We start from the raw sequence: 57671 nt of genomic DNA, 5'->3' as shown, positions 1-57671 counted from the left end.
TAGCGATTACGATATTTTTAAATCCTTGATTTTCTCTAAAATCACCTTGCCGGAAGATGAATTTAAACTTTACAGAAAACTCTTCTACTTAATGTACAAGGATATTGCCAAACCAGAACTGTATGTGTATCTATATCAAAATACGGCTCGTTTGCAAGAAAACATTAAAAAGCGTGGTAGAGAATATGAACTGAATATTGAAAACGAATATTTAGATAAGATTAACTCTGGCTATTTGGAATTTTTAAAAAACCAATCGGAATTACACGTGAAAATCATTGATATTTCCGAAAGGGATTTTGTTGATAACCGAAAAGATTATCTTTGGATTTTGAATGAAATATGCAAAACCGATGATGCCAGATAGCATAAAGACTGTCAACGACAGATTGGTTGTTGGAATGAAGGCCAACATGAGTTTTAAAACCATGCAACAGGAAACAGGGAATTTGGCCAGACAGTTTATGCCCAGACGCAATGAAATTTCGTCCCGAATTGGTACACATGTGTTTTCCATACAGGATTTTGGCGATTTTTTATTGAAAAACATCACAGCACTAACTGAATTTGAAAAATGGGTTGGAGTGGAAGTTTCAAATTTCGATCATGTTCCTGAAGGTATGGAAACTCTTGTTTTAAAGGCAGGAACCTACGCTGTGTTTACTTATAAAGGAGCTATGCAGGATGTTTTAAAGTTTAAACAGTCTATTTTTAAGGACTGGTTGCCAAATTCAAATTACCAATTGGATACTAGAGCCCATTTTGAAATATTACCCGAAAATTATAGTAAGGATTTGCATGCAACTGAAGAAGATTTTTGGATTCCAATAAAATAATAAAGTTAATGTAAACAGAACAAGGTTGTTACAATTCGTCCTTTATTAGCTTCCAATACATGTTCATCCATTATTTTTTCATCTTTAATTTTTAAATGAAAAGGAGGTGCTGTTAAAACAACACCACTGTTTTTTTTAAGCCTGATACCTTGACCGGAAATAATATCTTTGTTTGGTGTAAATGTGCCCAAAGGAAGGTGTTCGGTTAAGATAATGTATTTATAACGGTTTAGTTGTTTAACTATTTCTTTAATTTCAGCATTGGAAACATGTTGAAGCACTTGTCTTAAAATAAGGCAATCGGCTTGTGGCAAAGCGTCTTTAAAGATGTCCAAACATTGAAACTCCAGGTTGTTATATTTGTACCGTTTTTTGTTTCGTTCAATAAGCGCATCCACAATATCTATGGCAATGTATTTTTTGGTTAGTAAAACCAACTGGTTTCCTATGTTAAAATCGCCACAGCCTAAATCGCAAACAACCAAATTGTGGTTGTGTGATGTTAAAAAAGACCTGACAGCTTGTAAATAAGGGTTTGTAATTTTTGGGTCGTGAGACCCTGTTCCAGAGTAAAAATCAAATGTGCTTCCTCCCCAAAGTTTCATGTCGTAGATTTGAGTCATGACAGCTTTTGTAGGCCAAGGTTTTTTTAATTTTTTTGTCACTTGTTTTAGATTGCCTGAAGTTTAGAAAATAAATCCCATACTACCACGCCACAGCTCACAGAAATATTTAATGAATGTTTGGTTCCAAATTGCGGGATTTCTAAAACCACATCGCTGGCAGAGACCACATCTTGGGCCACGCCTTTTACTTCATTCCCAAAAACCAAGGCGTAACGTGTGTTTTTTTTAGGGGTAAATTGATCAAGCATCATGGCGTTTTCGGCTTGTTCCACAGCTATTACTTTTATGTTTTCGGCTTTTAGTTTATGGATAAGTGTTAAAGTGTCTTCTACATATTCCCATGCAACGGTTTCGGTGCTTCCCAAAGCTGTTTTGTGGATGTCTTTATGTGGAGGTGTTGCAGTAATGCCACAGAGGTAAATTTTTTCTATTAAAAAAGCATCACTAGTTCTAAAAACAGAACCAATATTATTCAAACTTCTTATATTATCCAGTATAATGATTAATGGTGTTTTTTTTACCTCCTTAAAATCTTCCACACTCAATCTGTCTAACTCGCTGTTTTTTAGTTTTCGCATTTTAAAAATTGTGAATAATTGTAAATAACTTCTATGGTTTGGCCTTTACAAAACATGAAATTATGGTTACATTAGCAACCTTACATAAAAAGCAAAAGTAACACATAAAAATCATTTATCCATTGGTGGATTTCCGACTTTATGGAAATGAAAAAACAAGATGACAAAAAAGACTAAAAAAATAACCCCTTTAATGAAACAATACAATGCCATTAAGGTAAAGTATCCAGATGCCTTGTTGTTGTTTCGTGTTGGAGATTTTTATGAAACTTTTGGTGAGGATGCCATAAAAACGGCTAAAATTTTAGATATTATTTTAACCAAAAGAGGTGCCGGAAGCGAGAGCGAAACCGAATTGGCTGGCTTTCCCCATCATTCTTTAAACACCTATTTGCCCAAACTTGTAAAAGCCGGAGAGCGTGTTGCTATATGTGATCAGTTGGAAGACCCAAAACAAACCAAAACCATTGTAAAACGAGGTGTAACCGAATTGGTGACTCCAGGAGTGGCTTTTAATGATGAGGTTTTAACATCGAAATCCAATAATTTTTTATGTTCTGTATACTTCGGAAAAACCCATATTGGAATTTCATTTTTGGATATCACCACTGGAGAGTTTTTAACCTCTCAAGGGAACGAAGAATACATCGATAAGCTCCTTCAAAACTTTAAACCCAGTGAAGTGCTTGTGCCCAAACAAAAACGAAGTGAGTTTAAATCGGTCTTTGGTGATGATTTTCATACGTTTTATTTAGAGGATTGGGTATATCAAATAGATTATGCAAACGAAACCCTTGTCAAGCATTTCAATACAAAAACCTTAAAAGGCTTTGGAATTGAAGATTTGTATGAAGGTATCATTGCTTCTGGGTCTATCTTGCATTATTTGGCAGAAACACAGCATAACAAACTACAGCATATCACATCAATTGGCAGAATTGCCGAAGACGATTATGTGTGGATGGACAAGTTTACCATAAGAAACCTGGAACTTTATTATTCCACCAACAACAATGCTGTAACCTTATTGCATGTTATAGATAGAACCATTTCTCCCATGGGAGGACGTTTGCTAAAACGTTGGTTGGCCTTGCCTTTAAAGGATGTGAAGAAAATAAAACAGCGACATGAAGTGGTTGATTATTTAAGTAAAAACAAACAAATACTTCAAAAGATCCAAAACCACATCAAGCATATTGGCGATTTGGAACGCTTAATTTCTAAAGTAGCGACTGGTAAAGTAAATCCCAGAGAGGTCATTCAACTTAAAAACTCCCTAGAGGCTATTGTACCAATAAAGGCCATAGCTTCCAATTGTGACAATACTTCCTTAAAAGCAATAGGAGACACCTTGCAAAGTTGTGATGTTTTACGTGAAAAAATAAAAGAAACATTAAACGAAGATGCGCCTGTAAATGTATTGAAAGGCTTTACCATTGCTGAAGGGTTTTCTAAAGAACTTGATGAATTACGAGGGTTGTCGCATTCTGGAAAAACCTATTTGGATACCATGTTGCAACGTGAAACGGAACGCACTGGAATCACCTCTTTAAAAATCGCATCAAACAATGTCTTTGGTTATTATATTGAAGTAAGAAACACCCATAAAGATAAAGTTCCAGCCGAGTGGATTAGAAAGCAAACCCTAGTAAATGCCGAACGTTACATTACAGAAGAACTCAAAGAATACGAAGCTAAGATTCTTGGAGCCGAAGAACGTATTCTTGCTATAGAGCAGCAGTTGTTTTCAGAACTTACTGTTTGGATGATGCAATATATAAAGGCCGTTCAGCAAAATGCAAACCTTATTGGGCAAATGGATTGTTTGTGTGGTTTTGCCCAATTGGCAATAGACAACAAGTATGTATATCCTACCATGGATAACTCAACAGATTTAGATATTAAAGACGGTAGACATCCAGTAATTGAAAAACAACTACCACCTAGTGAAGCGTATATAGCAAACGATGTGTTTTTAAATAGGGACACGCAGCAAATTATCATGATTACAGGTCCAAATATGTCTGGTAAATCGGCTATTTTACGTCAAACAGCATTAATAGTGCTATTGGCTCAAACGGGAAGTTTTGTTCCAGCCAAAGAAGCCAGAATTGGTGTGGTTGATAAAATTTTTACCAGAGTAGGAGCCAGTGATAATATTTCCATGGGAGAATCTACTTTTATGGTTGAAATGAATGAAACAGCCTCTATTTTAAATAACCTATCGGAACGAAGTCTTGTTTTGCTTGACGAAATAGGTAGGGGAACCAGTACCTATGATGGAATTTCTATCGCTTGGGCCATTAGCGAGTATTTACATGAGCATCCTGCAAAAGCCAAAACCTTGTTTGCAACCCATTATCACGAACTTAATGAAATGACCGAAACGTTTGAACGCATAAAAAACTATAATGTTTCAGTAAAAGAGTTGAAAGATAACGTTCTTTTTTTAAGAAAGTTGGTGGCTGGTGGCTCTGCACATAGTTTTGGGATACATGTAGCCAAGATGGCTGGCATGCCACAACAGGTGTTGCATCGAGCCAATAAAATATTAAAGAAATTGGAACAATCCCATTCCAGCGAAGAGCTAACAGAAAAAGTTAAAACATTGGATAACGAGATGCAGTTAAGCTTTTTCAACCTGGACGATCCTTTGCTGGAGAACATAAAAGAAGAGATTTTGCATATTGATATTGATACCTTAACGCCAGTGGAAGCACTTATGAAATTGAACGAAATAAAACGCATGTTGGTTAAGAAAAAGATGGCTTAAAAATAAATTGCATTATTTTTTAAAAAAGGCTTTGCAGTTCCTAGAAATATTTTAAATTTGCATCCGCAATCGAGAGATTGTAGGCCTGCCAAAAGACAGGCAAGTTCATAAAAAACTGCGAAAGTAGCTCAGGGGTAGAGCATCACCTTGCCAAGGTGAGGGTCGCGGGTTCAAATCCCGTCTTTCGCTCTAGACACTGTTAGAAAATATAATGCTGAAGTGGTGGAATTGGTAGACACGTTGGACTTAAAATCCAATGAACATTAGTTCGTGCGGGTTCAAGTCCCGCCTTCAGTACAGATGAAAGCCGAAACGCAAGTTTTCGGCTTTTCTGTTTTTAAGTTTATCCTTTTGTTTGTGTCATATTATCTGCCACTACAATAATATAATTTGCTATCTCTGCTTTTTCTTGCTTTGTTAGTTCTTCCCATTCAGATTGCATAACAGTTGTAACAGATTTTATATTTAAGCCAGGTTGTATTTTGTTGATCCACCATATAATGCCTTGATTGTAATTGGAGTGATAAGAGCCTTCAAAATGAAACAAAAAATCTCCAGGTTTAAAATTTTTAAGGGAAAAATGCGCCATGGTAGCATCTTTAGAGGCTTGGGCTATTTGGATATTCAGCATATTGGGAGGCACGTGTCCACCCATATTATCAGCCATTTCTGCATAGGCTTTTACGTTTGGGTCAAAATAGGTTTCTAAATCTGGACTTATCATGGCAAGTGCTTCAGGGCTTAATTCTTGTAAAGCGTCCATGCCTTTTTTACTTAACATGGAAGCATAGCGTCTTGGGATGTTTGTTGCAATAAACCTAAGTTTTTTGTCTTTGGCAAATTCAAGTAAAGGTTTGTAATCTGTTTTGTAATTGCTCCATAATTGCGTGATTTCAGGAAGCATTTTGTCTTCGGCATAAAATCCATTTAAATATTCGTTTAATACCAATTGGTTTCCATTCTCAAACATTTCGGCACCAAAATAGAGTTTGTCTCCTTTTATTTCAAAGAAACTTTTGCTCATCTCCAATTGCAACCAATGTGAAATAGGGTTGTTATGGTATTCTCCAAAAAAAACCATGTCACTCTCTGCCAGGTCTTTAATCATTTTATCACAATCTGCTGGTTTGCCATTGTTTTTAAACAATAAATAAGCCGGTTTGCTTTGGGCAGACATTGTTATAAAAATTAAGCATGTGAATATTGTTAATACTGGTTGTTTCATGTAGGGTTATTTTCTTTTGGGTCTTTTTTTAGGTTTTTCAATATTTTTTACAAAAATCAATTTATGTTTGCTTTTTGGGGTTTCCCTTCTTTCAATTTCAAAATTATCAGTGGAGTTGATCAAGGGAGTTAATTTTTCAAAGCCATAGTTTCTGGAATCGAAATTTGGCTGTTTTTTCTGTAGTAAACTACCAACATCTCCAAGAAATGCCCAGCCTTCCTCATCAGACAAATCATCTATGGTTGTAGAGATCAATTTTATAACTTGTGGTGTAATTTTGTCGATGCTGTCCTTGTCTTTTTCTTTGGTAGTGGTATCGTCTTTCTTTTCAGATTGTTTTCTTAATATTTCAACATAAATAAATTTGTCGCATGCCACAATAAAAGGGGTTGGGGTCTTTTTTTCACCAATGCCAATCACCTGCATGCCTGCTTCCCTTAATCTGGTGGCCAATCTTGTAAAATCACTATCGCTGGAAACCAAACAAAAACCATTTACTTTATTGGAGTAAAGTATGTCCATAGCGTCAATGATCATGGCAGAATCTGTGGCATTTTTGCCTGAAGTATACGCGTATTGCTGTATGGGTGTAATGGCATTTTGTAATAATAGATCTTTCCATTTAGAAAGATGAGGTTTGGTCCAATCACCATAAATTCGTTTAATGGTTGGATTGCCGTATTTTGCAATCTCTTCCATCATTTCTTTTACATGAGCCGAAGGAATATTGTCTCCATCTATAAGGACTGCTAAATTTAAATTCATGATGTATGTTTTGTTGTTTTCAAAGTTTTACAAGATATTGAATTATCCAGAAGAAAAGGGTTTTTTGAACATTAAATTATGGAAGACATGTCTTGTTAACACTTGTTAAACCAATTAAGTATTTGTGCTTTTGGTTATTTCAAATGTTTTTAAGGCTTCTATGGTAGCGTTATAGCCAATATCGAAAATGTGTTTTAAATTCTTTTTGTCGAAGGTCCCAAACTTGTCCAAACCTTTAGGGCAAACAACTAAATCGCACTTCTTGAATTTCATGTAATCTTCCCTAACAGATTTTAATTTGAATGCTCTCTCTGCAACATGATGGGAATGCTTCAATTCTTTGATGTCTATGGTTTCAAAACCGTTTACGTAAATACCAATGATGATGTCACACTGTTTTTTTAAGAGCTCTACGGGAAAATTATTTAAGGTGCCACCATCCACATAATAGGAATCATTTATTTTAACGGGTGAAAACACACCTGGAAATGCAGCAGAAGCTAATATGGGTTTAATAAGTTCCCCTTCTTTAAAAACCACCAAATCGCCATTTAAAATATTGGTAGCAGTTATTTGAAGGTCTTTTTTTAAAATGCTAAAATCATCTTCAGAAAAATAGGTTTTGAAATTGTTGTAAAATTTATCAGCATCTAAAATCCCAGGTTTACGAATGGCATATTTGGTAATGTCCAAAATGGAAATAGACTTAAAAAACCTTAAAATATCGTCCCAATTATATCCAGAAGCATACAAAGCGCCTACTATGGCGCCTGCACTGGTTCCAGCGATATGGGTTGGGTAAATGCCATGTTCTTCAAGGGCTTTAATTGCTCCAATATGTGCAGCACCTCTCATGCCTCCACCAGATAAAACCAATCCTATTTTCATGTTTCATAATTTAATTTGATTCAAAAATACATTTATTCCTAAACTCTTAAAATGACAGCAATCATTTTAATTTAAAGGAACTTAAGCTATCTTTGAAAGGCTTATAAAACAATCTATGCAAAAAACCACGCACCTTTTTAAATCTTTTTTTATTGAAGTTGGCGAGCTCTCGTATTTTGCTGGTCGGTTTTTTATGGAAGTATTTTCCAGGCCATTTGAGTTTAAGGAACTTTTAAGGCAATGTTACAGTGTTGGCAATAGGTCTATTTTATTGGTTGGCGTTACCGGCTTTATCATTGGGTTGGTTTTAACGCTTCAAACCAGGCCAACTTTAGAGGAATTTGGTGCTGTTTCTTGGATGCCTTCCATGGTTAGCATCTCTATTATTAGAGAGATTGGGCCTGTAATTATTGCTTTGACTTTTGCAGGAAGGATTGCCTCTGGAATTGGGGCAGAATTGGGCTCCATGAAAGTGACTGAACAAATAGATGCCATGGAGGTTTCTGGAACCAATCCGTTTAAATTTTTAGTGGTAACCAGAATCCTTGCAACCACTTTAATGTTGCCAATTTTGGTTGTGTTTGGCGATGCCATTGCACTTTACGGATCTTATATTATAGAGAACTTAAAAGGGGACGTTTCTTTTGTTTTGTATTTTAACAAGGTGTTTAATGCTTTGGAATTTAGCGATATCATACCTGCTACCATTAAAACGTTTTTCTTTGGTTTTGCCATAGGACTTGTAGGTTGTTTTAAGGGCTATAATTGTGAAAAAGGCACTGTTGGAGTAGGTTTGGCAGCAAATTCGGCAGTGGTGTTTTCTTCCATGTTGCTGTTTGTGCTGGATTTTATTGCAGTTTTTGTAACCGATATATTTTTTGAGATTTAAAAGATGAACCAAAAGCAACATATACAAGAAATTGAAGGATTAAGCACTAAAACGCGAATGCTTGAAATTGTGGATTTAAGAAAGTCTTTTGGAAACAATCATGTATTGAACGGATTTAATCTGGAACTTTTTGAAGGTGAAAATCTTGTGATTATGGGGAAATCTGGTTCAGGGAAATCGGTTATGATAAAATGTCTTGTAGGCTTAATGCAACCCGATGCGGGAAGTATTAGGGTTATGGGTAAGGATATAACCAAACTAAACAGAATGGAATTGGACGATATTCGTACAGAAATCGGTTTTCTGTTCCAAGGAAATGCCCTTTACGATTCCATGACTGTTAGGGAGAACCTGGAATTCCCATTAAGAAGGCACAAGCAAAAATTTGGGGACATAAAAGACACCACACCATTGGTTACAGAAGCCCTGGAGAGTGTGGGATTGGCACATACAATGGATTTAATGCCTTCTGAGCTTTCTGGAGGGATGCAAAAACGGATCGCCTTGGCAAGAGCTCTCATTTTAAAACCCAGAATCATTTTGTACGACGAACCAACCAGTGGTTTGGACCCAATAACGTCTAAAGAAATTATTGAGCTTATGAGGCGTGTGCAAAAGCAATATAAAACCTCTTCTTTAATAATCACGCACGATGTGGATTGTGCCAGGGTTGTTAGCGAACGCATGATTTTACTGGTAGATGGCACGAATTATGCCGAAGGCACTTTTGCCGAATTGGCTTCGTCTAAAGACGAACAAGTAAAAGCGTTTTTTAAATGATTTAAAAAGAGCTCTTTCCCTGTATGCAAATAGGTAGGTTTTAGGGAGTGAATAAAAATATAGATATGAAAAAAACAAGTAAAGAAACATTTAACCTAGGCCTTTTTGTCATTATAGGCATGGCTATTTTTATTGCTGCCATTTATTTTATTGGGGAACAAAAAAACATGTTCGATAAAACGTTTACCATTAGCGCCAATTTTAACAATGTGAATGGTTTAATGCAAGGAAACAACGTGCGTTATTCTGGAATTAATGTAGGAACGGTTAAAAATATTAATATGATAAACGATTCTACCATTAATGTGGAGCTGGTTATTAATGAAAAGATGGTCAAGCACATAAAAAAAGATGCCATAGCCACTATTGGTTCTGATGGTTTGGTGGGAAACATGATTGTGAACATAATTCCAGGAGAAGGTTCTGCTCAACCCATTTCACAAGGCGATATTATTGAATCCTATACTAAAATAGGTACTGGAGAAATGCTGAACACCTTAAATACCACCAATGAAAATGCTGCTTTATTAACCTCTAAATTATTGGATATTGTTAACAGCATCAACAAAGGTAAGGGAACTTTGGGCATGTTGATTAAAGATACCCTTGTAGCTGGAGATGTTAAATTAACCTTGGAAAATTTAAAACACGCCAGTTTGGAAGCCAACAACACCATGTTGGGTTTAAATGCGTTAATACATAAAATTGATATGGATAATAGTGTAGCTGGTGTTTTACTGAACGACACAACCGAAGCCAATAAAGTAAGGCATATTATTTCCAATTTGGAGACATCAAGTTCGGAAATTCAAAAGGTTATTACCAATTTAAATGAAACCATCACTAATATTAAAGAAGGGGAAGGTGCCATAAATTATTTGTCCAACGATCCTGAATTTGCAAAACAAATAGAAGAGTCGCTAAAAAACATTAATGAAGGCACCAAAAAGTTTGATGAAAACATGGAGGCTTTAAAACATAATTTCTTGTTTCGTGGGTATTTTAAAAAGTTAGAGAAGGAAGAGAAAAAGGCTGAAAAAAAATAGAATCAGGGTTTTGGTTTGTTAAAAAACCAGATCTCAAATGCAAAAGAATTATTCAGTTTTTTTGTTGACAACACCATTTACATCTATTATCTCCAGATTTAACCAATTAAAATCACCTTCTTCTAATTTCCAGCTTACATTGCTTTTGTTTGGGATTTTAACACCATCAAAGGTTTTATGGGAAGTCATGTTTATACGCCAAGTTTCCAATTTGGAGTTGGTTTTGCCTCCATAGTAACGTTTTGCTTCAAAAGAGGTAATATCGCCTTCTGTGGAGAATTTAAAAATACCAGATACACTTGTATCCTTAATTGTTAATGTTGCTTTTGCTGAATTTTCACTTATGCTTTCCCAAACAATATAGTTGTTTAGAGCTGCTGAAGGAAACCAGCATATTTCAGCCAAAAAACGTATCATGGCTCCAGAATTTATTTGCTTGTTGTTGCTTTCATTTACAACTGGAATTAAGTTGGCCAATTTAATAAGCATGTTACCTTGTCCTTGGTACAGTTTATCTCTACCACGCATCCAAATAAAAGGCATGGCTTCCACTTTGGTCTCCCAAACAAAACCAGGTATTTGTACATTAAATGTTTGTGTAGCTGTAAATGGCATCCATTTGCTATTGGGTTTTGTTCGCATTTCCCCTATTTGTTTAAGTTGAATGGTTTGTCTTTTTTCTTGCCCAATAACCCTTGAGTTTATCAGCCATTTTTTAACTGCTTCTGGTAAATGTAAGATGTCTTTTTCAGAAATAAATGAAGGATTTTTAGTTTGAGCATCTTTCAAGATTTCTTTGGTTTCTCTTTCAACCATCTTGTCAAATTGAAATTGGCCATAAGCAGACAAGCTAACGATTAGAATAAGAATATTGGCTAGAGTGCCAAATTTGGCATCTTTCCAAAACATTAAAATTAGTATCTGAGATAATATTAACGCTATAAAAGCAAACACAAACCAAAACTTATAGTTCTTTATATAAATGGCTGTAGTTATAGAAAACAATAGGAACGTAAGGAACCACAATGTTCCAATAGGTTTTGAAATGTTTTGTGATAGTGTGTTTATTTCTGTTAAATGAAAGGCTTTTGCAAAGCCTAAAAGATGTAAGGCTGCATGAACAAGTAGGATGAAGCTAAATAGATACTTCATCTTAAAAACATGTTATTGGTTCTCATAAAAATCAATCTTGTTGTGGAGCCTTTTAATTTCGTTTTGTAAGGATTCTACTTTATCCAATAAATTTGAAATAGCGTGAATGCCTTCCAGATTAATATCCATTTCAAAATGAAACCTAATTAGTTTTTCAATATTTCTTATTTGTGTAACACTAATGCACTGAGTGTTTTCTGTAGTGATAATTTCAATCAACTCATAATCATATAACGAACTGATAAAGGTTTCAGGAACTTGATAATGCGCACAAAACTCTTGTATTGGTATTAAATTGTCTCTGTCCATAATCATCTTAATTTTGATAATTCGGTAAATAATTCTTTCTCTTTTTCGGTGAGGTTGGTAGGGGTTTTTATGTTGTAGGTAATGTATAAGTCGCCAAACTGTCCTTCTTTTTTGTAAACAGGAAAACCTTTACCTTTAAGCTTTACCTGTGTGCCGTTTTGGGTTTCTGGTTTTACCTTTAGTTTTACTTTCCCATCAAAAGTATCAACCATCACGTCTCCTCCTAAAAGGGCTTTGTAGAGATCCAAAGAAACGGTTGTGTACAGGTTTTCCTTATCGCGTTTAAAGTTGGTGTTGTTTACAATATTGAATTTAATGTACAAATCGCCATTAGGACCATTGTTGACACCTTTGCCACCATGACCTTTTATTTTTATTACTTGCCCATTTTCAACACCAGCAGGAATAGTAATCCTGATGTTTTTATTGTTTACTGTGAGAGTGCGTTTATGCGTAGTAAAAACATCTTTTAAATCCAGTTGCAACTCGGCATTGAAATCTTGACCTCGGAACATGGTTCTACTATGTTGTCTGGAACCACCACCAAACATGGATTCGAAAAAATCTGAAAAATCACTTTCTTCAAAATTGCCATGGTATTGTTGTTGCCTACTGCCTTGGTATTGTTGCTGTTGTTGTTTGGCTTTTTCAAATTCTTCGGCATGTTTCCAGTCTTTTCCGTATTCGTCGTATTTTTTTCGGTTTTCTGGATGACTTAAAACTTCATGAGCTTCATTAACTTCCTTAAACTTTCTTTCAGCTTCCTTGTCATTTGGGTTTAAATCCGGATGATATAGTCTGGCTAATTTTCTATAGGCTTTTTTGATGTCTTTTTCTGAAGCATTTTTTGGAACGCCTAATATTTTGTAATAATCTATATACGACATTCTAATTGAATTTTTAAATTTTAATAATATCTGTTGGTGTTTCCACTAAAATAGACAGGTTGCCACGCAAAGCAATGGGTTGTTTCATGATGTCTGGGTTTTGCTGGATCATTTTTATCCAATCGGTTTCAGATAACTCATGAGGCTCAAACTTTTGTGAATATGAAGGATGCTCTTGGTTTACAAGGTCCTTTATTTCCATGTTGAGTTTGGCTGCCAATTCCAATAATTGTGTTCCTGTAAGCTTGTTTTTTAAGATGTCTATTTCTAATATAGGCAAGCCTTCAGCTTTGGCATAGGCCAAGGTTTGTTTGGCCCTGGAGGACTTGGAGCTGTAATACAAGGTTATTTGTCTGTTTGAAGTGGCTATTTCTCCCATTGAAATTAATGTTTAATGAATTCGTTTCTTTCCTGTAATGTCTTCAATTTTTATTATAAATACAAATGGTGTTTCATCTTTATAGATTTTACTAGAAAAATCGCTGATAAAATTGACTGTTTGATGCTCTTTTTCCGTAATCACATGCTTGACACCTAAAGAAAATTCGTGTAGGTAGGCTTTGGCTTCGTTGCCAAAAAACAACTGGAAGGTGCCATGTGCCAAAACAGATTTCCAGTTGTTCACTGAAGCTATTTCTGCAACTTGTAGCGAAACCTGATTGTTCTTTCTCATGGATTGGATTTTATGGCCTTCTCCAGAATAGCAAATAATCTGGTTTTCCTTGGCATCAAAATAATAGGTTATAGGAACCACAAAAGGTTTGTTCTGGAATATATAACCTAAGTGGCCTATGTAATTGTTTTCAAGAATGAAATGACATTCTTTGGTTTCTAGGGTTGTTATCATATTTACGTAGTTATTGTGGTTTTTAGCTAAAACATACAACTAACTTACAGATTTTTGTTGTAAATGGCTATGACATAAATCAGTTTGAAATTTTTAACTGAAAGGTTTGTTTGGTTTAATGCTGTGTTTATAAGAGTAACAAGCAGTTAAAAACTGTTTAAAATGATAAAACCAACTATTCCTGCAATGAAGATCAAGCCATAACCTATCAAAATATATTTTTTTAGTTGTTTGCTTCCAAACCATAAAGTAAGGCCAATTTTTACAATGGTGTTTGTAAGGGTTGCCAATAGAATAGCGTTTTGCGCTGTAAGAAACTCTACGGTATTTCCTCCCAATTTAGACATGGAGATGGTTATGGCATCAATATCCGTTAGTGCGCTAATGGCACTGGAAATATATATTCCTTTATCACCATAGTTATTGCTGGCATAACTTACCAATATTAAAATAGCTGTATAAATCAATCCAAAAAACACAGCATCTCTTATATTTAAAGGCTCTCCCAAAGGGATTTCTTCAGACTCAAGTTGATTAACATTGTGTTTTTTATAAAAGTAAAAAGTGACACCTATAGCTGTTAAAATCATGATAAGGACTGGTATTATTAAGCCATTGATCATTGTGGGATTGAAAATAAACACCCAGATTAAAACCCTTCCAATCATTATTGTTGCAGCAGCAAAAATGGCAATGGCAAAACTGCTGGACAATTTAGGCTGTTCCTTGCTTCTTTTTGAAAAAATCCATGATACCACAGTACTGGAAACCATACCACCAAAAATTCCTGTTAAGAGCAAGCCTCTTTTGGAGTCCAGGAATTTCATTAAAATATAGCCTATAAAACCAATGCCTGAAGTTAAAACAATAATCCAGCCTATTTCACTTGGGTTAATTACGTTATAGGGGCCAAAATTAGTGTTTGGCAGAAAGGGTAAAATGAGCAAGGCAATTATTACAAAACGAATAAACGCATATAATTCTGTTTGTGTAATTTGGCCAACAATGGACTTGAATTTTATTTTTAATGAAAGTAAAACCACTATAACTACCGTTAAAGCCAAGCTTAATTCAATGTGCCCAAGAAAAGTTAAGCCACCAAGCAAATAGGTAAAAACAGTTGTAAACTCTGTGGTACTGCCTATATCTCCTTTGTTGGAGCTTACCCAATATGAGATTGCCACAATTACAATAACACTTAAAAAACCAATGCTAAAGAACCATGGATTAATTAAGTAGTTTAACAAAGCACTGGAAAAACCTAAAAGTGAAACAATGGAAAGCGTTCTTAAGCCTGCAAAAATTTCATCTTTATCAGCGTTGGAAAATTCTCTTTCCAAACCTAAAACCAACCCAATACCTAAAGCAACTAAAACCCTTTTTATGAAATCCAATTGTGATAATTCAAAATGATCGGTTTGAATGAGAAGTAAATCTTCCATGAATTTTTTAGTGTAAAATTTAAAGATGTCTTTTAAGTTTCAGATACACAAAATAGAACCAATTTAATTAACATGAGACTGTAATAGTGGTTTGAGTCTAACTATAATTTTATTTGAAAATAAGCGTATATCATCAATTTTAGATTCTCCAGTAATAGCATCTACATTGTCCATTTTATTGGTTCCGTTACCTGAAGTTGTAAATACCACGGTTTTATTTAAGTTGGTTGTCTGATGTTGTATAAAATCTGTTATTTCAATTGGAGGGCCCCAACCTTCCCACGTATGTATTAATAAGGTCGCATTGTATGTGGAAGATTTTATTTTAGATAATTGGGAAATATCTATCACTTGAATGTATATAGAATCTTCTTTGAAATAGTCTATCACTTGATTTGTAAGTGCATTTTTAAATTCACTGCCTTGTGTGGCAATTAAGAGTTTTGTTGGATAATTAGAATCATTTATACTAAAGGATTTGGCTTTGTCCATAGAGAAATTGTACTTATACCAAGCAAAGAAGATGGCACATACTCCAAGAATGCTTAAAATTAAAATGACAATTGTTTTTTTTCTAGACATGATTTTCTGTGTTATATCAAGTGCTAACTTAGTATATTTAAGTTTTTTAGACTATGACATAAATCAGTTTAGCCATGTTATGCTTTTTTTAGTTCCATGAGTGTTATTTCTGGTCTCATACCCAATCTGCCAGGAAAACCAAGCCAGCCCAAGCCTCTATTTACATATAAAAATTGGTTGTTTTGTTCATACAAACCTGCCCAATGTTTGTACTTGTATTTTATAGGGCTCCATTCTTTATTTTTTAACTTAAAAGCTGCTTGCATGCCATGTGTATGTCCAGAAAGGGTTAAAGCTATGTTGGTGTGCTCTATCACTTCTTCTGGCCAATGGGACGGATCGTGGGAGAGGAGGATTTTAAAAGGAATCTGCTCTGTGCCTTCTAAGGCTTTTTGCAAATTGCCATATTGTTTAAAAGGTGGATTTCCCCAATTTTCCACACCAACTATGGCTATATTTTGGTTTTCTTTTTCAATGATTTCGGTTTCATTTAATAATAATTTAAAATCATTTTCTTTGTAAAACGTTTTAATGGCATTGAAATTTTCTTTTTTGGCTTCTTCGGAATCCCATTTGCTATAATCGCCATAATCGTGGTTTCCTAAAACAGCATATTTGTCAATTTTTGGAGAGAAATGCCTAAAAGCTTTTCGCCAGCCACGCAACTCCCAAGCATAATTGTTTACCAAATCTCCAGTAAAAAACAATAAGTCTGGTTCCAGTTGATTGATTTTTCTTATGGCTCTTTCCAAAATATGGAACTTGTGGTTGTAACTGCCTAAATGTAAATCGGAAATCTGTACCACTTTTAAGCCATGAAAAGCAGGTGGTAAATGTTTAAACTTTAAACTAACATGATGAACCTTAAAATGATACCTGGCTTTAAAAATGCCATACACTATTACAAAAAATGGCAAGAAACCAACAAACAAACCAATAAGAGGAATAACAATATGCGACTCATTTTCTGAAAACACATAATTGGTGAAGTAGAAAACAGCCATTACGATCACAAATATTATTTTGGGAATAAAAGAAGAAATGGTCAAACCATATAAAGAGGAAATAAGCAGTTGTTTTCTTCTAGGTTGTATGTCGTCCAGCCTTAGTTTTAAAGTGATTATGGCTGCTATAAGTCCTAGGGTAAAAAACCAAAACAGGATGTTGATGGTGTTTTTTAAAAATGTGGATGCTATAAGGGCAGTAATGGATTGTAGCCAATAAAACGCCAAAAAATCCACAACAAAAATGGCTAAGCACAATAGTATAATAGTAAATAGGGAATAACTTTTCATGTTATTTCTTTAATTCCATATCCAGTTTGGCCAAAAGAATGAGTTCCGATTTGTTTTTGCCAGAAAAACTGTTTGCAATTTCATGACCAGTCTTTATAATTAGCTTGTTGATCTTAGGGGTAAAAAAATGGCTTTGTTCTTTTTTATAAGCCACAAAGTCGTTAAACAACTTGTTGCTGTCCAAATTGTTCTGTTCATGTAACCAATCGAAAACAATTTCTATTTGGAAAGCTGCATCTGTATGAAAATTATCTTCAGAGTCATCCACTTCCAGCCATTTGCTTTTAACCAATTCTTTTAATTTGTTAAATTCTACAGGTTCCACCACACCATCTGTTGCTGCAATGGCATAGAAAAGTTTGCCAAGGATTTCGTAAAAACGAACGTTTAAATGTTTTTTGTTATCCATAATAAATATGTATTGATAATTTAAACAATTTAAAGATAGATAAATAGAAATGAAATGATATTCATCAGTAGTTGGTTTAACTAAAATCTAACATTTATTTAAGGGGATAATTTTTATCAATTTTATAAAAAACACGTAACTTTAAGGAATCTTAATTTTTTAAAATTTAGCATGATTACAAGCAATCAGGATGTTTTTCAAATTCTAACCGAAGCCATATCAGAAGGTATTGTTATTGTAGACGAAAAACAGCATATAGTAGCAATAAATTCGGCAACAGAGTTCATGTTTGGTTATGCAAAAGGGGAACTTATTAACAAGGCTTTGGATACTTTAATTCCCGTTCAATACCATAAAGCACACACACATCATTTTAAAGGTTTCATTAAAAATAAAGAAGCTAGAGCCATGGGAATGGATAAAGTGCTTCATGGAGCTAAAAAGGACGGCACTGTTTTTCCCATAGAGGTGGGTTTAAACCCCATAGTAGTGGAAAATAAGTCCTTTGTAATGGCTTTGGTTGTAGACATTACCAAACGTGTTGAAATTGAAAAAACGCTGCACATTAAAAGTAAAGCCTTGCAACACGCAAGTAATGGAATTATAATAACCGATGCTTTACAGAAAGACCATCCAATTATCTATGCCAATACTGCCTTTGAAAAAATTACTGGATATACACAAGAAGACATACTAAATAAAAATTGCAGGTTTTTACAAGCCAATGATACAGAGCAAAAAAGCATTAAAAAAATTAGAAATGCCGTAGCCAAAGGAAAAAGTTGTCATGTGGTGTTGCGAAATTACAGAAAAGATGGTTCCATGTTTTGGAACGAGTTGCACATTACACCCATTAAAGACAATGCTGGTGTGGTCACTCATTTTATAGGGATCCAAAACGATGTGTCACAGCGTAAAATGGCCGAAGAAAACCAAGCACACCTTGCAGCTATTTTAGATGAATCTTTAAATGAGATTTATGTGTTCGATTCCAAGAGTTTCAAGTTTTTAAATGTTAATTATGGAGCCATAAAAAATTTGGGTTATAGCCTTGAAGAGTTAAAAAACATGACTCCTGCTGATATTAAACCAGAATACACCTTAGAGAAATTTAAAAATCAGGTAGATCCGTTATTGAAAAAACAAGTAAAAACCTTAGGATTTGAAACCATTCACGAAAGAAAAAATGGCAGCAAATACCCTGTGGAAGTCCACTTGCAATTATCCAATTTTGAAGATAAAGAAGTTTTTGTGGCCATTATTCTGGATATTTCCGATAGAAAAAAACAGGAGTTTTTTAAAATCAAGCAAAACCGTATCCTGGAATTAATAGTTTTGGATACACCCATAGAAACAACATTAAAAGATGTTGCGTATTTAATTGAAGAGCAATTTGAAGATGTTTATGTATCCATACTATTGCTGGATCAAGAGTCTCAAAACTTACATGGTCTCGTGGCACCTAGCTTGCCAGAAGACTACTCAAAGAAAATAAATAGCATGTTAATAGGTGAACATGTAGATAGTACTGGCACTACAGCGTTTTTAGAGCAAGAACTGGTTGTGTCGAACATTGAGACACATCCATTATGGCAAACCTTCAAGCATTTGGTTTCACCTCATGGTCTGCAAGCTTGCTGGACAACTCCTATTGTTTCTTCCAAAAACCTTCCTCTGGGTATTTTTGCCATTTATAGAAAGGAAAACATGGCCTTTGCAAACCTAAATAAACAGGTGGTTCAGGTGGGTAATAAATTGGCAGGCATTGCCATAGAAAAACATTTAACCAATAAGTATATTGTAAAAACCCAAAACCAATTGGAAAGGTATGCCAAAAACTTACAGGAACAAGTAGACGAGCAAACCAAAGAATTAAAAGCAGCCCTTAAAAAAGAAATAGAGCTTAATGAATTGAAAACAAAGTTTTTGTCTTTGGTGTCTCATGAATTTAAAACCCCTTTAAGTGGTATTTTAACATCCACCATGTTGCTAAAAAAATATACCATGGTAGACCAACAGGAAAAAAGGGATAAACATATAAATACCATAACAAATATTGTAAACAATTTAAACAATATTTTAAACGATTTTTTATCTGTAGAAAAAATGGAATCTGGAAAGGTTAATTACCATTTTAAGGAGTTTAAATTAAGTAAGGTCCTTAACGAAGTTATTTACAATTCCAACATGCTTTTAAAAGATGGACAGAAAATTAAATATCCAGAAAACATTGATGAGATATCGTTGCAACAAGATGAGAAAATATTAGAGCTTACTTTATCCAATGTAATACATAATGCCATTAAATATTCCCCAGAGAATAGCAATATAGATGTAGCAATTGCCCAAAATAAACACCAAACCGTTTTTAAAATAAAAGATCAAGGTGTAGGTATTCCAGAAAAAGATCAAAAAAATATATTCAACCGTTATTTTAGGGCCGAAAACGTATTAACAACCCAAGGTACAGGTATTGGGCTAAACATTGTAAAAAACCATATTGAAAACTTGGGAGGCTCCATTACATTTGCAAGTCAGGAGCAAGTAGGTACAACCTTTACCATTACCATACCCAATAAGCCAGCTAAAGACCTGCTGTAATGTTATTTTTTTAAAAATTGAAAAATATTGTAGAGTAAGTATATTGAAAAAGATCATATTAAACACTAAAAAAACAAATGAAAACCATTTTATTAATTGAAGACGATGTTGTTTTAAGGGAGAACACTGCCGAACTGTTGGAGCTTTCAAATTATAAGGTTTTAACAGCTTCCAATGGAAAAATGGGAGTTGTTATGGCTAAAAGCAGTCTTCCAGATATTATTGTTTGCGATATCATGATGCCAGAACTTGATGGTTATGGCGTATTAAGTGAATTGTCTAAAAGCCAAGAGACCAAGCACATCCCTTTTATCTTTCTATCGGCCAAAACCGAACAACAAGATGTGAGAAAAGGCATGAATTTAGGTGCAGACGATTATATCACCAAGCCTTTTAACGAAGTAGATTTAATAAGTGCCATAGAAAGCCGATTGGCAAAAGCAGCCATTCTTAAAGAATCCAATGTTCAGACAGCTGAGCATGCGCTGCAAAACCAGGACGATGAGCTAAAAACCTTAAACGACCTTAAAAACTTTTTAGACGATAATGGTGAAACCATACACTATTCCGAAGGAGACATTATTTACAAACAAGGAGACCATTCCAATACCATATACCTTATCAGTAAGGGAATTGTGAAATGTCATATTCTTGATGAGAAAGGCAAAGAGCTTATAACGGCACTCTATAAAGAAGATGATTTGTTTGGCTACACATCCTTTATGCAAAACATACCTTATCATGAATCTGCAACAGCCATTAAAGACACAACCTTGGTTAGTGTCTCTAAAAATGTCTTAAAGGAAGTGTTGGAAAAAAACCATTTGGTAACCTTGGAATTAATACAGTTACTTACAGACAATTTATTTCATGTTAAAGAGCAGTTGTTGCAAATGGCTTACGGGTCTGTAAATCAAAAAACAGCGCAAACAATCATTCAATTCTCTGAAAAGTTAAACCGAAAGCCAAACGAACCTATTAGGATTTCCAGAAACGACTTAGCAAGTGTGGCAGGAATTGCAACAGAAACCTTAATAAGGACCATGACCTATTTTAAAAAACAAGGTCTTATTGAAGTGGAAGGTAGAAATATAAAAATTTTGGACCTGGAAAAACTTAAAGAAATCTATTAATTGCCCTAAGGTAAGTGCAATATGATGAATATCATTTTATAAGTTACTTGGTGGGCTTATTTTTGAACTTTAAGTTATTAAGTAATGAAAAATGTCCTATTGCCCACAGATTTTTCAGAAAACTCATGGAATGCCATAAAATACGCTATAGATTTTCATGAGGGAATAGACTGTAATTTTTTTCTGTTACATGTTAACAGATTGAGCCATGTGGTTTTAAACGATGCGCCATATTTGCCTACACAGGATGTTATTGAAGATGTTTACACCAAACCTGCCAAGGCTCAGTTACGAGCTATGTTAAAACGTGTCACTGCATATAAGTCCCAAAATAAAAAACATAAGTTCTATACCATTTCAGATTATAATTTTTTTGTGGAATCCATACGTGAGCATGTTGAAGAAAATAACATAGACTTAATAGTTATGGGTACCAAAGGGGCTTCTGGACTTAAAAAAGTTATTATTGGCAGCAATACAGGAGACATTATTACCAAGGTGCCTTGCACTACTTTAGTGGTACCTGAAAATGCAACCTACAAAAGCATCAAGGAAGTGGCTTTCCCTACAGATTTCTCTTTACATTACAACATAAATACCTTGGAGCCTATTTTAAAAATAGTTCAGAAAAACCAAGCAGCATTAAGGGTTGTTCATATAAGCAAAAAGCAAACCGAATTAAACAGGGACCAAATAAAAAACAAAGAGTTGCTTGAAGATTATTTTCATGCAAACACACATAGTTTTCATTTTCTAACCAACAAAAAAGTTGAAGCAGCAGTTCAATGTTTTGTTGAAAGCAGAGATATAGATATGATAACTATGGTTGCTAAAAACCTTAATTATTTTCAACAAATTTTGTTTCATTCAAAAGTGGAAGAAATAAGTTACCATATAAATATTCCGTTTTTGGTGTTACATAATTAAAAACAAAAATTATGGACATGTCTATTTTCCTAGCCAAATTCTGGGGTTGGTACCTCATCGTGTTTTTTGTGATTTTAAGTTTCAATCCCAAACGCATAAAACAAATTTTCAATGACTTAAGAGACGAGAAATTTTTAATTATTGCTTCGTTTGTGGCCATTATTATTGGGTTGATAAACATTCTATTGCACAATGTCTGGGAAGCCAATTGGAAGCTTATTATAACCTTAATAGGTTGGATAGCCTTGTTTAAGGGCTTGGCCTTATTTACATTTCCCCGGCAAACTGTAAAAAGACTAAACTATATAAACGTAAAATTTGTACAGGTAATTTATATGTTACTTTTTCTGTTGGGAGTGTTCCTTTTAAATATTGCCTATAATATTGTGCCTTATTGATTTTTTAAAAAAAATGTCAAAACATGACAGATGTCATTTTATTTTTTTTAAATAGTCGCTATATTTATTACATAAATAAAACATATATTACTTCGTGATGTACTAGTTTATTTGAAAACCATTTCTTTAGATGGGTTTTTAAAAAAAAATTCTAACAATGACAGAGGAATCATTATTAGATTTAAGCTATTAATCTGAGAAAGCCAGAAATTAAATTTCTGGCTTTTTTGATTTTATTTTTGAAAACTGATAAATGTCATATTTTTTATCTTAAACATAGTTTACTTTTATCCTATAAATATAGTGTTTATATGGTTAAAGGTTATTGTGTTAAAGTACATAACCAAAATTAAGATTCTTGAGTAGTTGTTTAACTTTGTTTAATAAGTCTTTATTAGATTTTTAAGATGGGTTAATATTTTAAAAAAGTTAATGAATACTATAGAACTCTTAACAAAGCGAGAAAGGTAAAAACTTTCTCGCTTTTGTTTTTTACATGGTTTGCCACCTTCTGATATTTATCATAGTTTTTCTTTCTAGTATTGACTAAATTTAAAGTTAATATTAATACCACTTTCATGAGAAAAATATTGATACCTACAGATTTTTCAGACAATGCAATGAATGCCATAAAATATGCTTTGGAACTTTTTAAGTACCACAAAAGCAAATTTTATATCATGCATGCCTATCAAGATGAAATTTATGCAGACGAAACTGTGCTTAATAGGAATAAACTGGCAACAGTTACCAAACAAGTGCATAACGCGTCAACCAAAAAGTTGGATAATGTCTTGAAACAGATTAAAGAAATTTCGCCAAACCCTAGGCATGAGTATTTTGCTTTGCCAGCAAATAGTGTTTTGGTGGATGAGGCAGATAGAATTGTGGATAAAGAAAACATAGACATTATTGTTATGGGAACCAGAGGCGAAACAAACGATAGACGCATGACTTTTGGTTCTAACACCTTGCAGGTTTTAAAATATGTGGCCTGTCCTGTTCTGGCCATTCCAGAAAATTATAAATATACACAGCCAAAACACATCATGTTCCCAACCAATTACATGATTCCTTATAAAAGAAGGGAACTTAAATTGTTTTGTGATATGGCATCACCTTTTAGGGCTACCATAGATATGGTTTATATTTCAATGTCTGATAAACTGTCCATGAGACAAGAAGACAATAGGGAGTTTGTTAAAAACGAACTGTGTAAAAACCCAATCAACTTTATTACCATTAAGCAAAAAGACATCACAAAATCCATATTAAAATACATTGAAACCAATAACATAGATATGCTTGTCATGGTAAACACCAGGCAATCTTTTTTAGAGGATATCTTATTTCAAAATAGGGTTTCCAGGCTTACCTTAGAACTGGAAATTCCGTTTTTGGCAATGCAAAACATCAAACGTATTTAATTCATTTATTAAAACTCCGTATCATGAAAAACATATTGTTACCAACAGATTTTTCAGAAAATTCTTGGAATGCCATTTCCTATGCACTGCACTTGTTTAAAGACGAAATATGTACATTTCATCTATTGCATACTTACACACCAATTGTGTATCATGTAGAGTATGTTATGGTAAGTACGTCTCAGTTTGATTTGGCAGATGTTATAAGGGAGCAGGCCTTAAAAAGCTTAAAGGATTTTGAAACCAGGATCCAGGAAACCTTTAACAACCCAAAACATCACTTCGAGTCTAAAGCAGTTTTTAACACCTTAACGCTTGAAATTTCAGTACAGGTTAAAGAAAACAAAATAGACTATGTAGTTATGGGAACCAAAGGTGCCACAGGCGCAAAGGAAATTTTATTTGGCTCCAATACGGTTCATGTGTTCAAGCAGGTAAAATGTCCTGTATTGGCAGTGCCTGATGGTTTTAAATTTGAGCCATCCCTAGACATTTTATTTCCTACTGATTACGAAATTGATTATCAAAACAAACAAATTCAGCCTATAGTCGAGTTGTCCAAAAGCTATCAATCCACAGTACATGTGCTGAATGTGTCCTATGGTAAAGATTTAACCGAAGAGCAAAAGAGAAACATGGCCAAATTGGGAAGCTTGTTTAAAAATATTACGTCTAGATTTCACAGTGTTAAAAACCAGGAAATAACCAAAGCAATTTCCGATTTTCAAAACAAAACCAGAATTGATCTTTTGGTTATGATTAACAACAAACATTCGTTTTTTGAAAACTTGTTTTTTAAATCCACCATCAACCAAATAGGCTTTCATTTAAACATTCCATTTCTTGTAATCCCATCCAAGATGGCCAATAATTGAATGGATTAACTCATTCGTTTTAATAATACCATAAATTTAAGATGCAGCCATGAACCCTAACATAGAAATCACGAAATCCTCAGGTGAAAAAGTGAAATTTTCCCTAGAAAAACTCAGGGCTTCCTTAAAACGATCTGGAGCAGATGCAGACCTTATTAACCAAATATTGGATAAGGTTAGGGACGAGCTGTACCAAGGTATTTCAACCAAAGAAATTTACAATAGGGCTTTTGCCTTGCTTAAAAAGAAAAAAAGCTACTTTGCATCCAAATACAAATTGAAAAAAGCCATATACGAACTTGGTCCAACAGGCTTCCCTTTCGAGAATTTCATAGCTGCCATATTTACTTATTCCGGTTATAAAACCGATGTTGGTAAAATCTTGCAAGGAACATGTGTTTCACATGAAATAGATGTAGTGGCAAATAAAAATGGGGAAACAACCATAGTGGAATGTAAATTCCATAGTGAAGAAGGACGAAACTGTAACGTAAAAGTACCACTATACATTGCTGCCAGATTTAAAGATGTAAAACAGCATTGGGATTCTAAACCACATAAAACCCAATTAGTTGCAGGTTATGTGGTTACCAATACACGTTTTACCCAAGATGCCTTACAATATGGAAATTGTGTGGGTTTAAAATTATTGAGCTGGGACCACCCAAAAGAAGATGGCCTAAAAGATAAAATTGATAGATTGGGCCTATATCCAATAACGGTTTCAACTTTATTGACCAATAGGGAAAAACAATTTTTGTTAAGCAGAGACGTGGTCTTGTGTAGGGATTTAATAGGAGACGCTTTTTATTTGGATCATTTGGGAGTTTCAGAAACCAGAAAAGAAAGAATACTAAATGAGATTAAACAACTTTGTAACAGTTAAATTATGGAACAATTAGTAAAAATACATTTTTTGGGAGCTTCTGGCGTGGTAACTGGATCTAAGTTTTTAATAGAAACCACCCAAAAAAATATGTTAGTGGATTGTGGCATGTTTCAAGGCCTTAAAGAATTAAGGGAATTAAATTGGGACGACCTCTCTGTGGATGTAGAGGAAATAGATGTGGTTTTGTTAACCCATGGCCATTTGGACCATGTTGGCTATTTGCCAAGACTTGTAAAACAAGGTTTTCAGGGCAAGATTGTGGGAACAGCGCCAACCCTTGCCATTGCTGAAATAATTTTAAGGGATAGTGCCAAAATTCATGAGGAAGAAGCTGAAAAAGCCAACAAGGAACAGTATACCAAACATGAGCCAGCATTGCCTTTTTACACTACTGACGAAGCAGAAAAAACCATACGAAAGTTTCAAGCTGAGAAAGAAAATAAATGGATAAAACTTACTGAAAACATATCTTACAGATTTCAATACAATGGCCATATTATTGGTGCTACCTTTATAGAGTTGGACATATTTGAGAAGCGGTTTGTGTTTTCTGGAGATATTGGCAGAACCAACGATTACTTATTGGACAATCCTAAAAGACCAGAGTGGGCAGATTATTTATTTATTGAAAGTACCTACGGGAATAAATGTCATCCAGAAGAAGATGTGGAAGGTTTGCTTACAGAGCTGATAATAAACACCATACACGCAAAAGGAAATTTAATTATCCCTAGTTTTGCAGTGGAAAGGTTGCAAACCCTAATGTATATTTTATGGAAACTGTATCAAAAAAACCGAATTCCCAACATTCCAATATTTATAGATAGTCCCATGGGAAATAACGTGTTGGAGGTTTTTAAACAATTTCCAAACTGGCACAAACTTTCAGACGAAGAATATAGAGCCATGTGTCATCATGTAAACATTGTGGAATCTTATAAAGAAACTTGGGAAACCATAGACGATAAACGCTCCAAAATAGTTATTGCAGGAAGTGGTATGGTAACCGGAGGAAGGGTTTTAACCTACCTGCAACAATTAATAGATGTAAGCTCCACTACTGTTTTACTGGTAGGATACCAAGCAGAAGGAACAAGGGGGAGACAACTTTTGGAAGGCGCGCAAGAAATTAAGTTCTTTGGGAAATATTATCCAGTTAAAGCTTCGGTAAAGCACATTGAGAGTTTGTCGGCTCATGCAGATCAAAAAGATTTATTAAATTGGATGAGCGAAATAAAAAACATTCCAGAAAAAGTATATTTAATTCATGGGGAACCAACAGCATTGGATGCGTTTAGGGTTAAGATTAAAGACACTTACAACTGGAATGCTACCATACCAAAATTAAAAAGTGTAGACACTTTGGTGCTTTAAATGTTTATACTTAAACAATACTTTGTAATATTTTAAACCATGAATACACTGCAAGATTATAAGGGTTTTAATAGGGAAAAATCTATTGAAGAGCTACAATATACCATGCTCAATCACATAGAAAGCCTTCAAGTTGTAAAAGAAGATCTTCAGTTTTTGCAATTTTTAACTCAGGCTCAAATTTTTAACCCAAATACCATGGATCTTTTTGAAAGGTTGGAACACTTTAAAAAAGAATTGGACAAACGCATTCACAAATCTGGGAAGTTAATAATTGATGCCAATTTTCACGCCAATCAAATTGCAAATAAAATAGAATGCGATGAGCTTGCATGCGACAATTATTTTATAAATGCCCATAATGAATTGGAGCAGTATATCCATCAGTTTAGCAATCAAACTTCAAAATTTAAGCAGGAACTGTTTCAGTATTTTAAAAGCGTGATTAAAACAGCATAACAGGTTTGCAATTTTAAGAATTTTTAACATAACCAACTGATAATTATCATTTTAAAAAAGGTTTTTGCTGGTTAAATTAGTAACAAATAAAAAGTTTAACTTAAAACTTAATATCATGTCACTTATTAAATTTAACAACCGAAACAGGTTATTCCCTTGGAGTAATACAGACTTAAAATCCTTTTTAGGATCTGATGATTTTTTTAACGACGACTTTTTTTCTGAAGATAGCCTAATGCCAGCTATGAACGTAAAAGAGAACCCAACGGATTTTCAAATAGAATTTGCTGCACCTGGTTTTTCCAAAGAAGATTTTGAAGTTTCAATTGACAACGACATCCTTCATGTAAGTGGAGAGAAAAGCAATGAAAAAGAACAGGAAGATGACAACTATTCCCGAAAAGAATTTAGTTACAACACCTTTAAACGTTCTTTGAAATTGCCTGCCAGTATCAATACAGAAAAAGAGGCTCAAGCAACTTATAAAGATGGCATATTAAAACTTCAGTTATCTAAAAAAGAAGCAGAAAAGCCATCCAATAGAAAACGAATAGAAGTTAAATAGCATTCCCCTAAGTTAATAGTAGGCTGCCTGAAACAATAAGTATAATTTGTCTGGTATAGACAGGCTTTGGTCAAATTCCATATGGTTGGTTAGTTAGTAATTGAATATATTGATCAAGCCTTAAAAGTTATATTAACCAATCAGGCAGCTTTTTTAAATACAAACAGCATGTTTACATTTGAAACAAAATATCTAGAATGGCTAAGTGCTTCAGAAATGCACCAAGCTACTTTGAATTGGTATTCCGAGTTGAATTTTGTAAAAGATGAACAACTTTTTTTTGACGACCTAATCAAATCTTACACATTACAATTGATAAATTCCAATTATTTTGAGGACAGCAAGCAATTGGTTGAAAGGTTAAATAAGTTTCAAGAAGACACAAACCAGTTGATAGAGGTTGTTAAAGCACACAGAAATTCATTGCAAATATTAATGGATGGCATTAACCAGTTAGAAGAAGAAACAGCATATAAAAAAGAACACAAAGAACTAGCCCTTAAACTATCAGAATTTAAACAGACTTACCATACGTTTAAAACAAGTTTTTTTGAGCATATCAAGACCATCATGAAAGAAGAAAAGCAACAGCGTTTATTGGATTAGTTTTCAATGACTGTGAAAAATAAATAAAGGCACTTTTAAGTCATCGCTTATTTTTTTGGTATCCGAAGCAGTTAAAAAACGTTCAAATGCAGTTTCCTTTTGTACAAGCAATGCCATAAGGTCTGCTTTGTTTTTGTTTAAATATTGAGCCACAACTTCATGAATGTTTTTGTTTTTAACCAATTGGTAATCAAATGTTGTATCCTTCAGGTTGGTTTTAAGATGTTCCTGGTCTTTTGCTTCAGGAGTTCCTTCATCTTGCGGAATCACTCGTACCACATCCAATGAGGTTTTAAATGTTTTAACATAGGACAAAAGCTTTAAAAAAGCCTTGCTGTTTAAAGAATCTGTTTGATCTAATGGAAGAAACAATATATGGGGTTTTTTATATTGAAATCCTCTTGGGATCACTAAAGTTGCACAATCTACTTTTCTAATTACATTAATGGTATTGCTGCCAAAAACCACTTCTTTGGCTCCAGTGACACCATTGGTTCCCATAACAATTAAATCTATTTTTTTAGAGCTTATTATTTGGTTTACAGAATCTGTTAACACATCATAATCCACAATGGTTTCAAAGCTTATCTTTTTATTGCTGGAGTTGGATTCAAGGGTTTTAACATATTTGTCTAGTTTGGTTTTGGCTTTTTTTACCAAAGAATTGTAAATGCTACTGGTGCCAGCTGCCATTAAATCGCTTGTGGTATAAACCGATTTTTGAGGAATATGTAACATGTAAAAACAACTTGCTTGGTCTTGAAACAATTGCAAGGCATAATTAGTGGCATTTTTTGCACTTTCAGAAAAATCTGTTAGTAATAAAATGTGTTTCATGTGTTTTTGGTATAACTTGTTTTTAGCTTTCTGAAATTCCAATCTTTATTAGAAAAGGCTTCCTTAAAAACTTAATTGATTTTAAGTTCCAACTACAACTTCAATAAAAAGGGAACCTAAAATTATCAAAAAAATAGTGCAACAGCTATGATTTTGGTCAATTTAGGCAAAAAAAAAGACCCTCAAGTATTTGAGGGTCTTATAATTTTCTTGAAGTAAACTGTTATTAGTTTCCTTTAACTGCATTAGCAGCGTCGTTTACAGCTTTTTTAGTTGCATCGGCAGCATCATTGGCAGCTTTTTCTGTAGCAGCAGCAGCGTCGTCAATTGCTTCGCCAGCAGCATCAGCAGCATTGTCGATAGCTTCACCAGCTTCGTCCATTGCTTCTTCAGTTGCATCCATTGCATCTTCTGCAGCTTCTTCAGCATCTTCTGCAGCTTCTTCAGCAGCATCCATTGCGTCTTCAGCAGCATTTTCTACAGCGTCTTGAGCATTTTCATTTTTTGTATCTCTACAAGAAGTGAAAGTTAAACTTAGGCATAATAACAATACAGTACTTAATAATAATTTTTTCATTAGTTAAAGTTTTAGTGTTAAAAATTAATGCCACGAATTTAATAACTAATTGTGTAACTTTTACAAGTTTTGTTAACATTTTTTAACATAATAGTTACAAGTCCGTAAATTAATCTCTTTATGTACGTAAAAAAGACATGATTTGGATGACAGCACCTCGATTATTTTTTATGTAGCTTAGGTTTTTTTCTCCAGAAGTTTTTCGTAATGTGCTGTTTTTTATAAGGTTGTCCAATATTTGATGTAGCTCTTTGGTGTTTTTTACGGAGAACATCCCTTGATTTTTTAGCATCTCTATGGCCTCTGGAAAATGGTTGTAGTGCTCTCCAATAATAATAGGAATACCAAAAACAGCTGGTTCCAGGGTGTTGTGCAAGCCGGTTTTTCCTGCTGCACCACCAACATAAGCTATATTGGCATAGCTGTAAACCTTGGAAAGTAATCCAATGGTGTCTAAAATAAGAACTTGATAGGTAGCAATTGTGTGGTTGTTTTTTTCAGAGTAGAGAATCGTTTTTTTGTTAAAAGCTTGTTTTAATTTAAGGATTTGAGCTTTTTTAATATTGTGTGGAGCGATAATAAATTTCACTTTAGCGCTATTTTCCAATGAATTGATGTAATCTATTAAAAAAACCTCGTCCTCAGGCCACGTGCTTCCAGCAACAACACAAAGGTTATCCCCTTTAAAATGCGTAATAAAATCCAAGGAATTATGCTGTTCAAGCTGGTTGTAAACCCTATCAAACCTGGTGTCTCCAGAAACAGAAACATCGTTATAACCTATGCGTTGCAAGAGTTTTTTTGAAGTCTCATCTTGTGTAAAGATATGCTGAAAAGCAAATAAAGCCTTTTTCATAAATTCACCATAAGGCTTAAAATAGATTTGATTGTCTCTAAATAAAGCAGAAATTAAAATGGCTCTTAGTTTTCTTTTCTTTAATTCGGTTAAAAAATTTGGCCATATATCATATTTCACAAAAATGGTCAACTCCGGATGTACCAAATCCAGAAATCTTTTTGCATTGGATTTGGTGTCAAAAGGAAGATAGATCACCACATTGGCAATGTTGGTGTTTTTTCTTATTTCGTAACCAGAAGGGGAAAAGAAACTTAAAACTATTTTATGTTTGGGATAGTCTTTGCGTAATTCCCTAAAGACAGGAAGTCCTTGTTCGTATTCGCCTAATGAGGCACAATGAAACCAAAGGGTCTTGTCTGTTTGGGAAATCTTGTTTTCTAAGATCTTGAATGTATGTGCTCTACCTGCTATTCCAAGTTTTATTTTGTGGTTAAAAATTGAAATACCTTTCAACACCAGTTGCGTAACATAAATACCAAAATTATAAATAAGTTGCAATTTTAAATCTTTAATGCTAAAATACACTTCTTTGGCAAAATTTCATTGGTTAACGTTTACTAATTTTGTAATTTCGTACAGTATGAAAAAAATTCAAATGGTTGACCTTAAAGGTCAGTATATAGGTATCAAAGATGCTGTTAATCCTGCCATTCAGGAAATTCTGGAAAACACATCTTTTATTAATGGACCTAAGGTTCATGAGTTTCAAAAAAATCTTGAAAATTATTTAGGGGTCAAGCATGTTATTCCTTGTGCCAATGGTACAGATGCCTTGCAGATTGCCATGATGGGCTTGGGATTGAAACCTGGTGATGAGGTTATAACAGCCGATTTCACCTTTGCAGCAACCGTAGAAGTTATAGCTTTGCTCCAATTAACACCAGTTTTGGTAGATGTCAACCCAGACGATTTCAATATTGATGTGGATGCCATTAAAAAAGCCATAACCCCAAAAACAAAGGCTATTGTTCCTGTACATTTATTTGGGCAATGTGCCAATATGGAGGCCATTATGGATATTGCTAAAGAGCACAATTTATACGTTATTGAAGACAATGCACAAGCCATTGGAGCCACTTATACATTTAGCAACGGTAAAAAAGCTAAAGCAGGAACCATAGGCCATGTTGCTTCCACTTCTTTTTTTCCTTCTAAAAACTTAGGATGTTATGGAGATGGAGGAGCCATTTTTACTAATGATGATGCCTTGGCACACACCATTCGTGGCATTGTTAACCATGGTATGTACGAACGTTACCATCATGATGTGGTTGGCGTAAACTCCAGATTGGATTCTATACAAGCTGCTGTTTTGGATATTAAATTGAAAAAGTTGGATAGCTACAATAACGCTAGAAGGGAAGTAGCTAAAAAATACAATGAAGCCTTCAAACATATAGATAAAATAACAACACCATATGAATATGGTTCATCAGACAATCATGTGTTTCATCAATATACACTTAAATTGAAAGATGTTGATAGGGATGGACTTGTTGCTTTTTTAAATGAAAACAATATTCCTTGTGGAGTTTATTATCCCATTCCACTTCACAAACAAAAAGCATACAAAGATGACCGTTATAATGAAGCCGATTTTGAGGTTACCAACCAATTGGTAAAAGACGTTATTTCATTACCTATGCACACAGAATTGGATGATGAGCAAATAGCATTCATTTCAGAAAAAATTATTGAATTTATAAATGGCTAAAATTTTAGTTACAGGAGGTCTAGGTTTTATAGGCTCCCATACAGTTGTTGAACTTCAAAAAAAAGGGTTCGAGGTGGTGATTATTGATAATTTATCAAACTCATCATTAGCTGTATTGGAGGGTATTAAAGCCATTACAGGTATCAAGCCTGATTTTGAGAATATTGATTTAAAAGACAAAAGCCTGGTACAAAGCTTCTTTAACAAACATAAAAACATTCAAGGTATAATACACTTTGCAGCTAGTAAAGCTGTAGGTGAAAGTGTGCAAGAACCTTTAATGTATTATGAAAATAACATTAATTCGCTTATTTATTTACTTCAAGAATATGCACCTTTAGAGTCGCAAAATTTTATTTTTAGTTCTTCCTGCACGGTTTATGGAGAACCGGATCAATTGCCCATTAACGAAGACGCATTAATAAAGCCCGCAATTTCCCCTTACGGAAACACCAAACAAATTGGTGAGGAGATTATTCAAGATGTTTGTAAAGTTTCAACTAATTTCAATGCCATTTCTTTAAGATATTTCAATCCTATTGGAGCTCATGAATCTGCACTAATTGGCGAACTCCCTTTAGGTGTGCCACAAAATTTAGTGCCATTTATTACCCAAACGGCTATAGGAAAAAGAAACCAATTGGCAGTCTTTGGAGACGATTATCCAACTCCAGATGGCACCTGTATTCGCGATTACATTCATGTGGTTGATTTGGCCCAAGCTCATGTAATTGCATTATCCAGATTATTGGATAAAAACCATAAAAACAATTTTGAGGTGTTTAATTTAGGTACTGGAACAGGAAGTTCCGTATTGGAAGTCATCCATTCCTTTGAACGTGTTTCTGGTAAAAAATTAAATTATAGAATTGCTGAAAGAAGGGCAGGAGACGTGGTTTCGGTTTTTGCAGATACTAAAAAAGCCAATCTGGAATTAGGCTGGAAAGCCAAGTTAACCTTGGACGATGCCATGCGTTCGGCATGGAAATGGGAACAAAAAATCTCTAAACCATCCTAATTCAAGAATCTTCACCTATAGACATGATATCTTGTCAATATGTCAACGATATGCGCTATCTGTTAAAGTATTCAAAATAATATATTGATTAACAATGATTTAGTATTTGTTTTTTGGAATTCTGTAATCAAATTCGTTCCTTTGTAACTTAAATGATAAAGGAAAACATGAAACTGATTACAATTAAAAGACAAACAAAAGAAGAAAAAAGGTACACACCTAAAATGGGAGAACTGCTAACAAAAGTAACGTATGTTAAAAAAGCTTTTTTAAGCATCCCAATTAAAACCATTCACAAATATCGCGAAACCTATTATGGTGAAGTTAAAGATTGCGAAGCATGTAATCTGGCAAGATAACAAACAAAAAAGCCTCTATTAAGAGGCTTTTTTTATGCATTTTCTGTTTCTTTCTTATTTTTGAAACCAGCATATAGCAAGAGACCAAGCCCCAACATAACAGACATGTCTGCCAAATTAAAGATACCGGTTCTAAAAACACCTCCTAAATCGATGTGGAAAAAATCGGTAACAGACCCATAGACAATTCTGTCGTAAACATTGGCAATACCTCCACCAACAATACAGCAAAACCCTATTAGGGACAATCGGTCCAAAGTTTTGTTTTTAATAATATGAATGGTTACATAACCTAAAACAAGAATAGGCAATATTAAGAGAAAAATAAGTTTTAATGTTGGGTTTAAATCACTTCCCATACCTAAAAAAGCACCTGTGTTTTCTACATTGTGTAAGGTAAAGAGATCGCCAATAATTGGTGTTTCACTTCCAGGTGTTACATACAGTCTTACCAAAATTTTAGTTATTTGGTCTAAAGCAATGTTGATAACAATAAGAAGTATGATAAAGGTGTTTCGGGATAGTTTCATTAAGCTTCTTTTGTAAAGGTAGCCGAAGCTGTTTGTGCATCTCTATTTATTTTCTTTACCAGACCTTGCAATACATTTCCAGGGCCAACTTCAGTAAACAAGGTGGCACCATCTGCAATCATTTGCTGTACAGACTGTGTCCATTTTACAGGAGCTGTCAATTGGGAAATTAAATTGCTTTTTATGGCTACAGCGTCCAATACAGCCGAAGCAGTTACATTTTGGTAAATTGGACAAAGCGGTTTGTTGAAAAACGTGTTTTCTATGGCATCTGCCAACTCTTCCCGAGCAGGTTCCATTAAAGGTGAATGGAATGCACCTCCAACAGGTAGCACCAAAGCACGTCTGGCTCCTTCTGCCTTTAAACTTTCACAAGCTTTGTTAATGGCCATAACTTCTCCTGAAATTACCAATTGCCCTGGACAATTATAATTTGCAGCCACTACAATACCTTCGGTTGTGGCACAAACTTTTTCAACAATATCATCATCTAAACCTAATACTGCTGCCATGGTACTAGGTTTTAATTCGCAAGCTTTTTGCATGGCCATGGCACGTTTGGAAACTAATTTCAAACCGTCTTCAAAGGTTAGGGTTCCATTGGCAACCAACGCCGAAAATTCCCCAAGTGAGTGTCCAGCTACCATATCGGGTTTAAAACCTTCACCTAGAATTTTAGCCAAAATAACAGAATGTAAAAAAATGGCAGGTTGCGTAACCTTGGTTTCTTTTAAATCTTCGGCAGATCCTTGAAACATAATATCTGTGATTGAAAAGCCCAAAATATGGTTGGCTTGTTCAAATAAGTCTTGTGCTAAAGAAGAGCCTTCGTATAGGTCCAAGCCCATTCCAGAAAATTGTGCTCCTTGACCAGGAAATATGTATGCGTTCATGTATTTTTAGTTTTAATGTTGCAAAAATAGGAAATTTTAAATTAGTTTTCGGTTGGTAGCATTTAATGCATACTTAAAATGGATATGGATGTTTGTTGGGATCTTTCCGTTTTTTCAAAGGTCAATCTTTGGCTAGTGTTGACAACTAATGATATCCTAATTTAATTGTTTCACAACTTCGGAAAATAGGAACTGTTTTTATATGAAATTAGATGTATCCCCTCCGAAACTTTATGTAATAAAAAAATCAACTATAAGATTCGTGTTTTATTTCTCATAATTATAGGAAGTATCAATCTAGATCAGATATTTGAGGTGAAATTTTTTAATTGAAAAGTCTCAAAGTTAAACCAGCTAAAAAAGTCTTTATTTTTAATTCCAAAAGCGAAGCGAACTATGTTCTAATTTTTACAATCCTACAGCAGCTGCTTCTGCACAACGTTCCCCATCCATGGCAGCAGACACAATGCCTCCAGCATAGCCTCCACCTTCACCACAAGGAAACAAGCCTTTTATCTGTGGGTGTTCTAGGTTCTCGTTTCTTGGAATACTCACAGGGGATGAAGTCCTACTTTCAACACCAACTACATTTGCTTCAGCTGTGTAATATCCTTTCATTTTTTCGCCAAAGGCTTTAAAACCTTGACGCAAGTTGCTCCCAATAAGTTTTGGTAAAAGAGCATGTAAAGGAGCCGATTTTAAACCAGGTTGATAAGATGTAGGATTTAAATCTACAGATAACCTACCCTCTACAAAATCTGTTAATCTTTGAGCTGGAGCAGTTTGTGTTCTGCCTCCAGCTGTAAAAGCCAATCGCTCAAGGTCTTTTTGATATTGCAAAGCTTTCAAGACTCCAAAATGTTCATATTTAGGAAAATCCTTTGCTGCATTTAATTCCACCACGATACCAGAATTTGCGAATTGGTTGTTGCGTCTTGAAGGAGACATCCCGTTTACAACCACTTCACCATTGGCAGTTGCAGCAGGTACAATAAATCCTCCAGGGCACATACAAAACGAATATACACCTCTGTTATTTACTTGTTGCACCAGGCTGTATGATGCTGCTGGAAGTAATTCATTTCTTTTTCCTGAGCAATGATATTGAATGGAATCGATAATGTGTTGTGGATGTTCCACACGAACTCCCATGGCAAAGGATTTTGCTTCTATGGCTATTTTTTTATTATGCAACAGATAAAAAATATCTCTTGCCGAATGTCCTGTTGCTAGAATAACTCTTGTTGCTGGTAATTCAGCATTATTCCATAATTGAATGGCGTGTATTTTGTTGTTTTTGATTTTAAAATCGATAACACGGGTTTCAAAATGCACTTCACCTCCATATTTAATGATGGTTTCCCTAATATTTTGTACCACTTTTGGAAGTTTATTGGTACCAATATGTGGATGCGCATCTACCAAAATTTGGTCTGTGGCTCCATGAAATACCAAGTTTTCAAAAATGCGTTTTACATCGCCACGTTTTAGACTGCGTGTGTATAACTTGCCATCGCTATAAGTGCCAGCACCACCTTCGCCAAAGCAATAATTGGAGTCTTCGTTTACAGAATGGTCTTGGTTTATGGCTCTTAAATCCCTTCGTCTGTCTTGTACGTTTTTACCACGTTCCAAGACAATAGGTTTAAACCCTAGTTCTATACAACGTAAAGCAGCATACATTCCAGCAGGACCAAAACCAACAATGTGGATGGGTTTGGCTTTGGAAACATCTTTATAATCGAAAGTGTATTCTGAAGTATTTGGAACAGGTTCGTCAATATAAACAGCTACTTTATAGTTTAAAATAATTTTAGGTTTTCTGGCATCAATAGATTTACGAAGCACTTTAATACCTGAGATTTTGTCTCTGGACATCCCTAAGTTTTCGGCAGATTTTATTAAAAGAATGTTTGGTGTTTCTTCTTCTTTTAAATTAACGCGTAGCTGAAGCTCTTTTATCATGTGGTAAAATTAGGTAAAAATAAAAGATGTGTGTAAGTTGTTTTGGTTAAGTTTCAAAGTTGTTAAGCTGAAACCATGAATAGATTATTAATAAATGAAATAGGAGTTTTAAATTTACTTCAATTCTTTTTTTTCAATTTTCATTTGTGATGTTATAAAGGGAATTTTAGGAGCAAAAAAATACCCTGTTAAACTGGCAAATAAAATAGGTATAAAATACGAAAATCCAGTTAAGGTTGCCAATAAAATAGTGGTGCTCATAGGTGTTCGGGTCACACAAGCATTTATAGCTGCCATACAACTTACAACAGTTAAAGATAGGCTTATGGATGGAATAAAATGGTGAATGATGATCCCTAAGGTAGCTCCACAGAAAAACAAAGGAATGATAAATCCACCTCTCCAACCTGAGGTTACAGTAATGGCTATGGCCAGAATTTTAAAGATTAAAATGGCTATTAAAAATGAAAGCGAAAAGTCGCTTATAAGAAGCTGACTAATTTCATGATGGCCAAAATAGCGTGTTATTGGAAAATAAAAAACTATAAAGCCCAAAGCAATGCCTCCAAGGCAAGTTTTAATGTAAATAGGTGTTTGTAGTTTTTTAAATAGAACTTTAAAGGTTTTTGTGCAATATATAAAACCCCAACCTACAATGGTAGCTGCAATAGCAAAAAGTACAGCATACAAAAAATCGAATTTGGTTAACATTTCATAAGATGGTAAATCCCAAATGGGTCCAATGCCTATATGAATGATAAAAGCAAAAACCACATAGCTAAAACAACTGGCAACAAAGGCAGGAATAATGGCCTTATAGTATTCTACGGCATGCTCATGATGAAGTATTTCCAAAGAAAACAAGCTTCCACCTAATGGTGCGCCAAATAAGGCTGTAAAACCAGAGGCCATTCCAGCAATACTCATGGAGCGTAAATCTTCGCCTTTAAACCTAAAGAGTTTTCCGAGCCAAGTCCCAGTAGAACCTGTTACCTGAACCAAAGGGGCTTCTGGACCCAAACTTCCACCAGAAGCGATACAAAGTAAAGAAGACAACACCATGGAAGGGTTGTTTTTGGGGTCTAATTTGCCTTTGTTAAAACGAATGTTATTAACAATTAATTGAATTTCTCCAGGATCTCCAATAAAATGGATAATTAAACCGGCCAACAAACCACATACTGCCATGGTTGGAATAACTTGCCAACCCTGGAAAAAAGCTAATTTATGGGTTAAAAACTCTAAAACAATCCAATAGATGCTGGCTATCACTCCACCAAATAAACCAAGTAAAGCCCATAGTATAAACTTTCTGCTAAAAACAAAAGGATTGAATTGTATGGGTTGGTCTAAGATATTTAGAAAAGTGACTAATTTCCTTTTACGTTTTAGTTTCACTTTTTAAGTATTAAAAAAATAACAATTATTGTCTTATATAGGTTATAAACGAAAAAGCATGTTGGTGTTTTTCATCCTTGGCATGATACCTGTTTTGGGATTCTTTCCAAATAGTGGTATCAATTTTAGGAAAAAATGTATCTGCTTCAAAATCTTCATGAACTCTGGTAAGCTCAATTTTATCTGCATAAGGCATGGCTTGCTTATAGATTTCACCTCCACCAATAACAAAAGGTTGTTTGTCTGCTTTGGCAGCATCAAAGGCATCCTCCAGATTGTTAACAAGTATCACGCCAGATGGAACCTGATAATTGTCCTGTCTTGAAATAACAATGTGCGTTCTGTTGGGTAAGGGCCTTGGGAAACTTTCAAAAGTCTTTCTTCCCATGATAATATGATGTCCGTTTGTAAGTTCCTTAAAGCGTTTTAAGTCGTCGCTTAAATGCCAAATAAGCTGATTGTCTTTCCCTATGGCATCATTTTCACCAGCAGCAACAATAAGTGTAATTTCAGAGTTCTTGGAGCTGGTTATCGTCTTTTTTTTTTCAGTGGAAAGTGGATAGTCTTTCTCGACCTGTTGTTGTAATTGGGCGATACGCTCTTTTTGTTTTTCAACCAGCTTGTTAAGTTGCTTTTCTTCCCATTTTTTACTTAGCATTTTAGAGGTTACAAACACATTGAAAAGATGATAAACAAATAAAAACAACCACGCTAAAATGGCAAAAACAAACCAATCTATTCCTAAGAAAGTAACATCTTTGCCAATGTTGAGAACCAGATTGGCAACAATTAAAAACACAGCACCAATTAAAAACACAACAAAGTGCGCATACAAACGTTTTTTTTGCTTGATGCGTTTTTGAGCTGTTTCAATTAATTCCAATTGCTCTTTGTCTATTTGTGGCGTTTCTTTTTTCTTTCCGAACATCTTGCTTAAGTTTAAAGTAAAGTTAGTGCTTTTCTAATGATTTTTAGAAGAAGATGGTCATTAAAATTTGCATTTTGGTGTCAACTGGTTTTCCGTTTTTATAACCTGGGGATTTAAATTTTGGCATGCGTTTTAAAACATTTATGGCTTCGGCTGCCATTTCTTTTTTATGTGCTTTTGCAGTAATTTGTTCAGCTTTTCCTTTTTTGTTTATGGTAAAACTCACTAAAAATTGTGTTGATTTATCTAAAGGAAAAAGCTTGTCTGCCAACTCATAATTGATACTTACCTTTATATAATCTTTAATTTTATTTATGGTACATTCTTTTAAAGCCTCGTAGCTTAGTGTTTCATCACAGCTTCTAAACACAGGAAATTTATCGTTTTTAGATGGTTTGGGGTTGTCTACTTTAAATGTAATTGGCAGATAATATGGTACCTTAACAGGTTTTCCGTCTATAAATCCAGGTTTTAATTCAGGTACTAAATTCATGGTGCGAATCGCTTCAGCCTCAAGTTCAGGGTATGAAGCTCTAGCTTTAATGTCTACTATTTTTCCTGTGGTTGATATTTTAAAAAAAACAGAAATTTTCACCATAGTTTCATCTGGTAAATTTAACTTCTCTGCCACTTTTATATTGAAGTTTTCTGCAATATGAGAGTTAATCTTATCATTAAAACATTCTTTTAACCCTTTGTTGTCCATATCTTCATTACAGCCTTTGTAAATGGGAACCCGTTCTACCAAAGCAAAGGATACTTCATCTGAATTAATGATGTCTTCCGATGGTTTTGTTTCTTGGGAAAACGTAATTAGGCTGATTGCAAAGAGCAATAAAGACAGGTTGAATTTCATTAAATGGGTTTTAAATTAAATAGCAACAACTCCTTTAATATGTGGATGATGTTGATAATTTTCCAAAGTGAAATCTTCAAATTTAAAATCGAAAATATCTTTTACCTCTGGGTTGATTTTCATTTTAGGCAGAGGTTTAGGGTCCCTCGATAATTGCAATTCCAATTGCTCCAAATGATTGTTGTAAATATGGGCATCTCCAAAGGTGTGAATAAACTCGCCAGCTTGGTAACCACAAACCTGAGCCATCATCATGGTTAATAAGGCGTAAGATGCAATGTTGAATGGCACTCCCAAAAAAATGTCTGCACTGCGTTGATATAGTTGGCAAGATAATTTGCCATCTGCTACATAAAACTGAAAAAACGCATGGCAAGGAGGAAGCGCTGCTTTTCCATTGGCAACATTTTCACTAAAGGTTTTGGAGGTGTCTGGTAAAACCGATGGGTTCCAAGCAGAAACCAGCATGCGTCTGCTATTTGGATTTGTTTTTAAAGTATTTACTATGTCCTTAATTTGATCGATCTCATCGTTGTTCCAGTTTCTCCATTGATGGCCATAAACAGGGCCTAAATCGCCATGCTCGTCTGCCCATTCGTTCCAAATACGCACGCCATTTTCTGTAAGATATTGAATGTTTGTGTCTCCTTTTAAAAACCAAAGCAATTCATGAACAATGGATTTTAAATGAAGTTTTTTGGTGGTAACCATTGGGAAGCCTTCGCTTAAATCGAAGCGCATTTGGTAACCAAACACACTTTTTGTTCCAGTTCCTGTTCGGTCTCCCTTTTCATTTCCGTTTTCCAAAACGTGTTTTACTAGGTCTAAATATTGTTTCATGTTCACTTCCCTTGAAAGCAGGAATCTTTTTTAATTATACTGAAATTTTCAAAAAATAAAAATAGAAAAAAGCCTCTAATCAAAAGAATTGAAGCTCGATTATATATTAAAAGTTATTAACTAATGTTTTACGTGCAATAGGATTGATTTATCTGCGGCCATTTGATACTAACCAATGATCATTCCAGCTATTGTTGCAGAAATTAATGAGGCTATGGTTCCACCAATAAGTGCTTTCATACCAAACTCTGACAAGACTTTTCGTTGTCCAGGTGCCAAGGAGCCTATACCACCAATTTGGATGCCTATAGAGGCAAAATTAGCAAAACCACACAACATGTAAGTTGCCATAATAATGGATTTGTTATAGTTTAAATGCACTGCATTGGCAACATTTTTTAAATCGGCCAATTGGATGTAACCAACAAATTCACTGGCAGCCAATTTAATGCCCAATAATTGTCCCATCATCATAATATCTTCGCTTGCCACTCCAATCAACCACATTAAAGGAGCAAATATGGTTCCTAAAATAGCCTCTAATGAAAGAGCTGGATAAGGTGTGTTTGCTGCCATCCAGGTGTTGATGGTAGAAAATTCCCCTATCCACCCTAAAATACCATTTATCATTGCAATAAATGCTACAAACACCAATAACATGGCTCCAACATTAACGGCCAACCTTAGGCCTTCTGTAGTTCCATTTGCTATGGCATCTAAGATGTTTGAGCCTATTTTTTCTGAAGATACTTCAACTTCGGTATTAATTTCTTCGGTTTGAGGATATAGAATTTTAGAAATCACGATAGCTCCAGGAGCAGCCATCACAGATGCCGCTAACAAATGTTTTGCATATACCAATCTTAAAGCAGGATCGTCTCCACCTAGAAACCCAATATATGCAGCAAGTACAGCTCCTGCAACGGTTGCCATACCTCCAATCATTACCAAGAGCATTTCACTTTTGGTCATTTTTTCCAAATAGGCTTTAATTAAAAGTGGTGCTTCAGTCTGACCTAAAAAGATGTTCCCAGCCACACTTAAACTTTCAGCTCCAGAAATTTTTAAGAGCTTGGTTAACAACATGGCCATTAATTTCACTACTTTTTGAATAATGCCTAGATAGAATAAAACCGAGGTCAGTGCCGAAAAGAAAATAATGGTTGGCAACACTTGGAACGCAAATATAAATCCAAAGGTGTCCATATCCACTACCAAACCTTCAAACAGGAATTTACTGCCAGCCCTTGTAAAATCCAAAATGCTGATAAAAACCCCACCAATGGACTCAAACGCACTTTGTATAAACGGAACTTTTAGTACACCAATGGCAATTAAAAGTTGAAAAGCCAAACCAATACCTACTGTTTTCCAGTTAATGGCTTTTCGGTTGGAACTGAACAAAAAGGCAATGAATATCAAAGAAATCATTCCTAAAAGGCCTCTCCAGAGACTGTTAATGGAAAAACCTTCACTTGGTTTAATGCTGTCTTCTGTGTTTACTGCAACAGCTTCGTTAAAGGATGTTTTGGCACTGGAGAAATAAAAGGTCTTATGGTTTTCCTTAAACACCAAAGTGGAGTCTGTAAGTTCGTTGATCCTGTACCTTTTTACGGAATCGAAGGGTTTGTTGTAATAAAAAACCAATAGGTTGTTTTGGTAGATATAATCTCCAGAAGCTTTAAGGGAGTCTGCACTTACCGAGAATCTAAAGAAACCTTGTTGCAGTTCTAAGCCATCAGTGTTTTTTTTAACTTCCAATTGATTACCAGCTTGATCTTGAATGTTTTCAAGTTGCCATTTTTTTTCAATTTCCTGAGCGAATAAGGTTGATGTAATTCCGAAAAAAATAGCTGTAATTGCTAGTAATACTTGTTTCATTTGTTGGGAAGGATTAGTTATCGCTTTGAAATTTCATCACGAATTTTAGCAGCTTTTTCGTAGTCTTCGTTTGCTACAGCTTCATCTAAAAGGGTGTGCAGTTCGTCCAGTGTTTTGTTTTTGTAAACATCTTTAGCAGAACTGGACTCCAGCTCTTCAGCAATAAAATCGTCAACCAAAACACTGTCGTCTTGGGATTCATCGTCGTTTTTTGGGTTCACCTTTAAATAAATCCCAGCTTTGTCCAAAATGTTTTTGTAGGTAAAAATAGGTGCATTAAAACGAAGAGCCAAGGCAATGGCATCACTGGTTCTGGCATCTATAATTTCTTCTATTTTATCCCTTTCGCAAATAAGACTGGAATAAAATACACCATCTACCAATTTATGGATAATAACCTGCTTGACGACAATATCAAAACGGTCTGCAAAATTTTTAAATAGGTCGTGCGTTAAGGGTCTAGGAGGTCTTATTTCTTTTTCTAGAGCAATAGCAATGGATTGCGCTTCGAAGGCTCCAATAACTATAGGTAATTTACGGTCGCCATCTACTTCGTTTAGAATGAGCGCATAAGCGCCATTTTGGGTTTGACTGTAAGATATTCCTTTGATATTAAGACGTACTAAACTCATATATTTTTAAAACACAAAGAACTGTTTAAATTAGGACTTTACCAACTGCTTAAAAGCATATTTGATGATTTTGTTAAACTACATTCCCAAAATCTGAGCTGTTATGGATAGTAAATACATTATTTAAACAGTTCTTTTTAACAATACAAGTTAAAAAAAATATTTATTGCTGTGCTTTAAAAGCTTTTAATTTTTCGATTAATTTTGGCACCACTTCAAAAGCATCACCAACAATTCCGTAATCTGCAGCTTTAAAGAAAGGTGCTTCAGGATCTGTATTGATAACCACTTTTACTTTACTGGCATTAATACCGGCAAGATGTTGAATGGCTCCAGAAATACCAATGGCAATATACAAGTTGGCAGCTACAGGTTTTCCTGTTTGTCCAACGTGTTCGCTATGAGGTCTCCAGCCTAAATCACTTACGGGTTTTGAGCAAGCAGTTGCGGCTCCTAATACGTCTGCTAGTTCTTCAACCATTCCCCAGTTTTCAGGTCCTTTAAGACCACGACCACCAGACACAACAATTTCTGCATCTGCTATGGTTACTTGTCCTGTAACTTTATCAACAGATTCTACTTTAATTCCTAAATCTGGAACGGATGGTGAAAAATCTTCTGCAGAGGCACTTCCTGAATTTTCTTTTACCCCAAAGGCATTCTTGGATACGCCAACTATTTTTACATCTGTATTTATAGCTGTCATATTAAATGCTTTGTTGGTAAATGCTGTGCGTTTTACTGTGAATGGCGACGTACTTGAAGGCGCCTCAACCACGTTGGAAGCGTAACCAGCATCTAAATCAATGGCTAAAAGAGGTGCTAAATACTTACTATCTGCACTGGAACTTACTATAATGACCTTGGTACCTTCTTTTTTTGCTGCTTGAGCAATGGCACTGGCATAAGCCTTGGCATTGAAAGTCTCTAATTGCGAATTGTTAACTTTTAAAACCTTGTCTACTCCATAGTTTCCTAAAACAGAAGTGTCTTCGGCATTAAAAGTAATGGCGGTAACGGTTGTTCCCATTTGGTCTGCAACGGTTTTTGCATAAGAAGCAACTTCTAAAGCTGTTTTTTTAAAGGTTCCTTTATCGGATTCTGTATATACTAAAACTGACATAATTTTTTTAAATTTTGAATTCCAAAAACTATACTCCAAAAAGACTTGTTGGAATTGGGATTTTGAAAATTGAGATTTATATTACCTTAGCTTCATTATGAAGTAAGTTCACTAATTCTTCCACATTATCTGGGTCTATTAATTTGATAGCGCCTTTTGGAGCAGGCTTTTCAAATTTTACAGATGCCGTTTCTGTATTGGCATCAACAGGTTCAACCACTTTTAAAGGTTTTTGTCTGGCCATCATGATCCCTCTCATATTTGGTATACGCAAGTCGCTTTCTTCTACCAAGCCTTTTTGGCCACCAATTACAAGTGGTAAAGAGGTAGAGACAGTTTCTTTTCCACCGTCAATTTCCCTAACAGCTTTAGCATTTGTTCCTTCTACCTCCAGACTAATGCAGTTTGTTACAAAATTGGCGTTTATTAAACCAGCCAGCATGCCTGGAACCATACCTCCATTATAATCAATGGATTCACGTCCTGCAATCACTAAATCGTAACCACCATCTTGAACCACTTTAGCTAGTTGTTGTGCCACGGCAAAACCATCAGTTGCAGCTGTATTCACTCTAATGGCTGCATCTGCTCCTATGGCCAAAGCTTTACGTAAGGTTGGTTCTGTTTCTGGACCACCAACATTCACAACATCTACACTGGCTCCTTGTTTTTCCTTGAACCACATGGCACGAGTTAAACCAAATTCATCATTGGGATTGATTACAAACTGTACGCCTGTGGTATCAAATTTTGTGTCTCCTTCTGTAAAATTAATTTTTGAAGTCGTATCAGGTACATGACTAATACATACTAATATTTTCATATTGTTTTTATTTAAATATGTGTAATTCTTTTGAGGTTACGAAGTTAATTATTTTATTCAGAATATTTACTATGCGTGCATAATAAATTTATTGAAAATTTCAGATTAATAGAGCAATTTATTCTTGAACCAAAAGTTTAGTGTTCTTTTTATTAAGTTAAACTTTCGTGTAATTTCTTAAAGATTTATAATTTCATAAATTATACCTTTTAAAAATATATTATTTTCTTATCAATAATTCTTACTTTTGCCTTTCGTAATAAAGTAATAAAAATGAAAACAATTCAATTTAGGGAAGCCATTGCCGAAGCCATGAGCGAAGAAATGCGTAGAGACGAAAGCATTTACTTAATGGGTGAGGAAGTAGCGGAATATAATGGAGCCTACAAAGCTAGTAAAGGCATGCTTGATGAATTTGGTCCAAAACGTGTTATAGATACGCCAATTGCTGAGCTTGGTTTTGCTGGGATAGCCATTGGTTCTACCATGACAGGTTGCAGACCCATTGTAGAATATATGACTTTTAACTTCTCGTTGGTTGGGATTGATCAAATTATAAACAATGCAGCAAAAATTAGACAAATGTCTGGTGGGCAATTTAAATGTCCTATCGTATTTCGTGGACCAACAGCTTCTGCTGGACAGTTGGCTGCAACACACTCGCAGGCTTTTGAAAGCTGGTTTGCCAACACACCTGGTTTAAAAGTGGTCGTGCCATCCAATCCATATGATGCCAAAGGGCTTTTAAAATCGGCCATACGCGATGACGATCCTGTTATTTTTATGGAAAGTGAACAAATGTATGGAGATAAAGGCGAAGTGCCTGAAGGTGAGTACACCATTCCATTGGGAGTTGCCGATGTAAAACGCGAAGGTACAGATGTTACCATTGTCTCCTTTGGAAAAATTATCAAGGAAGCCTATAAAGCAGCAGATGAATTGGAAAAAGAAGGCATTTCCTGTGAGATAATCGATTTAAGAACGGTTCGTCCATTGGATAAAGAAACAATAATTGCATCAGTTAAAAAAACAAACCGTTTGGTGGTATTGGAAGAAGCTTGGCCATTTGGAAACGTGTCTACCGAGATTACTTATATCATTCAATCGGAAGCCTTCGATTATCTGGATGCACCAATCATTAAAATAAATACGGCAGACACACCTGCACCTTATTCTCCAGTGTTATTGGAAGAATGGTTGCCTAATAGCAACGATGTGGCAAAAGCTGTTAAAAAAGTACTATATAAATAAAATTTTACTATTTTAGTTTCAATTGACTTCATTGGCAATATTGTTGATGAAGTTTTTTTGTTAATATGAAATTTAAGTTACTCGCTATATTTTTATTCTCAAGCATCAACTTTTTGTTTGCCCAAACAAAAGTGAGTGGTCATGTTTTTGACGAAAACAATGAGCCAGTAGCTTATGCCAATATTATTTTTAAAAACTCTTCCGAAGGCACCATTACAGACGAAAACGGTACTTTTTATTTGGAATCTTCAGAAACCTGGAACACTTTAATTGTGTCTTTTGTAGGTTACGAAACCATAGAGTATCCTCTTGATAAAAAAGTAAATTACAATTTAAAATTTGTCATTAAGGAAGCAGCTTCAGCTTTAAACGAAGTGGTTATTGTAGCAGGAAAACAGTCTAAAAAAGCAGAAGAAAATCCAGCTATTGCCATTATGCAAAAAATTTGGGAACATAAACGAAAGAATGGTCTCAGACAATTTAACCAATACGCTTACGATAGATACGAAAAAGTAGAGTTTGACCTCAATACCATTGACAGTGCCTTAATACAAAGCAACCTGTTTAAAGGAATGGAATTTATATTTAAACATGTGGACACTTCAAACGTTACAGGAAAAACCTATTTGCCCATTTTTGTTAATGAAGAAGTGGCTAAAGTCTATGGAGATAATATTCTTAAAAAAGAAAAGGTAGAACTAAAAGGGAATAAAAATTCCGGTTTTAGCAACAACCAATCCATTATAGACTTTATTAAGGACCTGTATTCAGAATATGATGTGTATGATAATTACCTAAAGTTTTTCGATAAAAGCTTTGTAAGTCCTATTTCTACTACAGGAATCAACACTTACAATTATGTGTTGGCAGATAGTGCTTATATAGATAACAAGTGGTGTTATAATATAATTTATTATCCAAGACGTAAAAACGAGTTGACTTTTAAAGGCGATTTTTGGGTGGCAGATACAACTTTTGCCATTAAAAACATTAACATGCAAGCCTCAAAAAGCGCTAACATAAACTGGGTAAAGGAAATTTATATCGAGCAGGAGTTTGAAGTTTTAAACGATTCGGTGTTTTTGGTGAAACGCGATTACTTTATGTCCGATTTTACATTTAATAAAAAAGAAAAGTCACGTGGTATTTACGGAAAACGCACAACACTTTACGATAATTATGTGTTTAATGAAGTAAAAGACGAAAAATTCTATAAAGATGAGGTTTTTGACTATAATAAAGACGCCTATAATCGAGAAGATGCTTTTTGGGACCAAAACCGAATGGAACCATTAAGCAAGGATGAAAAAGGGGTCTACAAGATGTTGGATACCTTGAAAACCGTTGGAAAATTTAAACGACTCTATAATTTGGGTAGTATTTTGGCTTCGGGTTATATAGAAATAGATAGGTGGAATATGGATTATGGCCCTATTTTTTCCAGCTTTGGTTATAATGATGTGGAAGGCTTGCGTTTAAGGGCTGGAGGAAGAACCTATTTTGGACCAAACGATTTATGGCGTTTACAGGGTTTTGTGGCTTATGGACTTAAAGATGATAAATTTAAATATGGTTTCTCGGCAAAATGGTTGCTCAATCAAAAAAACCGACTCATAATTTCTGCTGGACATAGACGTGACATTGAACAAATAGGAGCTAGCTTAACCACCTCAACAGATGTATTGGGTAGGAGTTTGGCATCAAATGCCTTGTTTACAACAGCTCCAAACGATAAACTTTCCAACATTAAATTAACGGCTTTGGCCATTGAAATGGAGCCCATAAAAAATGTGCTTTTTAGATTGGGTGGAGACTATAGAACCCTGTCTTCGGCCTCAGATGCCTTTAGTCTGGATTATGTGGACCCAGAGTCACCAACAGGTATTTCATCCGATTTGAAACAATTTGAAAGCACGTTTGCTGTGTCTTATTTTCCTGGCAGAAAAATGACAGGTCATGGTGTTGAACGTTTAAACGCAAACGACACCTATGCTTCTATTTTTGCGCAATTTAGCTTAGGGGATAAGCATATTTTCAAAAGCGATTTTAACTATACCAAAATACAGTTGTCTTATATTCAACCTTGGCAATTGGGAGGCATTGGAAGGTTAAGGTCTACTTTGGAAGCAGGTAAAACCTTTGGAACCGTTCCTTTGGGCTTATTAAGTGTGGTGCCCGGAAACCAATCGTACTTTTCCATTTACAAATCGTTTTCTCAATTAAACTACTACGAGTTTGTTACAGATACTTATGCAGCCATGCATTTGGAACACAACTTCAATGGACGATTGTTTTCCAGAATCCCTTTATTGAGAAAACTAAATTGGCGTGAAATTATTGGCTTTAGAGCTGTTTGTGGAGATTTGGCACAAAAAAACATCGATATAAGTGCGCCATCAAATATTCCTTTAATTGCTCCAACAGACGAAATTTATTACGAATACAGTGTTGGTATTGGTAATATCTTTAGGGTTTTTAGAATAGATTTTAACTTTAGGGGCAATTATTTCGACAACCCTGGAGCTAGGGATTTTGGAATTACTGGAAGCTTCGGGTTTCAGTTTTAATACAAGGTTTGTTTTTTCAATGTTATAATTACAGGAACTATAAGTTCGTTTAACATTTTGGTGGATAGTTTATGCGATTCCATGCCACCATGGTAAAAAAAGCTTGTTAAAACAACCATGAGATCCAATTTATGAAAAACGACTGTTTTGTTTCCACCAGTTAAACTCATAAAACAGGCTTTTACATAAGTGTCATTTCCAAACAAAAACGATAAATTGAACACACAAAAAAGTCAAATCTATTTTAGTTGCCCAAAACCAAAGACTTACCTATCTTTGCAGCCCTCTAAATTTGAGGTGGCGATTTATAAAAAACAATCTTTAATTAAAGAATAAAAGAATATAAAATAATCCCAGTACCAGGGAACTAAAACAAGTTTTTATGACAAGCAAAGGAAAATTAACGTTTGATGTTTTAATTGAAATACCAAAAGGAAGTAGAAACAAATATGAATATGATTTCGATTTAAAGAAAATCCGTTTCGACAGAATGTTGTTTTCATCCATGATGTATCCAGCCGATTACGGTTTTGTTCCGGAAACATTGGCTTTAGACGGAGACCCTTTGGATGTTTTGGTGTTAGGAGGTGAGCCAACTTTTCCAATGTGTGTGGTTGAAGTAAAACCCATAGGTGTATTTCACATGGCAGATGAAAAAGGTCCGGATGAAAAGGTGATTTGTGTACCAGTTTCCGATCCAATTTGGAACAACTTAAACGATTTGTCTGATATGAACCCACATCAAATAAAAGAAATTGAACATTTCTTCCAAGTATATAAAGACCTTGAAAAAAAGAAAGTGGACGTTGGCGGATGGGGAAATGCCGAAGAAGCTTACGATATCCTGAACAAATGCGTGAAACGCTACGAAACGAGCGAGCATAAAACCAATGGCGATTTTACCATTTAATAACAACAATTTTTAAAAATGCAAACCCTTATCACTTTAGCTGTTAAGGGTTTTTTAATGTTAACGTATTTTGTTACATTTGCTGCTGCTAAAAACTAATCAAATAATAAAATAATATGGGATCAATGATGATTTATATGCCAATTGCAATGGCACTTTTAGGATTAATCTATATGATTGTTAAGAAATCTTGGGTGATGAAACAAGATGCTGGAGACGGCAAAATGAAAGAAATTTCAGATCATATATACGAAGGTGCTTTGGCATTCTTAAATGCCGAATATAGACTTCTGGCGATTTTTGTAGTTATAGTAAGTGTGGCTTTGGCAGCTGTTTCTTTTATTGTGCCAACAACGCACTGGCTTATAGTAATCGCTTTTATTTTCGGAGCTTTCTTCTCGGCTTTTGCAGGGAACATTGGTATGAAAATAGCAACTAAAACCAACGTAAGAACGACCCAAGCTGCCAGAACCAGTTTGCCAAACGCACTAAAAATATCGTTTGGTGGTGGAACGGTTATGGGACTAGGGGTTGCTGGCTTGGCAGTTCTAGGATTAACCTTATTCTTTATCATCTTTTTCTGGGTGTTTATGGATAGTGCTTGGACAAATACCATGGACATGACCATTGTTCTTGAAACATTGGCAGGTTTCTCTTTAGGAGCTGAATCCATTGCTTTATTTGCTCGAGTTGGTGGTGGTATTTATACCAAAGCTGCCGATGTTGGTGCCGATTTGGTAGGGAAAGTGGAGGCTGGAATTCCTGAAGACGACCCTAGAAATCCTGCAACCATTGCAGATAACGTTGGAGATAATGTTGGGGATGTTGCCGGAATGGGAGCCGATTTATTTGGATCTTACGTTGCAACAGTGCTAGCTGCCATGGTTCTTGGAAACTATGTGATAAAGGATATGGGAGGCAAGATAGATGATGCCTTTGGTGGTATTGGCCCTATTTTATTGCCTATGGCAATAGCAGGAGCAGGAATTATTATTTCTGTAATTGGTACTATGTTGGTAAAAATAAAATCTAACGACGCTAAAGAAGCTCAAGTTATGGGAGCCTTGAATGTTGGTAACTGGACATCTATAGGATTGGTTGCAATTTCATGTTTTGCTTTAGTTACTTGGATGTTGCCAGAAACCATGCAAATGAATTTCTTTGGAGAAGGACTTCAAGAAATTTCATCCATGAGAGTGTTTTACGCCACTTTAGTTGGATTGGTTGTAGGAGCTTTAATTTCTTCCATTACTGAATATTATACAGGTTTGGGTAAAAAACCTATCTTAAAAATTGTACAACAATCCAGTACTGGAGCAGGAACAAACATTATTGCAGGTTTGGCTACAGGTATGATTTCTACATTTTCTTCTGTATTATTGTTTGCTCTTGCAATTTGGGCTTCTTATGCTTTTGCTGGATTTTATGGTGTGGCTTTGGCTGCTTCAGCCATGATGGCAACTACTGCCATGCAATTAGCCATTGATGCTTTTGGGCCTATTTCCGATAATGCTGGTGGAATTGCCGAAATGAGTGAGCAAGACCCAATTGTAAGAGAACGTACAGATATTTTAGACTCTGTTGGTAATACAACTGCAGCTACAGGAAAAGGGTTTGCTATTGCTTCAGCAGCTTTAACCTCCTTAGCTTTATTTGCTGCTTATGTAACCTTTACGGGTATTGATGGTATTAACATCTTTAAAGCGCCTGTTTTAGCCATGCTATTTGTTGGTGGAATGGTGCCAGTAGTTTTTTCTGCTTTAGCAATGAATGCAGTAGGAAAAGCAGCCATGCAAATGGTACATGAGGTAAGACGTCAGTTTAGAGACATACCAGGAATTATGGAAGGTACAGGAAAGCCACAATACGATAAATGTGTGGAAATATCTACTCAAGCATCATTAAAAGAAATGATGTTACCTGGATTATTGACCATTGGATTTCCTATAATTATAGCTTTTGTACCAATGATTTTTGGAATGAACAATATGGCTATTGCCGAAATGCTAGGTGGTTATATGGCTGGTGTAACTGTTTCTGGAGTGCTTTGGGCTATTTTCCAAAACAATGCTGGTGGTGCCTGGGACAACGCTAAAAAATCGTTTGAAGCCGGTGTCATGATCAATGGTGAAATGACCTATAAGGGCTCTGAAGCTCATAAAGCTGCAGTAACTGGAGATACGGTTGGAGATCCTTTTAAAGATACTTCTGGACCATCTATGAACATTCTAATTAAATTAACGTGTTTAATAGGATTGGTAATTGCGCCTATTTTAGGAGGTCACGCCATTACTGAAGAGGTGTCTATGACTGAGATAGAAAGTAGTATTATGAAAGAAGATACTAAAAAAGTATATGTGGAATTTGAAGTTGAAAGTGACGATCTTGCAACAGCTGTGGTAAGTGTAACAGAATTCCAAAATGGAGAGAACAAAGTTGAAGAATATGTTATATCTGGTACTTTTAATGAAGTTAATGCTAAAGTTGAAAGATTGAAAAAGGGAGCATCCTCCATAAAAGTAAAATCTAATAGGGCAGAACTTGAGGAAGAGTTCTCTGTAGAGGTTAGAAAATAAAAATCTACATATTAGATAATAAAAAAACCACGCTTCTTGCGTGGTTTTTTTATAGTAGTTAATTAAAGCTTCAGATTAAAACAAGCCATTTATTTCTGCATCAATTTTATTGATAATGCTTCCTAAATCTTCAGGATTGGCAACAAAATCCAGGTTGTCCACATCTATAATCAGTAAATTCCCTTTGTCATAGCCATGTATCCAAGCTTCGTAGCGTTCGTTAAGCCTGCTTAAATAATCAATGCTTATGGAATTTTCGTAATCACGACCTCTTTTATGTATTTGTGAGACTAAATTCGAAATTGAACTACGTAAGTAAATCAATAAATCTGGACCTTGGACAAAAGACTCCATTAAATCAAACAAGGAACGGTAATTTTCAAAATCACGATTGGTCATCAAACCCATAGCGTGTAAGTTTGGGGCAAAAATATGGGCATCTTCATAAATGGTCCTATCCTGTATAATATCCTTGCCACTTTCACGAATCTGTGCCACTTGACGAAACCTGCTGTTCAAGAAATAGACTTGTAGGTTAAAACTCCAACGTTCCATCTGGTTGTAAAAATCATCCAGATAGGGATTGTCTACCACATCTTCTAGTTGAGATTCCCATTTGTAATGTTTAGCAAGTAATTTAGTAAGTGTGGTTTTACCAGCACCAATGTTTCCGGCTATTGCAACATGCATAATTATTTATTGTTTAGTTGGAATTTGTGTAAATTTTTAGAGTCGTAAATATACACCGTTTCGTTGGTTACTAAAAACTGTTTTGTTAACAATTCCGGTGTTTTGATTAATTGGAAACTTGTTTCTTTTTCATTGAAATAATAAAGCTGCTGTTCTTTCACTAAAAAAATGGCATCATTACTTTCAACCAAAGCCGTAAAACCATCATTTTTTACCTTATAAACCAAGCTCCCAAAATAATTGTATTTGTAAAGATATTTCTCGGTTAAAAGCCAAGCATAATTGTAATTGCTTTTTAGGTCTAAAGCTTTAGACTCTATGGGTAAGGTCGTGGCCCTGGTTTTGTTTGTTTTGTAATCAAATAATTCCAATTGTTGGATGTCTTCATTAAAAACCCAAAGCGCATTATCGTTTGCAGTAGAAAGTAGTGAAACGTTCTTGTAATACTCCATTGTGTTGAAATCTATTTTTAAAATTTCGGCAAACCTATTGTCCAATATATAAGCAGCATTAAAATCTTCGTAAAAAACAGGAATTTTTAATGGATTGAAACTATTTGCTGAAGTAATTTTGCCAAACTGTACATTGCTGTAGGAGTAATGGTTCTTGTCTTCTATTTTGTAAAGTGTATTCTTTTTTATAAAATAAATCGTTCCAAAGTTATCAATACCAATTAATGTATCTGCTTCAAAAGGGATCTTGGAAACGAACGTGGTTTCAATTGACTCTTGTCCGAAAATGGGAAAAGAAATAAAAAGTAAAATATAAAAGACTGTTTTCATTGCGAACTGAAATGTACAAAATTCCATTTAGTTTAATGCTAAAAATTTATTCAAGGTGTTATTTGAACAACATGATCCTCATTTTATAAATTCTTTTTGGAATGAAAAGACAAAGTGTGGAATAAATTGTAATTTGTATAGTCAAAACAATCAACCTTATTAGATATGATAAAGACTATAAAACTATTTTTTGCAATTGCATTTTTTACAATTGGTATTAATCTTCAAGCACAAGAACAAGATCCTGTTGTAAAAAACATTATTGATGAAGCTACAAATAATTCGCAATTAGAAATTTTAGCGCACGAGCTACTGGATGTCATTGGTCCAAGATTGGTAGGGACACTACAAATGCAGCAAGCTCATGATTGGGCTGTGGATACCTACTCCAGATGGGGTATTTTGGCTAGAAATGAACAATGGGGAGAATGGAAAGCATGGGAAAGAGGCATCACGCATATAGATATGTTGCAACCAAGGCTACAGACCCTAGATGGTATGCAATTGGCTTGGAACCCAAGTACGGGACCAAAAGGTGTTACAGCTGAGGTGATTGCCATTCCCACTGTAAAAGATTCATTGGATTTTCAGCGATGGATGAAAACCATTAAAGGAAAATTTGTATTGGCATCCATGTATCAAATTACAGGAAGGCCAGATTACAATTGGGAAGAATTTGCTACCCAAGCGTCTTTTGAAAAGATGAAGCAAGAAAGGGATTCTTTAGAAAATGCTTGGAGAGCCAATATGGAACGTACTGGCTATGGCAGAAGGGAAATTCATCAGGCACTGGAAGAAGCAGGAGCAGCAGGCATCATCACTTCTTATTGGTCCAAAGGATTTGGATCCAATAAGATATTTAGCGCCAGAACCAAAACAATTCCAACGATTGACATAGAGTTGGAAGATTATACCATGCTTTATAGACTTGCAGAATATGGTAATAAACCTATTGTTAAAATAGTGGCAGAATCTAAAGACTTGGGTGTTGCTCCAACTTATAATACGCTTGCAGAAATTAAAGGGACTGAGAAACCAGATGAGTATGTGGTACTTTCTGCACATTTTGATTCTTGGGATGGAGGCACTGGAGCCACAGATAATGGTACCGGAACTTTAGTCATGATGGAAGCCATGCGTATCCTTAAAAAAGTATATCCAAATCCAAAACGAACTATTTTGGTTGGACATTGGGGAAGCGAAGAACAAGGTTTAAATGGTTCCAGGGCTTTTGTGGAAGACCATCCAGAGATAGTAAAGAACACACAAGCCATGTTTAATCAGGATAATGGAACTGGTCGTGTTGTGAACCTTTCTGGGGCTGGGTTTTTACATTCCTATGAATATTTGTCCAGATGGTTAGAAGCAGTGCCAAAAGATATTACAAAACATATTGAAACTCATTTCCCGGGTTCTCCAAGTGGAGGAGGCTCAGATAACGCTTCGTTTTTGGCAGCAGGAGCACCAGCTTTTAATTTAAGTTCCTTGAGTTGGTCTTATTGGAATTATACCTGGCATACCAATAGGGATACGTATGATAAAATTGTGTTTGACGATGTAAGAAGCAATGCCATTTTAACTGCCATTTTGGTGTATATGGCTTGCGAAGATCCAAACAGAACTTCTACAGAAAAAATTGTTTTACCAGTAGATTCTAGAACAGGAGAGCAACGTACTTGGCCAGAACCACGTTCGCCAGAACGAAGAGGAGGGTTGGATTAAAGTAATAAATGGATTGTTTTAGTGGGACAAGTCGCGACTTGTCCCTACTTGTATTATATTTTTTTATAATAATTATAAAAAATATAATATATTTGCCGACGGTTTTGGGGAGATACTCAAGCGGCCAACGAGGGCAGACTGTAAATCTGCTGACTACGTCTTCGCAGGTTCGAATCCTGCTCTCCCCACGAATAAATACTAAAAGCAAGCAACACATAAAGCTTGCTTTTTTGTTTTGTGTTTTTTGTATTTTCAAAGCGTCGCTTTGCAGGATCAACGCAGTTCATCTTCTTTTTCACTCACAAGCATATTTATAAAATGGCATTAAGTAAAACAGGATTTCTCAATATGCATGTTTTTTTAAGTTTTTTAATTTGTAGGAAAAAACGCTGCCTTCCATACACTATCCATGGAGTATCTATGAAGTATCCATACTTGAAGCATATATAATGACAGAACCTAAAATGCCCAACTGATTTACTATGAATGTTACACTCAATTATAAAAGTTTAATAAAGACACTGAGTTTTTGTAGGAAAAAACGCTGGCTTCCATAGGAAAGGTATGGGAAAGGTATAGGAAAGGTATGGGAAAGCTATTGGGAAGCTATTGGAAAAGCATAATTAATTGTCCTTGACCTGTACTAAAACAACTATACAGGTTATTGCATACATTTTATAAAGGATATAAAGGGTGTTAAGTAAGATTAAAGAGGTTCATTTTTTTTATAAAATATCAAATCAAAAAAAGCTCCATAATCATGTTATGGAGCTTTTAATGTTTTAGAATCTGGAAAAGGTTTTATAACCCAAAAGCAGCTTTTACCTGATCTACATAATCCAGTTTTTCCCAAGTAAATAATTCTACTTCTACTTTTTTCTTTCTTCCGTTTATCTGCTCAAAAGTTTTAGTAATAGTTTCATTTTTTCTTCCCATATGGCCATATGCTGCCGTTTCGCTATACATTGGCTGACGTAATTTTAAACGCTCTTCAATGGCCGCTGGGCGCATGTCAAAAATTTCAGTTACTTTTTCTGCAATCTCGCTATCTGTTAAATTAAACTCACAAGTTCCAAAAGTGTTTATATAAATAGAAGTAGGTTCAGCAACACCAATGGCGTAACTTACCTGTACCAATACTTCTTCGCAAACACCTGCTGCTACTAAGTTTTTAGCAATATGTCTGGTAGCGTAAGCAGCACTTCTATCTACTTTACTTGGATCTTTTCCTGAGAAAGCTCCTCCACCATGAGCCCCTTTGCCTCCATAGGTGTCTACAATAATCTTGCGTCCTGTTAAGCCTGTATCACCATGAGGTCCACCAATAACGAATTTCCCTGTTGGATTAATATGGTAT

At 35.0% G+C, this 57671-nt stretch carries 57 protein-coding genes and 3 tRNA genes (1 of these 60 running past the window's edge); 28 read left to right on the top strand and 32 right to left on the bottom strand.

Annotated elements, in window-relative coordinates; all coding sequences use genetic code 11:
• Both folK and AACY93_RS03985 read left to right on the top strand, forming a co-directional pair.
• Positions 1-367: the 3' portion of a 2-amino-4-hydroxy-6-hydroxymethyldihydropteridine diphosphokinase gene (gene folK, locus AACY93_RS03990; protein ID WP_286854710.1), read on the top strand. Its footprint begins 776 nt before the window's first position; the window shows 367 of its 1143 coding nt (coding positions 777-1143); the start codon falls outside the window, past its left edge; it ends in the stop codon at positions 365-367.
• A complete protein-coding gene (locus AACY93_RS03985) occupies positions 336-836 on the top strand; it encodes a GyrI-like domain-containing protein (RefSeq protein WP_287006373.1) in 501 nt (166 codons plus the stop codon). The genes folK and AACY93_RS03985 overlap by 32 nt, the downstream gene beginning before the upstream one ends.
• Before the next feature lie 5 nt (positions 837-841).
• On the opposite strand, the gene AACY93_RS03980 is transcribed toward AACY93_RS03985, so the two are convergent.
• Both AACY93_RS03980 and AACY93_RS03975 read right to left on the bottom strand, forming a co-directional pair.
• Positions 842-1459: a class I SAM-dependent methyltransferase gene (locus AACY93_RS03980; RefSeq protein WP_286854712.1), complete on the bottom strand. Its 618-nt coding sequence runs from the start codon at positions 1457-1459 to the stop codon at positions 842-844.
• Positions 1460-1506: 47 nt separating this feature from the next.
• The gene (locus AACY93_RS03975; protein ID WP_286854713.1) at positions 1507-2040 is read right to left on the bottom strand and encodes an RNA methyltransferase; all 534 of its coding nucleotides are present in this window, start codon (positions 2038-2040) and stop codon (positions 1507-1509) included.
• A 160-nt stretch (positions 2041-2200) separates the two neighbouring features.
• Between AACY93_RS03975 and mutS the strand changes: the two genes are divergently transcribed.
• The 3 genes from mutS to AACY93_RS03960 all read left to right on the top strand — a co-directional run bounded on the left by mutS (position 2201) and on the right by AACY93_RS03960 (position 5110).
• A complete protein-coding gene (mutS, locus tag AACY93_RS03970) occupies positions 2201-4813 on the top strand; it encodes a DNA mismatch repair protein MutS (RefSeq protein WP_286854714.1) in 2613 nt (870 codons plus the stop codon).
• Between the two features lie 117 nt (positions 4814-4930).
• Positions 4931-5002, top strand: a tRNA-Gly gene (locus AACY93_RS03965).
• A gap of 24 nt (positions 5003-5026) precedes the next feature.
• Positions 5027-5110 (top strand) — tRNA-Leu (locus AACY93_RS03960).
• A 46-nt stretch (positions 5111-5156) separates the two neighbouring features.
• Here AACY93_RS03960 and AACY93_RS03955 read toward each other — a convergent pair.
• From AACY93_RS03955 to AACY93_RS03945, 3 genes are all read right to left on the bottom strand, one after another.
• Complete coding sequence (locus AACY93_RS03955) at positions 5157-5990, bottom strand: ChaN family lipoprotein (RefSeq protein WP_286854715.1); 834 nt, start codon at positions 5988-5990, stop codon at positions 5157-5159.
• 54 nt (positions 5991-6044) lie between these two features.
• Positions 6045-6803 (bottom strand): NYN domain-containing protein, encoded by a 759-nt coding sequence (locus AACY93_RS03950; RefSeq protein WP_286854717.1) that lies wholly within the window; start codon positions 6801-6803, stop codon positions 6045-6047.
• Between the two features lie 114 nt (positions 6804-6917).
• Positions 6918-7691 (bottom strand): patatin-like phospholipase family protein, encoded by a 774-nt coding sequence (locus AACY93_RS03945; protein ID WP_286854718.1) that lies wholly within the window; start codon positions 7689-7691, stop codon positions 6918-6920.
• 115 nt (positions 7692-7806) lie between these two features.
• Here AACY93_RS03945 and AACY93_RS03940 point away from each other — a divergent pair, with 115 nt between their 5' ends.
• The 3 genes from AACY93_RS03940 (at position 7807) to AACY93_RS03930 (ending at position 10406) form a co-directional block, all read left to right on the top strand.
• Positions 7807-8580: an ABC transporter permease gene (locus AACY93_RS03940; protein WP_286854719.1), complete on the top strand. Its 774-nt coding sequence runs from the start codon at positions 7807-7809 to the stop codon at positions 8578-8580.
• A gap of 3 nt (positions 8581-8583) precedes the next feature.
• A complete protein-coding gene (locus AACY93_RS03935) occupies positions 8584-9360 on the top strand; it encodes an ATP-binding cassette domain-containing protein (RefSeq protein ID WP_286854720.1) in 777 nt (258 codons plus the stop codon).
• Positions 9361-9425: 65 nt separating this feature from the next.
• A complete protein-coding gene (locus AACY93_RS03930; RefSeq protein WP_286854721.1) occupies positions 9426-10406 on the top strand; it encodes an MlaD family protein in 981 nt (326 codons plus the stop codon).
• 48 nt (positions 10407-10454) lie between these two features.
• Here AACY93_RS03930 and AACY93_RS03925 read toward each other — a convergent pair whose 3' ends face one another.
• From AACY93_RS03925 to AACY93_RS03885, 9 genes are all read right to left on the bottom strand, one after another.
• On the bottom strand, positions 10455-11558 hold the full coding sequence (locus tag AACY93_RS03925; protein WP_286854722.1) for a DUF6544 family protein: 1104 nt from the start codon (positions 11556-11558) through the stop codon (positions 10455-10457).
• 12 nt (positions 11559-11570) lie between these two features.
• Complete coding sequence (locus tag AACY93_RS03920) at positions 11571-11867, bottom strand: chaperone modulator CbpM (protein ID WP_286854723.1); 297 nt, start codon at positions 11865-11867, stop codon at positions 11571-11573.
• 2 nt (positions 11868-11869) lie between these two features.
• Positions 11870-12754: a J domain-containing protein gene (locus AACY93_RS03915; protein ID WP_286854724.1), complete on the bottom strand. Its 885-nt coding sequence runs from the start codon at positions 12752-12754 to the stop codon at positions 11870-11872.
• 13 nt (positions 12755-12767) lie between these two features.
• Positions 12768-13133: a hypothetical protein gene (locus AACY93_RS03910; RefSeq protein WP_007647928.1), complete on the bottom strand. Its 366-nt coding sequence runs from the start codon at positions 13131-13133 to the stop codon at positions 12768-12770.
• Positions 13134-13145: 12 nt separating this feature from the next.
• Positions 13146-13601, bottom strand: coding sequence for a pyridoxamine 5'-phosphate oxidase family protein (locus tag AACY93_RS03905; protein ID WP_007647929.1), 456 nt, complete (start codon positions 13599-13601; stop codon positions 13146-13148).
• Between the two features lie 146 nt (positions 13602-13747).
• A complete protein-coding gene (locus AACY93_RS03900) occupies positions 13748-15043 on the bottom strand; it encodes an MgtC/SapB family protein (protein ID WP_286854725.1) in 1296 nt (431 codons plus the stop codon).
• 63 nt (positions 15044-15106) lie between these two features.
• Positions 15107-15625, bottom strand: coding sequence for a hypothetical protein (locus AACY93_RS03895; protein WP_286854726.1), 519 nt, complete (start codon positions 15623-15625; stop codon positions 15107-15109).
• Positions 15626-15702: 77 nt separating this feature from the next.
• Positions 15703-16920: a metallophosphoesterase gene (locus AACY93_RS03890; RefSeq protein WP_040491354.1), complete on the bottom strand. Its 1218-nt coding sequence runs from the start codon at positions 16918-16920 to the stop codon at positions 15703-15705.
• A gap of 1 nt (position 16921) precedes the next feature.
• Positions 16922-17329 carry a hypothetical protein gene (locus tag AACY93_RS03885; protein ID WP_286854727.1) on the bottom strand — a complete coding sequence of 136 codons (408 nt, stop codon included), beginning with the start codon at positions 17327-17329 and terminating at the stop codon, positions 16922-16924.
• A 171-nt stretch (positions 17330-17500) separates the two neighbouring features.
• Between AACY93_RS03885 and AACY93_RS03880 the strand changes: the two genes are divergently transcribed.
• The 11 genes from AACY93_RS03880 to AACY93_RS03830 all read left to right on the top strand — a co-directional run bounded on the left by AACY93_RS03880 (position 17501) and on the right by AACY93_RS03830 (position 28583).
• On the top strand, positions 17501-19930 hold the full coding sequence (locus tag AACY93_RS03880) for a PAS domain S-box protein (RefSeq protein ID WP_339611213.1): 2430 nt from the start codon (positions 17501-17503) through the stop codon (positions 19928-19930).
• 77 nt (positions 19931-20007) lie between these two features.
• Positions 20008-21063, top strand: coding sequence for a response regulator (locus AACY93_RS03875; protein WP_286854729.1), 1056 nt, complete (start codon positions 20008-20010; stop codon positions 21061-21063).
• An 84-nt stretch (positions 21064-21147) separates the two neighbouring features.
• Positions 21148-21990, top strand: coding sequence for a universal stress protein (locus AACY93_RS03870; RefSeq protein ID WP_007647938.1), 843 nt, complete (start codon positions 21148-21150; stop codon positions 21988-21990).
• Positions 21991-22007: 17 nt separating this feature from the next.
• Complete coding sequence (locus tag AACY93_RS03865; protein ID WP_286854730.1) at positions 22008-22388, top strand: hypothetical protein; 381 nt, start codon at positions 22008-22010, stop codon at positions 22386-22388.
• Between the two features lie 578 nt (positions 22389-22966).
• On the top strand, positions 22967-23815 hold the full coding sequence (locus AACY93_RS03860) for a universal stress protein (RefSeq protein ID WP_007647940.1): 849 nt from the start codon (positions 22967-22969) through the stop codon (positions 23813-23815).
• A gap of 23 nt (positions 23816-23838) precedes the next feature.
• Positions 23839-24690 carry a universal stress protein gene (locus AACY93_RS03855; protein ID WP_286854731.1) on the top strand — a complete coding sequence of 284 codons (852 nt, stop codon included), beginning with the start codon at positions 23839-23841 and terminating at the stop codon, positions 24688-24690.
• Positions 24691-24739: 49 nt separating this feature from the next.
• Positions 24740-25576: an ATP cone domain-containing protein gene (locus AACY93_RS03850; protein WP_286854732.1), complete on the top strand. Its 837-nt coding sequence runs from the start codon at positions 24740-24742 to the stop codon at positions 25574-25576.
• Between the two features lie 3 nt (positions 25577-25579).
• Positions 25580-26953, top strand: coding sequence for an MBL fold metallo-hydrolase (locus AACY93_RS03845; RefSeq protein ID WP_286854733.1), 1374 nt, complete (start codon positions 25580-25582; stop codon positions 26951-26953).
• Between the two features lie 39 nt (positions 26954-26992).
• Positions 26993-27412: a hypothetical protein gene (locus AACY93_RS03840; RefSeq protein WP_286854735.1), complete on the top strand. Its 420-nt coding sequence runs from the start codon at positions 26993-26995 to the stop codon at positions 27410-27412.
• A 115-nt stretch (positions 27413-27527) separates the two neighbouring features.
• Entirely contained in the window at positions 27528-27977 is a 450-nt protein-coding gene (locus AACY93_RS03835) for an Hsp20/alpha crystallin family protein (protein WP_286854736.1), read from the top strand.
• Between the two features lie 168 nt (positions 27978-28145).
• The gene (locus tag AACY93_RS03830; RefSeq protein ID WP_286854737.1) at positions 28146-28583 is read left to right on the top strand and encodes a hypothetical protein; all 438 of its coding nucleotides are present in this window, start codon (positions 28146-28148) and stop codon (positions 28581-28583) included.
• Positions 28584-28586: 3 nt separating this feature from the next.
• On the opposite strand, the gene AACY93_RS03825 is transcribed toward AACY93_RS03830, so the two are convergent.
• From AACY93_RS03825 to AACY93_RS03815, 3 genes are all read right to left on the bottom strand, one after another.
• On the bottom strand, positions 28587-29420 hold the full coding sequence (locus AACY93_RS03825; RefSeq protein ID WP_286854738.1) for a universal stress protein: 834 nt from the start codon (positions 29418-29420) through the stop codon (positions 28587-28589).
• Positions 29421-29646: 226 nt separating this feature from the next.
• Positions 29647-29997 (bottom strand): hypothetical protein, encoded by a 351-nt coding sequence (locus AACY93_RS03820; RefSeq protein ID WP_286854739.1) that lies wholly within the window; start codon positions 29995-29997, stop codon positions 29647-29649.
• A gap of 118 nt (positions 29998-30115) precedes the next feature.
• Positions 30116-31354, bottom strand: a complete 1239-nt coding sequence (locus AACY93_RS03815; protein WP_286854740.1) for a glycosyltransferase N-terminal domain-containing protein — start codon at positions 31352-31354, stop codon at positions 30116-30118.
• An 82-nt stretch (positions 31355-31436) separates the two neighbouring features.
• On the opposite strand from AACY93_RS03815, the gene AACY93_RS03810 reads away from it, so the two are divergent.
• The 3 genes from AACY93_RS03810 (at position 31437) to AACY93_RS03800 (ending at position 33947) form a co-directional block, all read left to right on the top strand.
• Positions 31437-32570 carry a DegT/DnrJ/EryC1/StrS family aminotransferase gene (locus AACY93_RS03810; RefSeq protein WP_286854741.1) on the top strand — a complete coding sequence of 378 codons (1134 nt, stop codon included), beginning with the start codon at positions 31437-31439 and terminating at the stop codon, positions 32568-32570.
• Positions 32563-33588 carry a UDP-glucose 4-epimerase GalE gene (galE, locus tag AACY93_RS03805; protein ID WP_286854742.1) on the top strand — a complete coding sequence of 342 codons (1026 nt, stop codon included), beginning with the start codon at positions 32563-32565 and terminating at the stop codon, positions 33586-33588. Before AACY93_RS03810 ends, galE begins: the two co-directional genes overlap by 8 nt.
• 167 nt (positions 33589-33755) lie before the next feature.
• Positions 33756-33947, top strand: coding sequence for a hypothetical protein (locus AACY93_RS03800; RefSeq protein WP_040491455.1), 192 nt, complete (start codon positions 33756-33758; stop codon positions 33945-33947).
• 32 nt (positions 33948-33979) lie between these two features.
• Here the strand turns inward: AACY93_RS03800 and lspA are convergent, their stop codons facing one another.
• The 11 genes from lspA to AACY93_RS03745 form a co-directional block, all read right to left on the bottom strand.
• Complete coding sequence (gene lspA / locus AACY93_RS03795; protein ID WP_286854743.1) at positions 33980-34477, bottom strand: signal peptidase II; 498 nt, start codon at positions 34475-34477, stop codon at positions 33980-33982.
• The gene (fabD, locus tag AACY93_RS03790; RefSeq protein ID WP_286854744.1) at positions 34477-35370 is read right to left on the bottom strand and encodes an ACP S-malonyltransferase; all 894 of its coding nucleotides are present in this window, start codon (positions 35368-35370) and stop codon (positions 34477-34479) included. Before fabD ends, lspA begins: the two co-directional genes overlap by 1 nt.
• A 408-nt stretch (positions 35371-35778) precedes the next feature.
• Entirely contained in the window at positions 35779-37335 is a 1557-nt protein-coding gene (locus tag AACY93_RS03785; protein WP_286854745.1) for an FAD-dependent protein, read from the bottom strand.
• Positions 37336-37449: 114 nt separating this feature from the next.
• Positions 37450-38733, bottom strand: coding sequence for a chloride channel protein (locus AACY93_RS03780; RefSeq protein ID WP_286854746.1), 1284 nt, complete (start codon positions 38731-38733; stop codon positions 37450-37452).
• Positions 38734-38758: 25 nt separating this feature from the next.
• On the bottom strand, positions 38759-39661 hold the full coding sequence (locus tag AACY93_RS03775; RefSeq protein WP_286854747.1) for a dihydrofolate reductase: 903 nt from the start codon (positions 39659-39661) through the stop codon (positions 38759-38761).
• A gap of 43 nt (positions 39662-39704) precedes the next feature.
• Positions 39705-40517, bottom strand: coding sequence for an energy transducer TonB (locus AACY93_RS03770; protein WP_286854748.1), 813 nt, complete (start codon positions 40515-40517; stop codon positions 39705-39707).
• A gap of 15 nt (positions 40518-40532) precedes the next feature.
• A complete protein-coding gene (locus AACY93_RS03765; RefSeq protein WP_286854749.1) occupies positions 40533-41357 on the bottom strand; it encodes a thymidylate synthase in 825 nt (274 codons plus the stop codon).
• A 168-nt stretch (positions 41358-41525) separates the two neighbouring features.
• Complete coding sequence (locus AACY93_RS03760; RefSeq protein WP_287006382.1) at positions 41526-43238, bottom strand: nucleoside transporter C-terminal domain-containing protein; 1713 nt, start codon at positions 43236-43238, stop codon at positions 41526-41528.
• Between the two features lie 17 nt (positions 43239-43255).
• A complete protein-coding gene (locus tag AACY93_RS03755) occupies positions 43256-43870 on the bottom strand; it encodes a bifunctional nuclease family protein (protein WP_007647970.1) in 615 nt (204 codons plus the stop codon).
• A gap of 163 nt (positions 43871-44033) precedes the next feature.
• On the bottom strand, positions 44034-44993 hold the full coding sequence (locus tag AACY93_RS03750) for an electron transfer flavoprotein subunit alpha/FixB family protein (RefSeq protein WP_007647975.1): 960 nt from the start codon (positions 44991-44993) through the stop codon (positions 44034-44036).
• Between the two features lie 76 nt (positions 44994-45069).
• The gene (locus AACY93_RS03745; protein WP_287006385.1) at positions 45070-45816 is read right to left on the bottom strand and encodes an electron transfer flavoprotein subunit beta/FixA family protein; all 747 of its coding nucleotides are present in this window, start codon (positions 45814-45816) and stop codon (positions 45070-45072) included.
• Positions 45817-46089: 273 nt separating this feature from the next.
• On the opposite strand from AACY93_RS03745, the gene AACY93_RS03740 reads away from it, so the two are divergent.
• Both AACY93_RS03740 and AACY93_RS03735 read left to right on the top strand, forming a co-directional pair.
• Complete coding sequence (locus AACY93_RS03740) at positions 46090-47067, top strand: pyruvate dehydrogenase complex E1 component subunit beta (protein ID WP_286854754.1); 978 nt, start codon at positions 46090-46092, stop codon at positions 47065-47067.
• A gap of 65 nt (positions 47068-47132) precedes the next feature.
• The gene (locus AACY93_RS03735) at positions 47133-49634 is read left to right on the top strand and encodes a DUF5686 and carboxypeptidase-like regulatory domain-containing protein (protein WP_273005345.1); all 2502 of its coding nucleotides are present in this window, start codon (positions 47133-47135) and stop codon (positions 49632-49634) included.
• Here AACY93_RS03735 and AACY93_RS03730 read toward each other — a convergent pair.
• Positions 49631-49804, bottom strand: coding sequence for a hypothetical protein (locus AACY93_RS03730; RefSeq protein ID WP_286854755.1), 174 nt, complete (start codon positions 49802-49804; stop codon positions 49631-49633). The two genes, AACY93_RS03735 and AACY93_RS03730, sit on opposite strands and share 4 nt — an antisense overlap.
• 212 nt (positions 49805-50016) lie before the next feature.
• On the opposite strand from AACY93_RS03730, the gene AACY93_RS03725 reads away from it, so the two are divergent.
• Entirely contained in the window at positions 50017-50544 is a 528-nt protein-coding gene (locus AACY93_RS03725; RefSeq protein ID WP_007647988.1) for an inorganic diphosphatase, read from the top strand.
• Positions 50545-50660: 116 nt separating this feature from the next.
• Positions 50661-53120 (top strand): sodium-translocating pyrophosphatase, encoded by a 2460-nt coding sequence (locus tag AACY93_RS03720; protein WP_286854756.1) that lies wholly within the window; start codon positions 50661-50663, stop codon positions 53118-53120.
• A gap of 75 nt (positions 53121-53195) precedes the next feature.
• Here AACY93_RS03720 and AACY93_RS03715 read toward each other — a convergent pair whose 3' ends face one another.
• Both AACY93_RS03715 and AACY93_RS03710 read right to left on the bottom strand, forming a co-directional pair.
• The gene (locus AACY93_RS03715) at positions 53196-53810 is read right to left on the bottom strand and encodes a deoxynucleoside kinase (RefSeq protein WP_007647993.1); all 615 of its coding nucleotides are present in this window, start codon (positions 53808-53810) and stop codon (positions 53196-53198) included.
• Positions 53811-53812: 2 nt separating this feature from the next.
• Positions 53813-54592 (bottom strand): hypothetical protein, encoded by a 780-nt coding sequence (locus AACY93_RS03710; RefSeq protein ID WP_286854757.1) that lies wholly within the window; start codon positions 54590-54592, stop codon positions 53813-53815.
• Between the two features lie 165 nt (positions 54593-54757).
• Here AACY93_RS03710 and AACY93_RS03705 point away from each other — a divergent pair, with 165 nt between their 5' ends.
• Both AACY93_RS03705 and AACY93_RS03700 read left to right on the top strand, forming a co-directional pair.
• The gene (locus tag AACY93_RS03705) at positions 54758-56314 is read left to right on the top strand and encodes a M20/M25/M40 family metallo-hydrolase (RefSeq protein ID WP_286854758.1); all 1557 of its coding nucleotides are present in this window, start codon (positions 54758-54760) and stop codon (positions 56312-56314) included.
• A 106-nt stretch (positions 56315-56420) separates the two neighbouring features.
• Positions 56421-56502 (top strand) — tRNA-Tyr (locus AACY93_RS03700).
• Positions 56503-57115: 613 nt separating this feature from the next.
• Here the strand turns inward: AACY93_RS03700 and AACY93_RS03695 are convergent.
• Positions 57116-57671 (bottom strand): methionine adenosyltransferase domain-containing protein (locus tag AACY93_RS03695; protein WP_287006389.1); only part of this gene is annotated, 556 nt, incomplete at its 5' end.

The organism is uncultured Xanthomarina sp., from assembly GCF_963971605.1.
GTDB classification, from domain to species: domain Bacteria; phylum Bacteroidota; class Bacteroidia; order Flavobacteriales; family Flavobacteriaceae; genus Xanthomarina; species Xanthomarina gelatinilytica.
The sequence above is the reverse complement of the archived record's forward strand: the minus strand, read 5'-3'. Positions and strand labels throughout refer to the sequence as shown.

Coding starts and splice junctions, on each gene's coding strand:
- AACY93_RS03985 (WP_287006373.1), top strand. CDS start 336: ATGAAATATGCAAAACCGATGATGCCAGATAGCATAAAGACTGTCAAC.
- AACY93_RS03980 (WP_286854712.1), bottom strand. CDS start 1,459: ATGACTCAAATCTACGACATGAAACTTTGGGGAGGAAGCACATTTGAT.
- AACY93_RS03975 (WP_286854713.1), bottom strand. CDS start 2,040: ATGCGAAAACTAAAAAACAGCGAGTTAGACAGATTGAGTGTGGAAGAT.
- mutS (WP_286854714.1), top strand. CDS start 2,201: ATGACAAAAAAGACTAAAAAAATAACCCCTTTAATGAAACAATACAAT.
- AACY93_RS03955 (WP_286854715.1), bottom strand. CDS start 5,990: ATGTCTGCCCAAAGCAAACCGGCTTATTTATTGTTTAAAAACAATGGC.
- AACY93_RS03950 (WP_286854717.1), bottom strand. CDS start 6,803: ATGAATTTAAATTTAGCAGTCCTTATAGATGGAGACAATATTCCTTCG.
- AACY93_RS03945 (WP_286854718.1), bottom strand. CDS start 7,691: ATGAAAATAGGATTGGTTTTATCTGGTGGAGGCATGAGAGGTGCTGCA.
- AACY93_RS03940 (WP_286854719.1), top strand. CDS start 7,807: ATGCAAAAAACCACGCACCTTTTTAAATCTTTTTTTATTGAAGTTGGC.
- AACY93_RS03935 (WP_286854720.1), top strand. CDS start 8,584: ATGAACCAAAAGCAACATATACAAGAAATTGAAGGATTAAGCACTAAA.
- AACY93_RS03930 (WP_286854721.1), top strand. CDS start 9,426: ATGAAAAAAACAAGTAAAGAAACATTTAACCTAGGCCTTTTTGTCATT.
- AACY93_RS03925 (WP_286854722.1), bottom strand. CDS start 11,558: ATGAAGTATCTATTTAGCTTCATCCTACTTGTTCATGCAGCCTTACAT.
- AACY93_RS03920 (WP_286854723.1), bottom strand. CDS start 11,867: ATGGACAGAGACAATTTAATACCAATACAAGAGTTTTGTGCGCATTAT.
- AACY93_RS03915 (WP_286854724.1), bottom strand. CDS start 12,754: ATGTCGTATATAGATTATTACAAAATATTAGGCGTTCCAAAAAATGCT.
- AACY93_RS03910 (WP_007647928.1), bottom strand. CDS start 13,133: ATGGGAGAAATAGCCACTTCAAACAGACAAATAACCTTGTATTACAGC.
- AACY93_RS03905 (WP_007647929.1), bottom strand. CDS start 13,601: ATGATAACAACCCTAGAAACCAAAGAATGTCATTTCATTCTTGAAAAC.
- AACY93_RS03900 (WP_286854725.1), bottom strand. CDS start 15,043: ATGGAAGATTTACTTCTCATTCAAACCGATCATTTTGAATTATCACAA.
- AACY93_RS03895 (WP_286854726.1), bottom strand. CDS start 15,625: ATGTCTAGAAAAAAAACAATTGTCATTTTAATTTTAAGCATTCTTGGA.
- AACY93_RS03890 (WP_040491354.1), bottom strand. CDS start 16,920: ATGAAAAGTTATTCCCTATTTACTATTATACTATTGTGCTTAGCCATT.
- AACY93_RS03885 (WP_286854727.1), bottom strand. CDS start 17,329: ATGGATAACAAAAAACATTTAAACGTTCGTTTTTACGAAATCCTTGGC.
- AACY93_RS03880 (WP_339611213.1), top strand. CDS start 17,501: ATGATTACAAGCAATCAGGATGTTTTTCAAATTCTAACCGAAGCCATA.
- AACY93_RS03875 (WP_286854729.1), top strand. CDS start 20,008: ATGAAAACCATTTTATTAATTGAAGACGATGTTGTTTTAAGGGAGAAC.
- AACY93_RS03870 (WP_007647938.1), top strand. CDS start 21,148: ATGAAAAATGTCCTATTGCCCACAGATTTTTCAGAAAACTCATGGAAT.
- AACY93_RS03865 (WP_286854730.1), top strand. CDS start 22,008: ATGTCTATTTTCCTAGCCAAATTCTGGGGTTGGTACCTCATCGTGTTT.
- AACY93_RS03860 (WP_007647940.1), top strand. CDS start 22,967: ATGAGAAAAATATTGATACCTACAGATTTTTCAGACAATGCAATGAAT.
- AACY93_RS03855 (WP_286854731.1), top strand. CDS start 23,839: ATGAAAAACATATTGTTACCAACAGATTTTTCAGAAAATTCTTGGAAT.
- AACY93_RS03850 (WP_286854732.1), top strand. CDS start 24,740: ATGAACCCTAACATAGAAATCACGAAATCCTCAGGTGAAAAAGTGAAA.
- AACY93_RS03845 (WP_286854733.1), top strand. CDS start 25,580: ATGGAACAATTAGTAAAAATACATTTTTTGGGAGCTTCTGGCGTGGTA.
- AACY93_RS03840 (WP_286854735.1), top strand. CDS start 26,993: ATGAATACACTGCAAGATTATAAGGGTTTTAATAGGGAAAAATCTATT.
- AACY93_RS03835 (WP_286854736.1), top strand. CDS start 27,528: ATGTCACTTATTAAATTTAACAACCGAAACAGGTTATTCCCTTGGAGT.
- AACY93_RS03830 (WP_286854737.1), top strand. CDS start 28,146: ATGTTTACATTTGAAACAAAATATCTAGAATGGCTAAGTGCTTCAGAA.
- AACY93_RS03825 (WP_286854738.1), bottom strand. CDS start 29,420: ATGAAACACATTTTATTACTAACAGATTTTTCTGAAAGTGCAAAAAAT.
- AACY93_RS03820 (WP_286854739.1), bottom strand. CDS start 29,997: ATGAAAAAATTATTATTAAGTACTGTATTGTTATTATGCCTAAGTTTA.
- AACY93_RS03810 (WP_286854741.1), top strand. CDS start 31,437: ATGAAAAAAATTCAAATGGTTGACCTTAAAGGTCAGTATATAGGTATC.
- galE (WP_286854742.1), top strand. CDS start 32,563: ATGGCTAAAATTTTAGTTACAGGAGGTCTAGGTTTTATAGGCTCCCAT.
- AACY93_RS03800 (WP_040491455.1), top strand. CDS start 33,756: ATGAAACTGATTACAATTAAAAGACAAACAAAAGAAGAAAAAAGGTAC.
- lspA (WP_286854743.1), bottom strand. CDS start 34,477: ATGAAACTATCCCGAAACACCTTTATCATACTTCTTATTGTTATCAAC.
- fabD (WP_286854744.1), bottom strand. CDS start 35,370: ATGAACGCATACATATTTCCTGGTCAAGGAGCACAATTTTCTGGAATG.
- AACY93_RS03785 (WP_286854745.1), bottom strand. CDS start 37,335: ATGATAAAAGAGCTTCAGCTACGCGTTAATTTAAAAGAAGAAGAAACA.
- AACY93_RS03775 (WP_286854747.1), bottom strand. CDS start 39,661: ATGTTCGGAAAGAAAAAAGAAACGCCACAAATAGACAAAGAGCAATTG.
- AACY93_RS03770 (WP_286854748.1), bottom strand. CDS start 40,517: ATGAAATTCAACCTGTCTTTATTGCTCTTTGCAATCAGCCTAATTACG.
- AACY93_RS03765 (WP_286854749.1), bottom strand. CDS start 41,357: ATGAAACAATATTTAGACCTAGTAAAACACGTTTTGGAAAACGGAAAT.
- AACY93_RS03760 (WP_287006382.1), bottom strand. CDS start 43,238: ATGAAACAAGTATTACTAGCAATTACAGCTATTTTTTTCGGAATTACA.
- AACY93_RS03755 (WP_007647970.1), bottom strand. CDS start 43,870: ATGAGTTTAGTACGTCTTAATATCAAAGGAATATCTTACAGTCAAACC.
- AACY93_RS03750 (WP_007647975.1), bottom strand. CDS start 44,993: ATGTCAGTTTTAGTATATACAGAATCCGATAAAGGAACCTTTAAAAAA.
- AACY93_RS03745 (WP_287006385.1), bottom strand. CDS start 45,816: ATGAAAATATTAGTATGTATTAGTCATGTACCTGATACGACTTCAAAA.
- AACY93_RS03740 (WP_286854754.1), top strand. CDS start 46,090: ATGAAAACAATTCAATTTAGGGAAGCCATTGCCGAAGCCATGAGCGAA.
- AACY93_RS03735 (WP_273005345.1), top strand. CDS start 47,133: ATGAAATTTAAGTTACTCGCTATATTTTTATTCTCAAGCATCAACTTT.
- AACY93_RS03730 (WP_286854755.1), bottom strand. CDS start 49,804: ATGAGTTTAACTGGTGGAAACAAAACAGTCGTTTTTCATAAATTGGAT.
- AACY93_RS03725 (WP_007647988.1), top strand. CDS start 50,017: ATGACAAGCAAAGGAAAATTAACGTTTGATGTTTTAATTGAAATACCA.
- AACY93_RS03720 (WP_286854756.1), top strand. CDS start 50,661: ATGGGATCAATGATGATTTATATGCCAATTGCAATGGCACTTTTAGGA.
- AACY93_RS03715 (WP_007647993.1), bottom strand. CDS start 53,810: ATGCATGTTGCAATAGCCGGAAACATTGGTGCTGGTAAAACCACACTT.
- AACY93_RS03710 (WP_286854757.1), bottom strand. CDS start 54,592: ATGAAAACAGTCTTTTATATTTTACTTTTTATTTCTTTTCCCATTTTC.
- AACY93_RS03705 (WP_286854758.1), top strand. CDS start 54,758: ATGATAAAGACTATAAAACTATTTTTTGCAATTGCATTTTTTACAATT.